General features: G+C 70.2%; 51 protein-coding genes and 1 pseudogene (1 of these 52 running past the window's edge). 24 read left to right on the forward strand and 28 right to left on the reverse strand.

Features of this window, described 5'->3' with window-relative positions; all coding sequences use genetic code 11:
- Nucleotides 1–196 precede the first annotated feature (196 nt).
- Nucleotides 197–1,099 (forward strand): annotated as a pseudogene (locus ACIRHA_RS31415) (endoglycosylceramidase); the annotation flags it as partial.
- 24 nt (nt 1,100–1,123) lie between these two features.
- On the opposite strand, the gene ACIRHA_RS31420 reads toward ACIRHA_RS31415, so the two are convergent.
- Nucleotides 1,124–1,714 (reverse strand): TetR/AcrR family transcriptional regulator, encoded by a 591-nt coding sequence (locus tag ACIRHA_RS31420; RefSeq protein WP_403852903.1) that lies wholly within the window; start codon nt 1,712–1,714, stop codon nt 1,124–1,126.
- Between the two features lie 112 nt (nt 1,715–1,826).
- On the opposite strand from ACIRHA_RS31420, the gene ACIRHA_RS31425 reads away from it, so the two are divergent.
- Nucleotides 1,827–2,789 carry an alpha/beta fold hydrolase gene (locus ACIRHA_RS31425; RefSeq protein ID WP_403852905.1) on the forward strand — a complete coding sequence of 321 codons (963 nt, stop codon included), beginning with the start codon at nt 1,827–1,829 and terminating at the stop codon, nt 2,787–2,789.
- 16 nt (nt 2,790–2,805) lie between these two features.
- Here the strand turns inward: ACIRHA_RS31425 and ACIRHA_RS31430 are convergent, their stop codons facing one another.
- Nucleotides 2,806–4,095, reverse strand: coding sequence for an MFS transporter (locus tag ACIRHA_RS31430; protein WP_403852907.1), 1,290 nt, complete (start codon nt 4,093–4,095; stop codon nt 2,806–2,808).
- 94 nt (nt 4,096–4,189) lie between these two features.
- Between ACIRHA_RS31430 and ACIRHA_RS31435 the strand changes: the two genes are divergently transcribed.
- From ACIRHA_RS31435 to ACIRHA_RS31495, 13 genes are all read left to right on the forward strand, one after another.
- Nucleotides 4,190–4,642 carry a winged helix-turn-helix transcriptional regulator gene (locus ACIRHA_RS31435; protein ID WP_403852909.1) on the forward strand — a complete coding sequence of 151 codons (453 nt, stop codon included), beginning with the start codon at nt 4,190–4,192 and terminating at the stop codon, nt 4,640–4,642.
- 158 nt (nt 4,643–4,800) lie between these two features.
- Nucleotides 4,801–5,544 carry a GntR family transcriptional regulator gene (locus ACIRHA_RS31440; RefSeq protein WP_403852911.1) on the forward strand — a complete coding sequence of 248 codons (744 nt, stop codon included), beginning with the start codon at nt 4,801–4,803 and terminating at the stop codon, nt 5,542–5,544.
- Between the two features lie 136 nt (nt 5,545–5,680).
- Entirely contained in the window at nt 5,681–6,580 is a 900-nt protein-coding gene (locus tag ACIRHA_RS31445) for a TIM barrel protein (RefSeq protein ID WP_403852913.1), read from the forward strand.
- Nucleotides 6,581–6,582: 2 nt separating this feature from the next.
- Nucleotides 6,583–7,557, forward strand: a complete 975-nt coding sequence (gene iolC, locus ACIRHA_RS31450) for a 5-dehydro-2-deoxygluconokinase (protein ID WP_403852915.1) — start codon at nt 6,583–6,585, stop codon at nt 7,555–7,557.
- A complete protein-coding gene (locus tag ACIRHA_RS31455; protein WP_403852917.1) occupies nt 7,554–8,438 on the forward strand; it encodes a deoxyribose-phosphate aldolase in 885 nt (294 codons plus the stop codon). The genes iolC and ACIRHA_RS31455 overlap by 4 nt, the downstream gene beginning before the upstream one ends.
- 302 nt (nt 8,439–8,740) lie before the next feature.
- Entirely contained in the window at nt 8,741–9,112 is a 372-nt protein-coding gene (locus ACIRHA_RS31460; RefSeq protein WP_403852919.1) for a CU044_2847 family protein, read from the forward strand.
- A 65-nt stretch (nt 9,113–9,177) separates the two neighbouring features.
- Nucleotides 9,178–11,277 carry a trypsin-like peptidase domain-containing protein gene (locus tag ACIRHA_RS31465; protein ID WP_403852920.1) on the forward strand — a complete coding sequence of 700 codons (2,100 nt, stop codon included), beginning with the start codon at nt 9,178–9,180 and terminating at the stop codon, nt 11,275–11,277.
- A 43-nt stretch (nt 11,278–11,320) separates the two neighbouring features.
- Nucleotides 11,321–12,283, forward strand: coding sequence for an AAA family ATPase (locus ACIRHA_RS31470; protein WP_403852922.1), 963 nt, complete (start codon nt 11,321–11,323; stop codon nt 12,281–12,283).
- A 4-nt stretch (nt 12,284–12,287) separates the two neighbouring features.
- Nucleotides 12,288–15,794 carry an SAV_2336 N-terminal domain-related protein gene (locus ACIRHA_RS31475; protein WP_403852924.1) on the forward strand — a complete coding sequence of 1,169 codons (3,507 nt, stop codon included), beginning with the start codon at nt 12,288–12,290 and terminating at the stop codon, nt 15,792–15,794.
- Nucleotides 15,795–16,279: 485 nt separating this feature from the next.
- A complete protein-coding gene (locus tag ACIRHA_RS31480) occupies nt 16,280–16,546 on the forward strand; it encodes a hypothetical protein (RefSeq protein WP_403852925.1) in 267 nt (88 codons plus the stop codon).
- Between the two features lie 102 nt (nt 16,547–16,648).
- Nucleotides 16,649–17,752 (forward strand): helix-turn-helix domain-containing protein, encoded by a 1,104-nt coding sequence (locus tag ACIRHA_RS31485; protein WP_403852927.1) that lies wholly within the window; start codon nt 16,649–16,651, stop codon nt 17,750–17,752.
- Between the two features lie 86 nt (nt 17,753–17,838).
- Nucleotides 17,839–18,318, forward strand: a complete 480-nt coding sequence (locus ACIRHA_RS31490) for a hypothetical protein (RefSeq protein ID WP_403852929.1) — start codon at nt 17,839–17,841, stop codon at nt 18,316–18,318.
- Between the two features lie 88 nt (nt 18,319–18,406).
- The gene (locus ACIRHA_RS31495) at nt 18,407–19,222 is read left to right on the forward strand and encodes an SAM-dependent methyltransferase (protein ID WP_403852931.1); all 816 of its coding nucleotides are present in this window, start codon (nt 18,407–18,409) and stop codon (nt 19,220–19,222) included.
- A 51-nt stretch (nt 19,223–19,273) separates the two neighbouring features.
- Here ACIRHA_RS31495 and ACIRHA_RS31500 read toward each other — a convergent pair whose 3' ends face one another.
- Together ACIRHA_RS31500 and ACIRHA_RS31505 are read right to left on the reverse strand one after the other, a co-directional pair.
- Nucleotides 19,274–20,173, reverse strand: coding sequence for a helix-turn-helix domain-containing protein (locus ACIRHA_RS31500; protein WP_403852933.1), 900 nt, complete (start codon nt 20,171–20,173; stop codon nt 19,274–19,276).
- Between the two features lie 86 nt (nt 20,174–20,259).
- Nucleotides 20,260–20,496, reverse strand: a complete 237-nt coding sequence (locus ACIRHA_RS31505; RefSeq protein ID WP_403852935.1) for a DUF397 domain-containing protein — start codon at nt 20,494–20,496, stop codon at nt 20,260–20,262.
- 1,093 nt (nt 20,497–21,589) lie between these two features.
- Between ACIRHA_RS31505 and ACIRHA_RS31510 the strand changes: the two genes are divergently transcribed.
- Together ACIRHA_RS31510 and ACIRHA_RS31515 are read left to right on the forward strand one after the other, a co-directional pair.
- A complete protein-coding gene (locus tag ACIRHA_RS31510; protein WP_403852936.1) occupies nt 21,590–23,941 on the forward strand; it encodes a fibronectin type III domain-containing protein in 2,352 nt (783 codons plus the stop codon).
- Between the two features lie 126 nt (nt 23,942–24,067).
- Nucleotides 24,068–24,802 carry a hypothetical protein gene (locus ACIRHA_RS31515; protein WP_403852938.1) on the forward strand — a complete coding sequence of 245 codons (735 nt, stop codon included), beginning with the start codon at nt 24,068–24,070 and terminating at the stop codon, nt 24,800–24,802.
- Between the two features lie 27 nt (nt 24,803–24,829).
- Here the strand turns inward: ACIRHA_RS31515 and ACIRHA_RS31520 are convergent, their stop codons facing one another.
- The 4 genes from ACIRHA_RS31520 to ACIRHA_RS31535 all read right to left on the reverse strand — a co-directional run bounded on the left by ACIRHA_RS31520 (nt 24,830) and on the right by ACIRHA_RS31535 (nt 29,571).
- Nucleotides 24,830–25,873 (reverse strand): zinc-binding dehydrogenase, encoded by a 1,044-nt coding sequence (locus ACIRHA_RS31520; protein ID WP_403852940.1) that lies wholly within the window; start codon nt 25,871–25,873, stop codon nt 24,830–24,832.
- 68 nt (nt 25,874–25,941) lie between these two features.
- Nucleotides 25,942–27,255, reverse strand: a complete 1,314-nt coding sequence (locus ACIRHA_RS31525; protein ID WP_403852942.1) for a four-carbon acid sugar kinase family protein — start codon at nt 27,253–27,255, stop codon at nt 25,942–25,944.
- Complete coding sequence (locus tag ACIRHA_RS31530; RefSeq protein WP_403852944.1) at nt 27,227–28,537, reverse strand: RuBisCO large subunit C-terminal-like domain-containing protein; 1,311 nt, start codon at nt 28,535–28,537, stop codon at nt 27,227–27,229. The genes ACIRHA_RS31525 and ACIRHA_RS31530 overlap by 29 nt, the downstream gene beginning before the upstream one ends.
- A gap of 14 nt (nt 28,538–28,551) precedes the next feature.
- Complete coding sequence (locus ACIRHA_RS31535; protein ID WP_403852946.1) at nt 28,552–29,571, reverse strand: 2-keto-3-deoxygluconate permease; 1,020 nt, start codon at nt 29,569–29,571, stop codon at nt 28,552–28,554.
- A 254-nt stretch (nt 29,572–29,825) separates the two neighbouring features.
- Between ACIRHA_RS31535 and ACIRHA_RS31540 the strand changes: the two genes are divergently transcribed.
- The 3 genes from ACIRHA_RS31540 to ACIRHA_RS31550 all read left to right on the forward strand — a co-directional run bounded on the left by ACIRHA_RS31540 (nt 29,826) and on the right by ACIRHA_RS31550 (nt 31,647).
- Nucleotides 29,826–30,581 (forward strand): DeoR/GlpR family DNA-binding transcription regulator, encoded by a 756-nt coding sequence (locus ACIRHA_RS31540; protein ID WP_403852948.1) that lies wholly within the window; start codon nt 29,826–29,828, stop codon nt 30,579–30,581.
- 10 nt (nt 30,582–30,591) lie between these two features.
- The gene (locus ACIRHA_RS31545; RefSeq protein WP_403852950.1) at nt 30,592–30,894 is read left to right on the forward strand and encodes a hypothetical protein; all 303 of its coding nucleotides are present in this window, start codon (nt 30,592–30,594) and stop codon (nt 30,892–30,894) included.
- 150 nt (nt 30,895–31,044) lie between these two features.
- The gene (locus ACIRHA_RS31550; protein ID WP_403852952.1) at nt 31,045–31,647 is read left to right on the forward strand and encodes a hypothetical protein; all 603 of its coding nucleotides are present in this window, start codon (nt 31,045–31,047) and stop codon (nt 31,645–31,647) included.
- Nucleotides 31,648–31,713: 66 nt separating this feature from the next.
- Here the strand turns inward: ACIRHA_RS31550 and ACIRHA_RS31555 are convergent, their stop codons facing one another.
- Genes ACIRHA_RS31555 through ACIRHA_RS31565 form a run of 3 tightly spaced genes read right to left on the reverse strand, consistent with a single transcriptional unit; the run spans nt 31,714 to nt 33,402 of the window.
- A complete protein-coding gene (locus ACIRHA_RS31555; protein WP_403852954.1) occupies nt 31,714–32,205 on the reverse strand; it encodes a hypothetical protein in 492 nt (163 codons plus the stop codon).
- On the reverse strand, nt 32,202–32,924 hold the full coding sequence (locus ACIRHA_RS31560; protein ID WP_403852956.1) for an RNA polymerase sigma factor: 723 nt from the start codon (nt 32,922–32,924) through the stop codon (nt 32,202–32,204). The genes ACIRHA_RS31555 and ACIRHA_RS31560 overlap by 4 nt, the downstream gene beginning before the upstream one ends.
- Nucleotides 32,925–32,946: 22 nt before the next feature.
- Entirely contained in the window at nt 32,947–33,402 is a 456-nt protein-coding gene (locus ACIRHA_RS31565; protein ID WP_403852958.1) for an LPXTG cell wall anchor domain-containing protein, read from the reverse strand.
- A gap of 188 nt (nt 33,403–33,590) precedes the next feature.
- On the opposite strand from ACIRHA_RS31565, the gene ACIRHA_RS31570 reads away from it, so the two are divergent.
- Entirely contained in the window at nt 33,591–34,226 is a 636-nt protein-coding gene (locus ACIRHA_RS31570) for a hypothetical protein (protein WP_403852960.1), read from the forward strand.
- A 12-nt stretch (nt 34,227–34,238) separates the two neighbouring features.
- On the opposite strand, the gene ACIRHA_RS31575 is transcribed toward ACIRHA_RS31570, so the two are convergent.
- The 4 genes from ACIRHA_RS31575 to ACIRHA_RS31590 form a co-directional block, all read right to left on the reverse strand.
- Nucleotides 34,239–36,356: a PIG-L family deacetylase gene (locus ACIRHA_RS31575; protein WP_403852962.1), complete on the reverse strand. Its 2,118-nt coding sequence runs from the start codon at nt 36,354–36,356 to the stop codon at nt 34,239–34,241.
- Complete coding sequence (locus tag ACIRHA_RS31580) at nt 36,350–38,083, reverse strand: phosphatidylglycerol lysyltransferase domain-containing protein (RefSeq protein WP_403852964.1); 1,734 nt, start codon at nt 38,081–38,083, stop codon at nt 36,350–36,352. Before ACIRHA_RS31580 ends, ACIRHA_RS31575 begins: the two co-directional genes overlap by 7 nt.
- 166 nt (nt 38,084–38,249) lie before the next feature.
- Entirely contained in the window at nt 38,250–39,911 is a 1,662-nt protein-coding gene (locus ACIRHA_RS31585) for an alpha-L-fucosidase (protein ID WP_403852966.1), read from the reverse strand.
- Nucleotides 39,912–40,018: 107 nt separating this feature from the next.
- Nucleotides 40,019–40,486, reverse strand: coding sequence for a winged helix-turn-helix transcriptional regulator (locus ACIRHA_RS31590; RefSeq protein ID WP_403852968.1), 468 nt, complete (start codon nt 40,484–40,486; stop codon nt 40,019–40,021).
- 100 nt (nt 40,487–40,586) lie between these two features.
- Between ACIRHA_RS31590 and ACIRHA_RS31595 the strand changes: the two genes are divergently transcribed.
- Nucleotides 40,587–41,081: a PaaI family thioesterase gene (locus ACIRHA_RS31595; RefSeq protein ID WP_403852970.1), complete on the forward strand. Its 495-nt coding sequence runs from the start codon at nt 40,587–40,589 to the stop codon at nt 41,079–41,081.
- 18 nt (nt 41,082–41,099) lie between these two features.
- On the opposite strand, the gene ACIRHA_RS31600 is transcribed toward ACIRHA_RS31595, so the two are convergent.
- The gene (locus ACIRHA_RS31600) at nt 41,100–41,846 is read right to left on the reverse strand and encodes an SDR family NAD(P)-dependent oxidoreductase (protein WP_403852972.1); all 747 of its coding nucleotides are present in this window, start codon (nt 41,844–41,846) and stop codon (nt 41,100–41,102) included.
- Nucleotides 41,847–41,978: 132 nt separating this feature from the next.
- On the opposite strand from ACIRHA_RS31600, the gene ACIRHA_RS31605 reads away from it, so the two are divergent.
- Nucleotides 41,979–42,602, forward strand: coding sequence for a TetR/AcrR family transcriptional regulator (locus tag ACIRHA_RS31605; RefSeq protein ID WP_403852974.1), 624 nt, complete (start codon nt 41,979–41,981; stop codon nt 42,600–42,602).
- 147 nt (nt 42,603–42,749) lie between these two features.
- Here ACIRHA_RS31605 and ACIRHA_RS31610 read toward each other — a convergent pair whose 3' ends face one another.
- From ACIRHA_RS31610 to ACIRHA_RS31660, 11 genes are all read right to left on the reverse strand, one after another.
- On the reverse strand, nt 42,750–44,900 hold the full coding sequence (locus tag ACIRHA_RS31610) for a PQQ-dependent sugar dehydrogenase (RefSeq protein ID WP_403852976.1): 2,151 nt from the start codon (nt 44,898–44,900) through the stop codon (nt 42,750–42,752).
- Nucleotides 44,901–45,099: 199 nt separating this feature from the next.
- A complete protein-coding gene (locus tag ACIRHA_RS31615; protein ID WP_403852978.1) occupies nt 45,100–46,113 on the reverse strand; it encodes a hypothetical protein in 1,014 nt (337 codons plus the stop codon).
- Nucleotides 46,114–46,355: 242 nt separating this feature from the next.
- Nucleotides 46,356–48,455, reverse strand: a complete 2,100-nt coding sequence (locus ACIRHA_RS31620; protein ID WP_403852980.1) for a xanthine dehydrogenase family protein molybdopterin-binding subunit — start codon at nt 48,453–48,455, stop codon at nt 46,356–46,358.
- Between the two features lie 84 nt (nt 48,456–48,539).
- Complete coding sequence (locus ACIRHA_RS31625; protein ID WP_403852982.1) at nt 48,540–49,568, reverse strand: FAD binding domain-containing protein; 1,029 nt, start codon at nt 49,566–49,568, stop codon at nt 48,540–48,542.
- Nucleotides 49,565–50,125 carry a 2Fe-2S iron-sulfur cluster-binding protein gene (locus ACIRHA_RS31630; protein WP_403852984.1) on the reverse strand — a complete coding sequence of 187 codons (561 nt, stop codon included), beginning with the start codon at nt 50,123–50,125 and terminating at the stop codon, nt 49,565–49,567. Before ACIRHA_RS31630 ends, ACIRHA_RS31625 begins: the two co-directional genes overlap by 4 nt.
- Before the next feature lie 199 nt (nt 50,126–50,324).
- The gene (locus ACIRHA_RS31635; protein WP_403852986.1) at nt 50,325–51,281 is read right to left on the reverse strand and encodes a threonine/serine dehydratase; all 957 of its coding nucleotides are present in this window, start codon (nt 51,279–51,281) and stop codon (nt 50,325–50,327) included.
- A gap of 47 nt (nt 51,282–51,328) precedes the next feature.
- The gene (locus tag ACIRHA_RS31640; RefSeq protein ID WP_403852988.1) at nt 51,329–51,997 is read right to left on the reverse strand and encodes a Type 1 glutamine amidotransferase-like domain-containing protein; all 669 of its coding nucleotides are present in this window, start codon (nt 51,995–51,997) and stop codon (nt 51,329–51,331) included.
- A gap of 55 nt (nt 51,998–52,052) precedes the next feature.
- Entirely contained in the window at nt 52,053–52,910 is an 858-nt protein-coding gene (locus ACIRHA_RS31645) for an aldo/keto reductase (RefSeq protein WP_403852990.1), read from the reverse strand.
- Nucleotides 52,907–53,341 carry a cupin domain-containing protein gene (locus tag ACIRHA_RS31650; RefSeq protein ID WP_403852992.1) on the reverse strand — a complete coding sequence of 145 codons (435 nt, stop codon included), beginning with the start codon at nt 53,339–53,341 and terminating at the stop codon, nt 52,907–52,909. The genes ACIRHA_RS31645 and ACIRHA_RS31650 overlap by 4 nt, the downstream gene beginning before the upstream one ends.
- A 49-nt stretch (nt 53,342–53,390) precedes the next feature.
- Nucleotides 53,391–54,377, reverse strand: a complete 987-nt coding sequence (locus tag ACIRHA_RS31655; RefSeq protein WP_403852994.1) for an aldo/keto reductase — start codon at nt 54,375–54,377, stop codon at nt 53,391–53,393.
- Between the two features lie 2 nt (nt 54,378–54,379).
- Nucleotides 54,380–55,273 (reverse strand): helix-turn-helix transcriptional regulator, encoded by an 894-nt coding sequence (locus ACIRHA_RS31660; protein ID WP_403852996.1) that lies wholly within the window; start codon nt 55,271–55,273, stop codon nt 54,380–54,382.
- 152 nt (nt 55,274–55,425) lie between these two features.
- Between ACIRHA_RS31660 and ACIRHA_RS31665 the strand changes: the two genes are divergently transcribed.
- Nucleotides 55,426–55,770, forward strand: coding sequence for a carboxymuconolactone decarboxylase family protein (locus ACIRHA_RS31665; protein WP_403852998.1), 345 nt, complete (start codon nt 55,426–55,428; stop codon nt 55,768–55,770).
- A gap of 13 nt (nt 55,771–55,783) precedes the next feature.
- Here ACIRHA_RS31665 and ACIRHA_RS31670 read toward each other — a convergent pair whose 3' ends face one another.
- Nucleotides 55,784–57,269 carry the 3' portion of a PucR family transcriptional regulator gene (locus tag ACIRHA_RS31670; protein ID WP_403853000.1) on the reverse strand. 38 nt of this gene lie beyond the right edge of the window, so only the last 1,486 of its 1,524 coding nucleotides appear in the window; the start codon falls outside the window, past its right edge; it ends in the stop codon at nt 55,784–55,786.

The raw sequence follows: 57,269 nt of genomic DNA on the forward strand, positions 1-57,269 counted from the left end.
ACATCGCCGCCCGCGGCTGGTGAATGGGGTCTCCCCTGCTCGAGCGAAGCCGAGAGCTTGGGGAAGGGTCCGCGGGGCCGAGTCACAGGCCCCTGTGCTCACCCTCATCGCGTGAGCACTGGACGCAGCCGGGCCTCGTCGAAGCCATCGACGACCCGAGCAGCAAGCCCGGGACTTCAGTCCCGGGTAGTTGACCACCCACTTCTACGACCAGAAGGCCATCTCCGGGATCTTCATGTGGGGCAAGGCGAAGGACGGCCAGTACACCGGCGACTTCGGCACGGTCCGCGACCGCGCCTCCGCCACGGGCACGCCCGCGATCGTCAGCGAGTTCGGCCACCCGCTGGCCCGGGCGGTCTCCGACAAGGCACCGACCGTCAACAAGGCCATGTACCAGGCGCTCGACTCCCGCGTCCCGGGCAGGAGTTGGTGGTCGAACCCGGCTGCCTCCGGCCCGGTGCTGTCCGGAACCCAGTGGCAGTGGGACATCTACAGCGGGCGCCACCACGAGCCGATGAACGGCAACCCCGACAACGTCAAGACCGAAGGTGACGCCTGGAACGACGAGGACATGTCCGCCGTACGCCTCGACGACTCGGGCACACCGGCCCTCCGTCAGGACGGCCGCCTCCTCGACCGCCTCTACCCGAGCGCCACGTCCGGTACGAACGTCGCCTTCACCTACGAGGACCGTTCACGGGACGGCTCCACGACCCTGACCTGGAACCCGGTGCCCAGCTCACTGCCGAACGTCGCGCGCCTCGTGGGATCGGGCCAGTACGGGCTGCTGGCCTGGCGCTCGGGCCCCGGCTCGGCCCCGACCGAACTGCACCTCCCCGCCACCTTCCCGACCGGTTCCACGACCGTCGTCTCGGACCTGGGCACGGCACACGCTCCCCCGGCCTACACCCCGCAGACCCCGATCGCCGCGGCCCCCGAACCCGGTGGCACGGACAGCCGCCGCCTGCTCCTCACCGACCAGGACTCCGGCGTGCTGCACTACGCGCTGGTGACCAACGGAGCGTCGGCGCCCTCGGCCGAGCTGCTGAAGTCGGCCCGCTCCGAGCTGTCGAACTGGGCAACGAAGACCATCGAGTGACGCGGTTTCCATGGCCTGCGGGCACTACCCGCTCGCGTCGAGAGCCTCGGCGAGCGCGTCGAGGGTCACGTCGACGATGGCGCGCAACTGTTCCGCGCCCACCTCGGTTCTGCTCATGACGGCGAGGGACTGGTTCACGGCCGCGATGTGGATGGCGAAGGTCTCGGCCGCCTCGTCGTTCAATCCGCCCGCCTTCAGCGCGGCACGCAGCCGGGAGCGCTGGAAGCCGACCGCCTCCTTTGCGCGCACGGCGACGCTCGCGCTCAGTACGGGGATCGCCAAGACGGACTGCACGACCAGGCATCCGTCGGGCACATCGGGGTCCGCGATGCGTTCCAGGGTGACATCGAAGAACGCCCGCACGGCTGCGAGCGGCCGATCGGCAGCGCACGACAGCGCGGCATCGAACTTCCCTCCGTAACGCGCGGCGTAACGCTCCAGGCAGCGCATGAACAGCGCGTCCTTGTCCCCGAGGGAAGAGTAGATGGAGCTGCGGTTGAGCCCCGTTGCCCGGGACAGGTCGTCCACCGATGTGTCGGCGTAGCCGGCCCGCCAGAACTGGATCATCGCGGCGTCGAGCGCCATGTCGATGTCGAACTGCTTCTTCCCTGCCATGCCGCACCTCCCTGCTGGTCTGCGCTTGTGCTGCCGGTCAGTCTATCTTGAACCAACCAGTTCAGGATAGGTATGTTGCCACCAGCACGCTCCACCCCGAGGGAGGGACTCCATGACCGACATGACCGACCACCCGATACCTGACCTGCCACTGCACGACCTGGCCGGCTTCACCCACCGTTGGGCCGACGCGGGCGGTGCCCGACTCCATGCGGTCGAGGGCGGTCGGCCGAACGCCCCGACCGTCGTCCTGCTCGCCGGTTTCCCGCAGACCTGGTGGGCATGGCGAAAGGTGATGCCCGCCCTGGCCGACCGGTCCCACGTCATCGCGATCGACCTGCCGGGCCAGGGCCACTCCGAACGCCCGCACGGCAGCTACGACACCCACACGGTCGCCGCACACGTCCACGCCGCGGTGGAAGCGCTCGGCGTTTCGACGTACTGGCTGGTCGCCCACGACATCGGCGCATGGGTCGCCTTCTCCCTCGCCTTGAAGTACGAGAGCCGGTTGCGCGGCGTCGCCCTGCTCGACGCCGGGATCCCGGGCATCACGCTCCCCGAGTCCATCCCGACCGACCCCGAGAAGGCGTGGAAGACCTGGCACTTCGCGTTCCACCTCGTGCCCGACCTACCCGAGACACTCCTCGCGGGCCGCGAACGCGCGTACGTCGACTGGTTCCTGAAGGTCAAGGCACTCGACCCCGGCACCTTCGACGACGCCGAGATCGAGCAGTACGCCATGGCCCTCGCCGCCGACGGCGGGCTCCGTGCCTCCCTCGCGTACTACCGGGACGCCGCCGAATCGGCGCGACTGAACCACGAGGCACTTGAGCGGCAGCGCTTGACGGTGCCGGTCCTCGGGATTTCCAGCAGCCACGGCTCCGTTCCCGACATGGCAGGTTCCATCGGGCCGTGGGCCGGCAACGCCACCGGCGTCGTCGTGCCGGACGCGGGACACTTCATCCCCGACGAACAGCCCGCCGCGGTCGCTGCCGCCCTGACCCGATTCATCTCAGAACACGATCGACACCAACCGACGCCTCCGCGGCACGGGCCAGACGTTTCCTTGACGTAATCCCTCTGTAGCTCCTTTAACGGGACTGAGATGCACAGCAATTGCTTCGCTTTCGGAGTGCAGGCGTGCGGCCGTCCCCAGGGTCCCGCCCATCCGTGATCGCCCACAGCCCGAGCCCGAGGAGGCTGAACGCGGCGCCCAGTACGCATACGGCGCCCCAGCCGGCCGCCTCGTAGAGGGAGGTCGCGGCGATGGCTCCGGTGGCGCTGCCGATCGAGTAGAAGACCATGTAGCCGCCGATCAGCCGACTGCCCGCGTCGGGATGAAGCGCGTAGATCAGGGTCTGGTTGGTGACGTGGACGGCCTGCACGGCGAGGTCGAGGAGGAGCACCCCGGCAACCAGCGCCCACAGTGAGCCGCGCGTGAAGGCCAGCGGCAGCCACGAGGCGGCGAGCAGGGCGAGTGCCGTGCCGGTGGTGCGGTGGGAGAGTCCGCGGTCGTTCAGGCGGCCGGCCACGTTCGCGGCCAGGGCTCCGGCGACACCGATCAGCCCCAACGCGCCGATCGCGCTGTGGGACCAGGAGTACGGGGGTCGGCTGAGCGGCAGCGCGACGCTGCTCCACAGGGTGCTGAAGGCGGCGAAGATCAGCAGTCCGAGCAGCGCCCGGACCCGTAGCAGCCGTTCGCGCGCGAACAGGGTGACCGTGGAGCGCAGCAGGCGCCCGTAGCGCAGGGGTTCAGGCCGGGTGCCACCGTGACCGGGCAGGACGCGGTACAGGACCGGTGCGAGCAGGGCGGTCAGCGTGGCCGAGGCCAGGTAGACGGCGCGCCAGCCGGCGAGGTCGGCCACGAGGCCGGATGCGGTGCGGGCGAGGAGGATGCCGATGACCACGCCGCTGGTGACAAGACCGACGACCCGGCCCCGCGCCACGGGAGGTGCCAGCGATGCCGCGAAGGCCACCAGCGTCTGCGTGACGACCGCGAGGAACCCCGTCGCGGCCATGCCCGCGAGGAGGACGGCGGCCGTGCCCGACGTTGCCACCACGGCCAACGCCAGTACCAGGAGCAGCAATTGGGCCACGATGAGGCGCCGGCGGTCGGTCATGTCTCCCAGCGGGACCAGGAAGAAGAGCCCGAGCCCGTATCCGATCTGCGTCACGGTGACCACACTGCCGACGAGCGCCGGGCTCATCGCGAGTTCCTGACCCATCGTCACCAGCAGCGGCTGGGAGAAGTAGACGTTGGCCACCGCGGCCCCGCAGGCGACGGCGAACAGGACGACGGTGCCGCGGGACAGGGCGAACGCGGGTCCGGCCCCACCCCGACCCTGATCCCGACGGGTGAAAGTCTCACCGTTTCCAGGCACAGGCACCCCTTCACATCTGGTTGCATGTTGCTACCAGATGTGACGGTAACGGTCCTTGGTAGCATGTTGCAACCACCTGAGGATTGGGGATGCCATGGTGACCAGAACGCGCTTCGATGACAGCGAGTGTCCCGTCGCACGGTCGGTGGACGCGATCGGCGACTGGTGGTCCCTGCTGATCGTGCGGGACGCCTTCGACGGAAGCCGGCGCTTCGGGGAGTTCCAGCGCAGCCTCGGCGTCGCGAAGAACATCCTCACCGCGCGCCTGCGCGCCCTGGTCTCCGGCGGCGTCCTCGAATCCGTCCCCGCTTCGGACGGGAGCGCCTACCGCGAATACGTACTGACGGCGAAGGGCGAGGCCCTCTTCCCCGTCATCGTGGCGCTGCGACAGTGGGGCGAGCAGAATTCCTTCGCCCCCGGCGAACCGCACTCACAACTGGTCGACCGACAGCAAGGGGACCGCCTCCGGGCACTGGAAGTACTGTCCTCGGACGGGCGGCGCCTGAACCCCGCCGACACCACCGTCCACAAGGTCGCCACCGAATAGCACCGTCCACCGGGACACCAACGGCCGGATCGCCTGTCCGTCGGGGCGGTGGACGGCCATACCCTCTCCTTGTTATTACATAAGCACGTACGGACGTGCGGAGTTTTATGGGGTTACCGCACACTGACGCCGTTGGCAGCAGCGCGCTGGAGGGTGACGTGGAGCCGATCGCCAAGCTGATCACCATCGACCGGAACAGTCCGGTCCCGCTGTACTTCCAGTTCGCCCAGCAGCTGCAGCAGCTCATCGAGAGCGGGGTGCTGCCGCCCGGCACCCGCCTGAGCAACGAAATCGCCCTGGCCGACCAGTTCGGGCTCTCCCGCCCGACGATGCGTCAGGCCATGCAGCACCTCGTCGACAAGGGCCTGCTGGCCCGCAAGCGCGGGGTGGGCACCCAGGTCGTCACCAACCGCATCCGACGTCAGGTCGAACTCTCCAGCCTGTACGACGACTTGGAGCGCGACGGCCGCCACCCGCGGACCAAGGTGCTGTCGGTCACCACCCGGCCCGCCGACGCCGAGGTCGCCGCGGCGCTGCGGATCGGCGAGGGCGTCGACGTGCTGACGGTCGAGCGGGTCCGGTTCGCCGACGACCAGCCCATCGCACTGCTGCGCAACCATCTGCCGGCGGGGCTCGTCGACCTGACCGCCGACGCCCTGGCCGAGACGGGCCTGTACCAGTTGCTGCGCCGGTCCGGCGTGGACCTGAGCTCGGCCCAGCAGGCCATCGGTGCCCGCAGGGCCACCGCGACCGAGGCCAGGCTGCTGGAGGAGAGTCGCGGCGCCACGCTGTTGACCATGACCCGTACCGCGTACGACGACGCCGGGTCGCCGGTCGAGTACGGCGCCCACGTCTACCGCGCCTCGCGCTACTCCTTCGAGATGACGGTCGCCGCCCGCTGACGGGGCGACCGCACACCCTGTCATCAGTGACCGAGCCGCGGTGCACCCAATAGACAGTATGTAAGGACAATCGGTTGACAGCCGCTTGCCGGGCCGGGCAGGCTCGGTCCCAGCCCGCACCCAAGGAGGCAAGGCCTTGACCACACCTCTCGCCCAGCGCATCGCCGGAGCGCCGATCTCCTGGGGGGTCTGCGAAGTCCCCGGCTGGGGACACCAGCTCCCACCCGAACTGGTCCTGCGTCAGATGCGCGAAGTCGGCCTGACCGCCACGGAGTTCGGGCCCGAGGGTTTCCTTCCCGTGGCCCCCGCCGACAAGGCCGCCACACTCGCCTCCTACGGCCTGAAGGCGGTCGGCCAGTTCGTGCCGGTCGTCCTGCACGACCAGGACCGCGACCCGCTGCCCGAGGTCGAGGCGGCCATTGCCGGGCTCGTGGCGGCCGATGCCGGCACCGTCGTCGTCGCGGCGGCCACCGGCGCCGACGGCTACGACGAGCGCCCCGAACTCGACGCGGCGGGCTGGGCGTCGCTCCTGGCCAACCTCGACCGGATCTCCGCCACAGCGGCCGACGCCGGTCTCGTCGCGACCCTCCACCCGCACGTGGGCACGATGATCGAGTCGGGCGAGGAGACGCGGCGCGTGCTCGACGGCTCCGGCATCGGGCTCTGCCTCGACACCGGGCATCTGCTCATCGGCGGCGGGGACCCGGTCGCCCTCGCGGCCGAGCGGCCGGGCCGGATCTCCCACGTACACCTCAAGGACGTACGCATGGACCTGTGCGAGCAGGTGGTGGCGGGCAAGATGCCCTACACCGAGGCGGTCGCCGCCGGGATGTATGTCCCGCTCGGCGCCGGGGACATCGACATCGCCGCGATCGTCCGAGGTCTTGAGTCCGACGGGTACGCCGGGTGGTACGTGCTCGAACAGGACACCATCCTGGATTCGGCGCCGGCCGCGGACGGCGCCGGCGGCCCCGTCGAGGAGGTGCGCGCCTCGGCCGCCCACCTCCGCTCACTGGCCGCCGACCTGGAGGGCTGACCATGGCTCACGAACTCGTCACCATCGGGCGCAGCGGGGTCGACATCTACCCGCTCGACCACGGCGTCGGCCTGGAAGAGGTGCGGACGTTCGAGAAGTTCCTCGGCGGCAGCGCGACGAACGTCGCCATCGCGGCGGCCCGCCACGGCCGGGGCGCCGCACTCATCACGCGCGTCGGCCGTGACCCCTTCGGCCGGTACGTCCAGCAGGAGGCCGCGCGTCTCGGCGTGGACCCCGTACACATCACACCGATCACGGATCCTGACGGTCCGCCGACCCCGGTGACGTTCTGCGAGGTCTTCCCTCCGGACGACTTCCCGCTCTACTTCTACCGGTACGGGACCGCCCCCGACCTGATGATCGAGCCCGGCTCGCTGCCGCTGGACGACATCCGTGCGGCCGATGTCTTCTGGGCGACGGTGACGGGCCTGTCGGCCGAGCCGAGCCGGTCCGCCCACTTCGCCGCCTGGCAGGCCCGCGGCCGGCGCGCCCACACGGTCCTCGACCTCGACTACCGGCCGATGTTCTGGTCGGGCCCCGAGGAGGCGCGCCGACAGGTGGAGCGCGCCCTCGGGCACGTCACCGTGGCCGTCGGGAACCGTGAGGAGTGCGAGGTGGCCGTCGGCGAGACGGACCCGCAGCGGGCCGCCGACGCGCTGCTCGACCGGGGCCTCGACCTCGCCATCGTCAAGCAGGGGCCCAAGGGGGTCCTGGCCGCCACCCGGGACGAACGGGTGGAGGTCGCCCCCTTCCCCGTCGAGGTCGTCAACGGCCTCGGCGCGGGCGACGCGTTCGGCGGCGCCGTCGTGCACGGCCTGCTGAGCGGCTGGGACCTGCGCCGGACCATCGCGTTCGGCAACGTGGCGGGCGCTCTCGTGGCCTCCCGCCTCGCCTGCTCCACCGCCATGCCGACCACGTCCGAGGTGGAGGCGGCCCTCGCGTCCGCCCCGGGGGTCCAGACCGCGGGGACCGCATGATCAACGCCGCACAGCTGACCCGGATCCGCGCCCGCGAGCCCGAACTCATCGGCCGCTCCTGGCAGAAGCGCTCCCGCCGCCCGGTGAGCGGGGACGACGGCCGCCTGCTCATCGTCGCCGCCGACCATCCGGCCCGGGGGGCTCTCGGCGTCCGGGGCGACCCCGGGGCCATGGCGAGCCGCACCGACCTCCTCGACCGGCTCGCGACCGCCCTGTCGCGGCCCGGCGTTGACGGTGTGCTCGGCACCCCCGACCTGCTCGACGACCTCCTCCTCATGGGTGCGTTGGAGGACCGCATCGCCATCGGCTCGATGAACCGGGGCGGGCTGCAGGGCGCCGCCTTCGAGTTCGACGACCGGTTCACGGCGTACACCGCGGAGGCGATCGCCGCCCAGGGGCTCGACGGCGGCAAGACCCTCACCCGGATCTGCCTCGACGACCCCGGCACCGTACGCACACTGGAGGCGACGGCGGCCGCGGTCACCAGCCTGGCCGAGCACGGCCTGATGGCCATGGTGGAACCCTTTCTGACGGTGCGCCAGGACGACGGCGGCCCGCACAACCTCCTCGACCCCGACAGCGTCATCCGGTCGATCCACATCGCGAGCGGGCTCGGCGCCAGCAGCGCCTACACCTGGCTCAAGCTGCCCGTCGTCGACGAACTCGAACGCGTCCTGGACGCCACCACCCTGCCGACCCTCCTCCTCGGCGGCGACCCGCAGGGCGATCCCCATGACACGTACGCCTCGTGGGGATCGGCCCTCGAACTCCCGGCGGTGCGGGGGCTGGTGGTCGGGCGGGCGCTGCTCTATCCGCCGGACGGCGATGTCTCCGCGGCCGTCGACGTCGCGGCCGAACTGGTCCATGGGGGCGGCGCATGAACGCGTCGCGATCACCCTCCCGTCCGCGCCGGCACGGCTGACGGGCACAGACGGCCGAGCGGTTCCTCACCGCTCAGCGGGCGAAGTGCCACCCGGCCCGAGCTAACGACGGCGCGAGAGGGCCTGAGCGCGGCCGGAACGAAGGCACGGCCGGCCTCGCGGCCAAAGCCCCCGAGTTGCCCTGGGGTTGGCGCTGCCGGAACAACCAGAGTCGGCACGAATCCGGCAACGCCGGCGCACAGAGCCATACCGGTTCCGGCAAACCCTCACTCGGTCAGCGCATTCACCTGCATGATGGGTCTGTGACGGACTTCGCCGAAATCATGCTGCCCGACGGCACCTCTGTGCGGATGGAGTTGGCGCCCGTGGGCAATGCCCACGACAGTGTCGGCAACGGCCTACCGGGAGGCGTCGACGGTGTTTCCCCGATCGGCCGGGGAAACCGGGCCGTCGCCATCGCCACCGACACGCTGCGCACCGTGTTGCGTCCCCTCGGCCCGCTGATCCAGGAAGTGCACGCCGCGGTGAGTACGGCGCACGATCAACCCGAGGAGATCACGGTGCAGTTCGGCGTGCAGATCGGGCAGGACCTGAAGTTGGGCATCGTCGGGGCCGGCACTCAGGCCAACCTTTCCGTCTCGGCGACCTGGCGGCCGTCACACCGAACGGACTGAACGTGGGGTGGTTCCGCAGCGCGAGTGACGACTCGCGGCCCCCCGCGGTTTCGATCCTGAGCCGGGTGGACGACGAACCCGTCGGGTCGGGCGTGCTGCTGTCCGACCAGCAGGTGCTCACCTGCGCCCATGTGGTCAACGATGCCCTCGGCCGGGACATGCTGGACGTCCAGGACCCCGGTCCTGTCGCCCTGCGACTGAGGGTGTTCGGACCGGACAACACCGAGCTGTACTCGGCCGAGCTGACGACCTGGATCGCTCCGCGCCCGGGCGAAGGGGGACTCGGGGCGTACGAGTGGAACGGCGACCTCGCCGTACTCCGCCTCGACTCCGTACTGCCGCACGGCATCCGTCCGCCCCGCTGGCGGCCTATGGCCGAGAAGCAGCTGGTGCGTGCCTGGCACGGCAGCGCGGAGCGCGGTTTCTTCGCCGACGCCGAAGTGACCGAGTGCAACGGCCGGTTCGGTTACCTGGATGCGCCGAGGGACAAGCTCGCCGTCGGCCACGGCTACAGCGGTGGCCCGCTGTGGTCCGGCCAGGAGCGCGCGGTGGTCGGCCTTGTCACGGCGAAGCTCAACACCGACGGATCGTTGCGGCGTGCCTGGGCCATTCCCTGGCAGCGGATCCGCGACGAACTGGATCGTTCCGGTCTGGCCCACGCCACCGGGTGCCCCGGCGATGACGAGGACGACGGGTACGGGGATCCCCAATACACCGAACTCGTCGCCCTGTTGAGGCGAAGCCGGAGCCGCTCGGTGGACTGGGCCGGCTGCGGGCAAACCGTGGCCCGGGCCTTCGGTCTTGACGGTGGGGAGGGAGAACCCTCTGCCGAGGAGTTCGCCCGTCTGATGTTCGCGCGGGATCGAGCCCTGCCCGTGCTGGTCGGGGAGTTGCGCACTCTTGCCCCGGACCTGGCCGACGCGCTTCTCCTGGTCGGCCGCGGCCCCCGCTTCCCACGACTGCTCACGCCTGCCGAGCACGACATCCTGGTACGGCGCCTCGATGCGTTGGACGAGCCTTCCGTCGCCCGCGCACCGGCCGCTCTACGAGCGGCGCTGCCGCTGGCTGTCGTCCCTGAGCCGCTGGTGTCCCGGATGTCCCGCGGGGAGGGCAGCGGCGACCTGGTGCGCTATCTCGAGCAGTTGCCCGCGGACAGTGCGTCAGGCCACGTCACCATCGCCCCCGGTCACGTTTGGCAGACGCCTCCCGTCCCCGAGTTGGTGCGCGCCGTCGAGTTCCTGGCCGCCGGCTGTCCAGTGGAGCAGCAGCATGCCCTGCGCCAGTGGAGCGAGCGGGTCACCGAGCGGCTCGCCGTCCATCCCTCCGCCCTGTACGACCGCCGCAGGGACGCCGAGGAGTGGGCCAACCGGCAGCATCAGGTGTCGACGCCCCCACGGCTTCTTGTCGAAATCTCCTCGTGCAGTGCGGCCGACGGCTCGCCCCGCTATCGGCAGCGGCTGTGGTACGACGACGGGGACGGTCCCCGCCGGATCTCCGCGGACGACGCCCGGCCGCGCACCGTGGAGGACGCGGCGCGCGAGATCTTCGACGCGCTCGGTCCGCTGCACCCCCGGGCCCCCGACAGCCCGCTGCCGGTCGTGGAACTCGTCGTCGACCGTGAGGAGTTGGAGCTCCCGGCCGACGAATGGCGCGAAACGAAGTTGGACGGACTGCTCACACGTGTGCTGGGAGCCGAGTACCCCCTGGTCATCACCTGCCCCGAGCTGCGCGAGCTGGGTGGCCCGAGCTTCGAAGCACAGTGGCAGCAGCGCTGGCAGTGCCTTGACGAGGGCGGTGTGTTGCGGGTGACGCATCCCGAGACCGATCAGTTCAAGGTGTACGGCCTGCTGGCGGAGAAGCGGAACGTGTCGCAGGTCGTCATCGATCTCCCCGCGAAGACGCGAAGTGCGGTCGTCCAGACGTGTCTCCTGCTGGGCGTGCCCGTGGTCCTCTGGGACCGTGGTGACACCCGCGGCGCCCTCACCAGCCCGCACACCTCGAACGCCCCGGTGCGCTGCCTCCCGGAGGCCGTACGCGTATACCGCGCGAAAACACTGCAGCGACCGGAGGAGTTCGCCGGTCGACCGGTGCTCGCCTGGTCCGACGCCGACCGCGCACAGCCGTTGCCACAGCTCGAACTCAGCGACCCCACAGAGTCCCTATGACCCGCCATCACTTCGACGACCCGGTCGAGACGGAGGTTCTTCGATGAGTACGCAGGCGGACTGGCGGATGTTCCGCGGGGACGGACAGCGGCGCGAGGAGCCCCTACCGCCGGCCCCGCCGTGGCGCCGCTTCGGCGCGCGCCCCTCTCCGACCGGTTCGGCGGAGGGCCCGGACCACCTTCCCTACCTCATCTCGCCGGAACACGCCGACGTGGTGAACGCTGCCGTGCACCTGCGCCGCCCCCTCCTGGTCACAGGTCATCCCGGCACGGGCAAGTCGTCGCTGGCGCGGGCGATCGCCCATGAACTGGCGCTGGGGGACGTACTGCACTGGCCGGTGAACAGCCGGTCCGCCATCACCGACGCCCTTTACCGCTACGACGCCATCGGCCGGCTGCGGGAGACGACACTGAGCCGCGACCGGGGTGAAGAAGAGCCGCCCATCGGCAGCTTCGTCCGGCTCGGACCGTTGGGCACATCGCTGGTACCCGCCGCACGGCCCTCGGTCCTGCTCGTCGACGAGTTGGACAAGGGGGATGTCGACCTGCCCAACGACCTGTTGACCGTCTTCGAGGAAGGGGAGTTCGAGATCCCCGAACTCGCCCGCCTGCCCGAGGAGCAGTCGACGGTCGAGGTGCTCACCGCGCGGCCGGGCAGGCCGGCCCGCGTCGTACGGGGCTGGCTGAGCTGCACGGAATTCCCTGTCGTCGTCATCACGAGCAACGGTGAGCGGGACTTTCCGCCGGCATTCCTGCGCCGGTGCGTCCGCCTGGAGCTGCCGACGCCGGACGAGGCGCGGTTGCGGGCGATCGTCGCCGCCCATCTCGGAGAGACGGCAGCGGTGGAGGTCGGGGATCTGCTGGACGCGTTCCTGCAGCGCCGCGCGACCAAGGAGCTGGCCACCGACCAGCTCCTCAACGCTGTGTTCCTGCGGGCGGGAGGCGTGGACCTGTCCGCGGACGGACTGCTGGACGCGGTGCTGCACCGCTTGGGCGGGGCGGTCTGAGCCCGTGCGAAGGGCGGCGGACAGTGACCACGGCGCCCCCGGGCCTCCTGGTGGGCACTCGCCGCTCCAGCGTCTGGACGAAGCCCTCTCCGTCCTGGCCGACAGCGGCGTCGAGCTGTCCCACGACGAGCTTCTGGACACGTTGTGGCTGGCGGGCCGGCTGCCCGCGGAGGCGGTGGACGCACCCCTGCGACGGGCCCATTCCGGCAGGGAACCGTGGCCCGCGGGCGTCGACGGGCGGCCGGTACGCGACGAGCAGGAAGCGGCGGAGCCCGACCGGCCCACCTACCATTTCCCGGTGCAGAAGGCCCCGGGCGGCGGGGCCGGCGACCTGTACGCCGCGCCCGGCCCACCCAGCGCGTCGGCTCGCACCGGTTCGGACGGAGCGATGCCGCTACGCGCCCCCGAGGCCAAGGCGCTGCGCGCCGAGCTGCCGATCGGTCGGGCGCTGCGCCCGCTGAAACAGCACCGGCCGAGCCTGGTCCGCCAAGAGCTCGACGAAGTGGCGACGGCGACGGCGTTCGCCGATTCGGGCCTGCCCGATGTCGTGACACGGCCGGCCCGGGAGCGCTGGCTCGACCTCGCGTTCGTCGTGGACGACGGGATGTCGATGCTGCTGTGGCGGCGGCTCACCGTCGAACTGCGCACCCTGATGGAGCGCTCGGGGGCCTTCCGGATGGTGCGGGTCCACGGCCTGCACACCCGGGGGACGGAACCCCCGGTGCTGCGTTCGCGGCCCTACGATCCTGGTGCACAGGACCTCCCGCCGACGGTCCTGTCCGATCCCACCGGGCAGACCCTCGTCCTGGTGGTGAGCGACGGGGTGGGGTCCGCCTGGCGGGACGGACGGATGCCCGCCGTTCTCGAGGAATGGTCGGGGCACGGGCCGACGGCCGTGGTCCACGCGCTGCCGCGGCAACTGTGGGACGGCTCGGGGATCCGCGCGGAGCGACGGCTGGTGACGACGCGGCAGCGCGCTTCGGCCCACACGTCCTGGACGGTGACGGACCCGGTGCTGCCGGCAGCACTGTCCCGTTTCAGCGGCGTACCGGTCCCAGTGCTGGAGCCGGATACGGCGTCCCTTGCCGCATGGGCACAGCTCGTAGCCGCACCGGGCGGCTCTGCGGTGCTTCCCCTGCTGGCACCTCCCCGCCGACGCCGCGGCGCCGGGCCCGGAGCGTTCACCGACGGCCCGGGCGACGTGCGGCGGTTCCGAGATGCCGCGTCCCCCGAGGCGTACCGTCTCGCGATCCATCTGGCGGCCGTCGCACCGGTGTCGGTGCCGGTGATGCGTCTTGTCCAGGATTCCGTGCCGTGGGCCGCGGACACCGGGCACCTCGCCGAGGTGTTCCTCGGCGGGCTCCTCCGGCCGGTGGACGAGGACGGTCGGCAGCCCGTGCCGCCCCAGCACCGGGCCTTCGACTTCACCGATGCGGCGCAGCGGGCGCTGCTCGGAGCGGTCCCGGCCGCCGAACTGGTACGCACCGGCCGGGCGGTCGGCCGCAGACTGGAACAACTCGTGGGCCGCTCCCCCGACTTCCCCGCCTGGCTCGCCCACCCCGACGGCCCCGATCGCCTGCCCCCGGGAGCCCACCCCTTCACCTCGGTCGAGGACGGGCTCGTGGGCCGGCTCGGGGCACCACGGCACACCGCCACGGACGTCGACGCGGGGGAAACCGTGTGTCCGAACTGCGACGCAGCGTTCGAACCGGGCGACGGGTTCTGCGGTGCGTGCGGGCAAGACCTGAGCGACGCGATTCCGGAGACGGCGGAGTGGCAGTTGCACGACGAGTGGGTCACGGAGAACATCCTCTCGACCGACACGAGGACCGGATGGGAGCGCCTTCCGGACGGGGTGTGCACCCTCGGCCCTTACACCCTTCACTTCGTCAACAGGACGGGCGCACGGGCGCTCGCTTATCTGGGCCGTGACCGGCACGGCACCGAGGTCGTCGTGCGAGCGCTCTATCCGGACTCCGACGACGACGATGTGCTCCTCCTCGACACGGCCGTGAAGGCCCTGCACCTCATGGCGGGCCAATACGCTCCCACGCTGCTCAGGCACAACACCACGGGCTCCAGGCCATGGTCGATCGAGTCGTTGGTCCGCTCCGCCGACGGCTCACCGGCACGGAGACTGAGCGACTTCCTGCAGGACTCCACACCCCTGCCCCTGCAAGAGGCGGTGTACCTGGGGCGGCAGATCGCGGACGCGGTGAGCCGGTGCCATCGGCTCGGCATGACGCTGACGGACTTCCACGAAGCCACGGTGCTGGTCACTCCCAGCCAGGTGACACTCACCGGCTGGACCTCCGCCATCAGCGAGTCCTGGGGGGAGACCCGTTGGACCTACGCGAACCAGGTTCTCCACAACGTCAGGACGCTCGGCGGCATCGTCGGACGGCTCGCACAAGGAACGGAGTACGCACCGCTCCTGGACATCCTCCAACGCTGTACCGAGGCGCATTCCACAGAAACAGCGCCGACCGCCCAGGAAGTCACCGACGTACTCGCCCAGTCCTTGCGGTTCACCCCGCCCGCACCACTGGGCACGGCACCATCGACCGGCTCACGGACGACAATCGGCCACATCGACGTCGCCCACAGCACTCCGGCGACCCGCCGCCCCTTCTCCCGGCTCGCGCGCGTCTTCAAGGGTTCCAGGGCCACTGAGGACGAGTCGCGGCGGAACATCCAGCTCATTCGTGCGCCGCTGCTCTCCTGCTATCGGATCGCGGTGATCTCGCTCAAGGGTGGCATCGGCAAGACCACGACCACCGCCGCGCTCGGCGCGACCCTCGCCACCCTGCGCCAGGACAGGGTCCTGGCGATCGACGCCAACCCGGACGCCGGCACGCTCGGCCGCCGCGTGTGTCGCGAGACCGGCGCCACCATCCGCGACCTGGTGCAGAACATCCCGCACCTGCACTCGTACATGGACATCCGCCGGTTCACCTCGCAGGCCCCGTCCGGCCTGGAGATCATCGCCAACGACGTGGACCCGGCCGTCTCGACGTCCTTCAACGACGCCGACTACCGCTCCGCGCTCGACGTCCTGGGCAAGCAGTACCCGATCATCCTGACGGACTCGGGCACAGGTCTCCTCTACTCCGCGATGCGCGGAGTCCTCGACCTGGCCGACCAGTTGGTCATCATCTCCACGCCGTCCGTCGACGGCGCGAGCAGCGCGAGCACGACCCTCGACTGGCTGTCGGCGCACGGCTACGCGGACCTCGTCCAGCGTTCCCTCACCGTCATCTCCGGTGTCCGCGAGACCGGCAAGATGATCAAGGTGGACGACATCGTCAGCCACTTCAAGACGCGCTGCCGGGGCGTGGTCGTCGTCCCGTTCGACGAGCACCTGGCGGCGGACACCGAAATCGACCTGGCCCTGCTGCGCCCGAAGACTCGCGCGGCCTACGTCGACCTCGCGGCCCTCATCGCCGAGGACTTCCCTTCAGCTCGAAGGATCGACGCTCCGGACATGCCGGGTGATGAGCCCGGGCCCTGACCGGCGGGCCCAAAACTCCGCGCCTGCGCCCAGGCTTTGCATTTGCAGGTTTCTCGGAAATTCCTCGACCTGGCACCCCGGGGCAGAAGTTTCTCGACCCGTCGGGCATGGCGCCTTCCCGACCAGGCACCGTCGCGCACGCCGACTCCACCTTGAGAAAACATCACCACAAAAGCCCCCACCTGCGCGAAGGCGCTTATCGACCGGACTCCATCATGCCGCGTTCAATAATGTCCATTACTTGTCCGCATTTGACATCCCCGCAATTGCAGCACACGCCCGCCCCGTGGAGGCCTTTCGGCGATTTTCACCCCACGCGCGCCAGATTTGCCTTACCGAACCGTATGAATAGCGATCGACGGGGGTGAAGCGCTAGCGTCCTTTGACGCAGGACAGGAAGCGGCCCCGGGTCGGCTGCACACCAAGACCGGGGCCACTCAGGCAAGTTGACCGATCAAGTACCTCAACTCAGAGGAGCAAGGCTCATGTTCGATCATCTCCCAACTGTCGGCCGTTACCGGCGTCCAGTTGATGACGAAGCTACTCTTCCGCGGCTGCGTCGTCGCGAAACCCGCGTATTGAGTGCCTGGACAGGCACGCTGCAGTTGAGCGCCTTCCTCGCGCTCGTCGTGCTGCCCATCGTGCTCCTCACCGACGCCTGGCAGGCACCCACCGGTGTCGGTGCCCTCGCTTTGACGCATGCACTGACCCGCCGCTCCTTCATCCGCTACCTGCGGATAGGCCACAGCTGACCCATCGGCCTCGCGGCGGTGGTTTCAGCACAACCACCGCCGCGCGGTCGAGCCGGGCACAACAGGAGAGGGAAGCGACCCGTGGGTGACAGGGGAGACAAAGTGCCCAAGCGTGACGCGGGGGACGGTGACTGCCTTTACTGCAAGCAGCCGTTCCAGCGGAAGAACCCGGTCGGGCGACGCCAGGTGTACTGCTCACCGGGCTGCCGCCGCGACGCCCAGCGCGAGCGGCGGCACGGCCGCGCAAGGGTGGCGCCCCCCGTCAGTCCGCTGCCGCTGGGACGAAACGTCGCCGAGGACCTCCAACTCCTCGTCGCCCGACTGCTGTCGGCGGAATACGAAGGACAGACTCTGACTGCACGGCTGCGACTGGCCGCGGAGGTGAGCCGGGAAGTGGAGTACTACACCTCGGCTACGGTGCAGGCGGAGCGCGCCGATGGCAGCAGCTGGGAGCAGATAGCCACCGCCGCATCAGTGAGCTCCGCGACCGCGCGGGCGCGCTGGTCGCGCAAGGAGGTCGGGCGCCGCCTGTCCCGCCGGGCCGCGGACCGGGCGACGGCCCGGCAGCCCGAGGCGGCCCGACCGACACCCCGGAATCCGGGGGGCGAGCAGGCCGTCCCCGACGCCGCGCCACGACCCGGCGGCAAGCTGGCGGCAGCCCTCTCCTGCCTGCACCGTGAGAGCGGGCTGACCATCAAGGAGGCGGCCGAGCAGGTCGGCTCCGGCCTGTCGGCACCCTACGTGTCACGCATCCTGTCCGGGGAGCGCCTGCCGACCTGGGAGGTGACGGAGGAACTGGCCGTGGTGTGTGGAGGCGACCCGGCCGAGGTGCGGGCACTGTGGGAACACGCCCAGGGCATGACTCCCCCGGTGCGGCACCCACTGTTCGACACCGTGCACCGGCTGCACGCCGCGCTGCGCGGCCTGCATTTGTCCGCCGCACGTCCGAGCAGTGAGCGCGTCAGCGAGGCCAGCGGCGGCCTCCTCACAGCCGAGCAGGTCACGTCCATACTCCACGGGCATCTGGTGCCGACGTGGCCGATGACCGGCGCGTTCATCAAGGCTCTTGGCGGCTGGCCTGCCGATGTCCGGCCACTGTGGGAGGCCGTCGAATACGGCTTTCTCGCCGACCTCGAACCACAGAGCACAGAGACCAACGACGGGGCACCTTCCGGTCCTGAACCCGATCTCCCGGAGGCTCCATGAGGTCCGCCCTGTGCCGCAAGAACCCCGCACAGCCCTGTCCCCTCGGTACTACGGTCACTGCAGAACACTTGGACCATACAGCCGAGTTGGCCGTACAGCTGCCGCCCGACTACCGGGCCTTCTGCGCGCTGTATCAGGATGCCTACCTGCGCTACACCCAGGTCCGTATCCGCGACGTACAGGCCGGACGCCGCATAGTGGCCGGCGCTCTGGGTCTGCTCGCCACGCAATGGCCGCACGCCCTGACCACCATCCGCCCCACAGAGGTGGCCTGGGAACTGTTGCGCTCTCTGATCGGCCGCGCGGGCCGCGCGACGGGAGGTGGGCCGAACAGTGCCGGGGGCTGTGAAGTGCTCTACCGGGCCCTGCCCGCGATCCAGGCCGACGCCGTCATTCTGCGCCACCGCCTGTTGCTCGACGCTCGATCCAGTGCCGAACTCATGGGCACGGAACCCTTCACCGTAACCTGCCAACTCACGCTGGCCTACCGGTCGTTGCCCGTAACGTTCGCCGACTGCTTGCAAGCCGCGCCTGGAAGCACTTCCGCACGCAACCCCGCGTTATAGCCAAGTACCCCATTCCATCGCGAGGTTCCGACACACGACCTCCCCCGCTCTGACTACGATGAAAGTTCGCCGTTCTCGGGGGATCCGCATGAACACCAGCGACGAGTCTCTGTCACGCACCATCGATATCAATCGGCCCAACCTCGCCCGGATGCAGGATTACTACCTCGGCGGCAAGGACAACTACCCCGCCGACCGCAGAGCGTGCGAGGAGTTACTCGAATACGCACCGAGTGCCCCCACCGTGGCACTGAGCAATCGCCGCTTCCTGCAACGGCTCATCCCCTACCTCATCCTTGAGCACGACATTCACCAGTTCCTCGACCTCGGCTCCGGACTGCCCACCCGCAACAACGCGCACGACATCGCACACGATGTCGACCCGAAGACCCGCGTCGTCTACGTCGACAACGACCCCATGGTGTTCGCCCACGGCCGGGCCCTGCTCGCCGGCGCGCAGCGCACCGCGGTCATTCAGGCCGATCTGCGTTCACCGCGGTCCATCGTCGAGCACCCCGGCGTGCAGAAACTCATCTGCTTCAAGGAACCCGTGGCCGCGCTCTACGTGTCCGTACTGCACTGCATCCCGGACACCGACCGACCTGATCGGATTCTGCGTGACATGGCCGACCTGCTGCCTCCCGGCAGCGTCCTGGTAGTGAGCCATCTCATCAGCGACGACGCCACCGTCCGGGAGGCCGTCACTGACCTCATGCTGGACACACTCGGCGGACAGTGGGGAAGAGTTCGCCAACGCCGCGACGTGCAGAGCTACTTCCGCGATCTCACACTCCTCGATCCCGGTCTGGTCGACATCGACACCTGGCCCACCGGGACCGCGCCCGCCCGCGAGCCGTCCAGCCATGAGTGGATCGAGTACGGCGGAGTCGCCAAGATCGCCTGACCGCAGCAGCCTCCCCCGTTCCACGACTGACGGGGGCTCACCGGGCGCCACCTACAACGACTGCGCCTTCGCCTTGAGCAGCCGAATGGTGTCGTCCGGGTCCACCGCATAGTTGAGGAGCGTGTCAAGGACCGACCGGTAGGGGTCGCACGCGACGCGGCCGTCCAGGAACCGCGCGCCGTCCAGGTCCTCCAAGTAGACGGTGTCCGGAAGCCCCAACTGATCGAATCGCAGATATGTGATCGGGTTGGTGACCGGTGGGCAGTAGTCATCGCGCATCTGCGTCAACTGCAATGTGATGTGCGGCTCCTGGGCCGCTTCGACCAGGCGCTCCAACTGCTTGCGCATCACCTGGTGCCCGCCACCGGGCATCCCCAGCACATTCTCGTGCAGCAGCACCCATAGATTGGGCGCATCGGAGCGCCACACCAGCTCCTGTCGGCGTAGCCGCAGTTGGACAAGACGATCCACTTCGTCCGGCGTCACATACGGCTTGCCGCGCGCCACCCAGGTCGCGTACTCCTTGGTCTGAAGAAGTCCGGGGACGAGCTGCAACTCGTAGGTACGGATCGTCGAGGAGGCTTCCTGGAGCGCTATGAACCTGTCGAACCAGTCCGTCAGGACGTCGTCGAAGCTCTTCCACCACCCCGCGTTGGGCAGCTCGCGCACCAGCTCGACACAGAGCGCGATGTCCCGCTCGCCGACACCGTAGAGCCTCAACAGCACCGAAACGCTGTGTTCGGTAATCCCCTCGCCCCAGTTCTCGATGCGGCTCACTGTCGATGCATGGCAACCGAGGACCTCCGCCGCCTGCCGCGCCCCCACGCCGGCCTCCTGGCGCCGCCGCCGCAGCAGCCCGGCGAGTACTCGGCGCAGCACCGTGGGGTTGTGTCGGTCCGGCTCGCGAAAGACATCAAGGTCGGGGAGGTGAAGCGGATGGGTGGCGAACATGCGGGCTCCTGTGGGGTCAACTGTGCGAACGAGTTTTCCACCCAGGAGCCCGCTGGGGGCCCAAATCCCTTTATTTACCTAGAGAGTTACGCAACCAACGCGTCGAAATCCCCCTCCTTCGCGCCAGCCAGGAAGGCGACGACCTCGGCACGCGTGTAGATCAGCGCGGGCCCTTCCGGGTCGCGGGAATTCCGCACCGCGATCGAGCCGTCCACCAGCTCGGCCATCTCGACACAGTTGCCGACGGCCGCACTGTGCCGACTCTTGACCCACCGCACGCCACGAAGCGACGTGGCGGGAACACCATTCAGAACAGAGTCCATTCGAGCCTTCCTCCTCCGTCTCATTCGAACGCACTCCCCCGCAGAGAAGAGACTGCCGAGTCACGCTGCGTACACAAATGCGCCCCAACCCCAACGAGCACAATTTCACGCGCAATTGCCCAGGCCTCCTCTCGACCGGGATACTGAAGGGACCAGGGCCGCTCCCGTGCGGTCGACTTGCCGTCTCACGGGGAGGGCCATGCGGACGCAGGCAGTGACTACAGCGTGTCACGCACAACCGCCCAGTGGTGCACTGAAACGAGTCGAACAGAACTCGACACAAGACGGCGTCATTCCGTCACCAACGGCGCATGAATGGGGCCTGTCTCTCGGAATTGCCACGTCCGGATTCGCCGCACTCGTCCTGGATCCTCGACCGGGTGACGCTATGAACCTGCGCACGTTTGTCTCGAATGCCCTGGATGAATGGGGACTAGCTGCGCACACTGAAGAGGTCCTGCGCGCTGCCACCACCCTGGCGGCAGGAATGAACGCCACAGAGAACGCGGACACCGACCGACAACAGAGCGTGTCCCACAGGTGGTTGGGGCTTCTTCGGAGACGTCGCTCCGTCATATGCGTGGTGACGGAACTCCGTCCCTGGAGAGAGGACAAGGAGCTTCTTCAAGGGCCGATTCCCTCGGATGACGGCCACACCGTCTGGACCACAGTCCGCTATTGAACGGACGCGAGCACAGCGCACTCCCCCGTCACGCGGAGTCTGTGTCGACGCCGGCCGAGCCCATCAGCCTCACACCATGTTCCACCGGCAGCAGCGCGACGCGCCACCGGGTCGACGGGCCGCCACGGAACCGGAACTTCCCGCTTCTGCCCGGCCGTTCGGTCCACCCGCGCTGAACGCGCGTGCCGCGGCCTGCTCCCTGGGAACTCGCCCGGGTGCGGCTTGTCTGTACGCTGACAAATGAGCCGGTTTCCTCTAGCCTCTGGAATTCCGGAGCGAGTTCCTTCCCCCCACATGATCCGCCGCTGTGCCGCTCGAAAATCACGTGGCCGAACTGGCCGAAACGGCCGAAGGTGAGGGGAAATGCGGAAGAGAATCGTCCGTTCTCGATTAAGAGTGAAAGCGACACTCTTGTCGATCGCAGTGTCCGTGGCGCTGGTGAACCTGCCCGCCGTCGAGGCGCAGGCCGCCGATCCGGTGCGGCTTCCGCCGGCCGCTTGCGCGGGGATGGCCGCGCCAGGAGACGACGGGAACTCCGTCGACGACGAGAACCACGCCGCCATCCGGCTCGACCTGCCGGCTCCCGACGGCGAGGTGGCGGTCGACGAACAAGGCAAGATCGACCTCAAGGGCATCCTGCACAAGCAGGCGAGCATGGTCGACCTCGCGATGGGCCGTACCGTCACGACCGACTTCACCATCGGTCCGCCTCCGGAGGGTGTGTCGGGGTGGGCCTCGTCGTGGAAGACGCGCCTGCGTCCGCCGCAGCTCGGCGAGAACCTGGTGTGCACCCGCGCCGAACGCGAGCCGAAGCGGTTCGCGCGGGTCCTGCGCTCCTTCGACATCGTCGACAAGATCGCGCCGAGCAACGTCACCGGACTGAGCGTCGGCGACATCACGCACAACTCGGCCACGGCCAGTTGGTCCGCGGCCACCGACAACTACGGTCTGGCCGGCTACGACATCAGCGTCGACGGCGGGCCCGCCGTGCGGACCAACAGCGCGAACCGCTCGTACACCATGACGGGCCTGCCCCCGGAGACCGAACACACCATGTCCGTCGTCGCCGTGGACCTGGCGGGCAACAAGTCGCCGACCCCGGCCACGAAGACGTTCAGGACCGCCGCGACCCCGCCCGACCCCGATCCCGAGCTGAAGCTCGACGTGGAGGACGGCGGCGCCACGGCCACGTGGCAGCCCGACCCCAACGGCGACGTCACCTACCGCACCTACCTGGACGGTGAGCGCCTGGCCGAGTTCCCGATGAAGCAGTACTGCCTGGACGACGCGGGCAAGCCGGCGGACCCGTGCACGGCGCAGAGCACCATCACGTACCCCATCGAGTCGCTGGAGTCGGCCACCGCGTACTCGTTCCGCGTCGAGGCGGTCAAGGAGGACGGCACCAAGTGGCGTGACTTTTCAGGTGACTTCACCACGAAGACGGTCGCACCCGCGGTCCCCGACGCGGTGACGCAACAGGTCACCAGCGAGAGTTCGCAATGCGTCGCGCAGGGCGGTGACTTCTACGTCGCCAAGAGCGTGCGTGCCGACGTCACGGTGCCCGGTGGCAGCACCGAGGTGTTCCCCGGCTGCTACACCGCCGCCGACGCCAGCTGCGTCGACGAGCACATGCCGCCGGACGAGGACGAGAAGTTCGACTGCACGGACGATGTCACCAAGCTGCTGCGTGATGTGTCGTCGCCCGGCGGTGGACCGGCGCTCTCCTCGCTCTCCTCGTCGAGCGGCGCCGACTCCACCTCCGGTTCCGGCGACAAGGTGACTCCCCTGTTCAACCCCGGCAACCCGATCCAACCGGTCGTCTGGTGTCTGGAGAGCCGCGCCTGCACGATCCTGCTGGCACCTCCGGTGGAGGCGGCGGCAGGCGCCGCGGTGTCGTCCGTTCTCGCCGCGGTCATCTACTGGGTCGTCGTGATCGCGGGCGCGATCATCGTCGGCGTGCTGCTGGGAGCGCTCTGGTCGATCATCGACGCCTCCCCCATCGCCATCGGCGGCCTCCTCGAGTACCCGATCGACCACACCACCGACTTCGACACCTACGAGGACTGGGGGCTCGAAGAGGGGCAGTGGTACCAAAGCCTGGCGGCATACGCCCAGTTGATCAGAACGACGAAGGAGGCGAGCGACGAGTTCGATCTGCCCTTCGCCTGGACCACCGCTGAGGACTCGTACATCCGGCGGACCATCGACGAGGCCTGTGCCAAGCAGAAGAACGCGTCGAGCAGCATCGCCCCGTGCGACGACGACGTCGCCTTCTACGTCCCGGGCGGGAAGAACTACCGGTTCAGGGACATGCAGCAGACCGGGGATCACATCGTCGAGGCGATGGACTACCAGCATCCGCAGGCCCCGCAGCGCGTCCAGTGGCTCGCTCCCGGACGCAGTCAGGGCGGCCAGGCGGCGCGGAATGCGGGCTTCTCGCGTGGCTGGTTCGACACGGCGCAGTTCCAGCCGAACGCCTGCACGGGGCGGGTCGCTAAGGTCTGCGACGAGTTCCCGTTCTGGACGACGACCCAGGCGGTCAACCTGTCGGGCCCGACCGCATCGATGAAGCCGGTGCCGCTGGCAGAGGCGGGGCCGCAGGGCTCCGACATCTCCGGCTTCTACCGGAAGTGCAAGGTCAAGGACGCGGAGAAGTTCGTCGTGCTGCCGATCAAGTCGTGGGTCCAGGCGGGTGCGCCGAGCTTCGGCTTCCGGGTCAACGGAAGCGGTGCCAACCTGTGCATGAAGCCGGAACGGCCGTAGGGCGCGGGCACGGCAACGTCAGTGCATAGGTAACTGCCCGCCCGCTGAGCTCCGGCTCAGCGGGCGGGCGGAGCCCAGGTCGGGTACGAAATCAGGTACGAGATCAGCGAGTTCAGGAGGTTGAAAGTGCTGGACGACATGTCCGTGCTGCGTGAAGCGGTGGCGGGTTACCGGACGGCGGCGACAGCCGCGGGTCTCACCTGGCCCGAGGCCCCCGCCACGCCCGACGGGCAGCCGCCCGAGCTGGTCCACCGGCTCTTCGATGTGGAACGCGTCCCGGAGCAGGTGACATGGCTCATGTCCCGGGGGTGGGAGGGGCGCCTCCTGCCCGGCGGCGGACTGGTCATGCCGTGGCCGGAGGACGGCGGGGCGCTCGACGACCTGTCGCTGTCGATCGGTGTTCCGTTCCCCTGGCGGCACCAACTGCCGCTGTTCCACTTCGAGCACGTCTACTTCACCGTCGTGCTCAGCGGCGACCACGAGGGCGAGATCTGGCGCTACACGATCCCGCCCGACACCTGGGACGCGGCCCGCGCGGCCACCAGCCTGGCCGCGCTGTTCACGACGTGGACGAGGGCGACAGAGCTCGGTTTCGTACGCCACGACAGCACGCACCACCACTGGCTGACGCTCGGAGACGGCACCGGCAACGACGACGACACCGTCCGTGAACTCCAGCAACTGGCCCCTGACCTGGACCCGTTGGCCTTCCCGATCTACATGCCCGACCACCCGCTCACACGAGCCCGACAGGTCGAGTGCGGCGTTGACATGAGCAGCGTCGACGAGGACCGGGCCCCTGAGATCATGGAAGAGCTGCTGGACGAGATCGACGCCGTCCGTGGCTCCATCGGTCTCTGAACCACGGCCGGGCGCCGCACCCGAGGATCAGCGCAGCCCCGGTACCAGCAGGACCTTGCAGGCGTCCCCCGTCAGGAGGTCCATGGCCTCGTCGACCTGGCTCAGGGGCAGTCGGTGTGTGATCAGCCAGTCCAGGTCCAGGCGGCCGGAGTTCAGCAGGAGCATGGTCTGCTCCCAGGTTTCCCACAGGCGGCGGCCGAAGATGCCGCGGAGTGTGATGCCGCGCTTGTTGATCTGGGCGGCGACGTCGATCGGCACCGGTCGGCCCGGGTGGCCCACGGTCACGACCGTGCCTTCTCGGCGCAGCGCGTCGAAGAGGGGCGGGAGTGCGGCGGCGGCTCCCGAGCACTCGAAGGCCACGTCGGCGCCGCCGCGGTGGCCGCTCAGTTCGCGGCTGCGCTCGGCGATGCCGTCGCCCGGCTCCATGGCGATCACACCGAGCCGTTCGGCCTCGGCGCGGCGGAAGGGGTTGGGCTCGATCACGATCACGTAGGCCGCGCCCATCAGGGAGGCCAGGCGGGCGACGACCATGCCGACCGGCCCCGCGCCGCTGACCAGAACGCCGCGGCCCGCGACTGAATACCCGGCCCGCTGGATGGCGTGGACCGCGACGCCGGCCGATTCCATCAGTGCGCCGGTCTCCAGGGTGACGTTGTCCGGAAGGGGGACGCAGATGCTGTCGGGCACGGCGACGCGTTCGGCGAAGACCCCGTCGAAGTGCATGCCGAGGATGTGCGTGTGCTCGCAGGTGTGGGCGTCCCCGGTGCGGCACGCGAAGCACTGCCCGCACGGCAGGTGGCTCTCCAGTGCGACACGGTCACCGACGCGCAGGTTGTCCACTCCGGCGCCCACCTCGACGATGGTGCCCGCCGCTTCGTGCCCGAGGACGACGGGGAGCCCGAGGTTGAAAGCCTGGGCGGCCGGTGACCACTCGTAGCATTCGCGGTCGGTGCCGCACAGTGAGGCCGCCGTGATCTCGACGACCACCTGGTCGGCGTCTGCCTTGGGCTCGGGCGCGTCGGTGACGTACTCGACTCCCTTGTCCGCCGCTGCCTTGACGACTGCTCGCATGAGTTCGTACTCCTTGAAATCAATTCCCGCGTGCGGATGGGGTGTTGGGTTGGTGATTCGTGAGCGGGTCAGACCGAGGCGGGTGTCTGCGCGAAGCGCGTGAGGACGTCGACCGGGCCGACCTGGCCTCCCTTGAGCAGCAGTCGGCAGCCGGCCACGGCCGCGTCGCTGTCGGTGCGGAGGATGGGAGCGGCCGTGACGAACTGTGCGGAGACACGAAGCTCGCTCACTCCCATGGCCAGCAGTGCGTGGCTGGAGGTGTCACCACCGAGCACGGCGATGTCGCGGGTGAGCCCCTTGACCGCCATGTTCGCGGCCATGGTGCCCAGGAGTTCACCCACGTATGCGGCGTCGAGAGGGCCGGCCGCCGCGTAGCGCGGGTCCTGGGTTCCGCGGGTGGTGTGCACGATGACATTGCGTCCGGCATCGAGCCAGGCGGCCGTACGTTGCTCCAGATCGTCCAGCAGGGACGGGTCCTCGCCGCTGAGTACCTGGGCGGGCACGGCCAGTTCGGCCCAGCCGTGCGCGAGGGCGTCGGCGATCTGCGCGGCCGTGGTACTGGAGGCGGAGGCGCTGACGGCCAGCACTGGCCCGGCGGCCGACTGGGCGTCGGCAGTGACAGTGGCAGTACCGGATCGCTCGGTCGCCGTACGTGCGAGTGCGGCCATCACACCACCGGAGCCGACCACGATCGCCGGGCCATCGCGGACGGTGTCTTCCCGCAGCGCCCGCGCCAGCGTGTCGAGATGGCCCTCCTCGACGGCGTCCACGACGAAGGCCGCCCGGTTGGAGCGGCGGAGTGTCGCCCACCGCTCGGGGAAGGAGCCATCGGCGTGGGCGGGAAGATGGATGGCCTCGGGCGCCTCACCGGTCCGCAACTGCCCGGCGATCACCTGTCGCAGGTCGGCCTCGTCCATCGGAGTCGACGGATGGCGCGCCATGACGGGGTGCCGGTCGAGGCGGTGCACACCGTCCGAGTAGCGGGCGAAGTGGTTACTGAAGGCGGTGTACCGGCCGAAGTCCGGCTGCGCCGGGGCGATCGCGACCGGCCCGTGGCCGGGGAAGCACTCGTGCAGCAACTCGACTCCCCTGCCGATGCTGCCGCGCTCCGCGGAACTGTCGAAGGTCGAGCAGACCTTGTAGATGAGCACATCGGCGTCGGCCGTGGCGATCTGCTCCAGCTGTGCACGGACCAACTCGCCGAAGGCGGCCCCGCCGAGGGAGCGCGAGGGCCCGGCGATGCCCACGACATCGCAGTCGGTGGGCAGTTGGCGACTGCCGTCCCCGATGACGAGCACGGCATCGAGTCCGTGCCGGTGGGCCTGTGCGAGGACATCGCCGGCCCCTGTCAGGTCATCGGCCACGAAACTGACGTACGTCATGCCAGACCCCCCTCCCTACGGCCACCTCTCCGAACGCGCGCCCGGCGTGCAGCAGCGCCGGATCGCCCGCCTCGGACGCCGCGTGTGCCGCCGCCTCCAGGGAGACACCGTCGACGGCCGCCGTCCACGCGGCCCGGAGGCTGCGCACCCCGGCCGCAGGACCGTCGGGGTGTGCGGCCACACCGCCGCCCGCGAGCATCAGCAGGTCGGTCGATCCGGTCGCGGCGAACGTCGGTGCCGGGGTGGTGACATTCTGGGCGGACGACAAGGTCGGCACCGGGCTCAGGGTGTGCCCCAGGGGCTCGAAGAGGCTGCGCACGTTGGCGGTGACCTCCTCGTCCGTCTCGTAGAACTTGCTGCCCAGACCGCTGACATGCAGGTGATCGGCGCCCGCCAGGCGGGCCAACTGCTGCCACACCCGGTACGACATCCCGAGCGCCGGAGAGCGCATCGACCCGGCCAGGCCGGCGCGGTGGCCGTGCACGGGAACCTCGGAGAACTCGCGCAGCCAGGCCAGCGCGGGCAGTCCCATGACGGGAACGTTGAGCATCACGCACCGGCCGCCCGCCTCGACCACCATGTCGTGCCGCCGCCGGAGCCCGGCGAGGTCTCCCGTGATGTTGAAGGCGTACATGACGGGGTGGCCGGTGAGCTGCTCGGCCTCCCGGATCTCTTCGGTGGCGACGGCGACCCTGCGTTCCAGGGGAAGGTACGTCGGATCGGTCATCAGCTCGTCGTCCTTGATCAGGTCGATCGAGGCCCGCGCCAACTCCCGTACGACCAGCCGGAATTCATCCTCGACAAGACCGACGTTCGGCTTGATGATCGTGCCGATCATGGCGCCTTCGACGTCACCCATCAGCCTGCGGGTTCCCGGGATGCCGAACGCCGGGCCCGGGTGGGCGGCGACGAACTCGTCCGGCAGCTCGATGTCCTGCACGCGGCAGGCGAACAGTTCGCCGAGCTCGAAGAGGTTCCCCGCGATGGCGGTCTGCAGGGTGGCCAGATCCGTCCCGATGTTCTCCATCGGGAATTCGACCACCGCGAGGGCGGCCTGCACCTTCTCGGGGCAGGAACGCGAGGGCAGCGACGGGACGCGCTCGCCCAGTTCGCGCACGCTGACGACCTGCGCGGCATGCCGTTCACGAACGTGGGGCGACTCGCCGGGCACCGGGACGAAGGTGCCGCTGGACTGCTCCCCCGCCATCGCCGCGGCGGCCCGCTCCGGGTCGATCTCGGATTCCAGATAGTACGTGCAGCGGATGACCCGTTGGTCACGCATGTGCTCTCCGTTTCTCAACGAGCTTGGTACGAGGGGGTGTTGTGCTGACTTGGTGGTGGAGCGTCGGCGGCAGCGACTGCGGGTTGCTTCAGGACCCGGCGTGCCCACAGGGCCGTGATCAGCGGACACAGGATCGAGGTCACCACGACCGACGAGGCGATGAGCACGGTCGCGGACTGGGCGGCCGGCGCGTAGACGGGGTTGGCGGACGCCACGATGGAGGGGACGACCGCCGCGTTGCCGGCGGTGGTTGCCGCGGCGAGGCCGGCGATGCCGTCACCTCCGGTGGCCTTATCGGCCAGGAGCAGGACCGCTCCGCCGGCGAGCACCACGAACAGCCCGAGCGCGACTCCCAGCAGACCGGCCTCCCAGACGGCGGTCAGGTTGAGTGTGAGCCCGAGCGAAAGGCCCAGGAACGGCACGATCGCGGGGACCGCGGGGGCCAGGAAGCGGCGCATCTCCGGGTCGAGATTGCCGAGCAGCATGCCGAACGCCAGCGGCAGGATCGCCCCGACCAGGGTCTGCCAGGGGAAGGCGGAGAGTCCGGCGACGCCGAGCGTGACCATGGTGAGGAAGGGGCCGGACTCCAGGCTCATGACGCTGTACGCGCCGACGTCGCGCTTGCGTCCGAACTGCGCCATCAACGACATGTACAGGCCGCCGTTGGTGTCGTTCAGCGCGGCCACGACCGCCAGCGTGGACAGCCCCGCGAGGGCGCCGCCGCCGATCGGCGACTCCCCCAGGAGCCGGCCCATCACGACGCCGACGAGCATCGCGAACACGACCTTGGACCCCAGCAGCACACCGCCCTTCTTCGCGATGTACGGCGTCGCCTTCACGTCCAGGGTTGCGCCCAGACAGACGTAGAAGACCGCCAGGATCGCGGGCAGGCCGGTGTACAGCGCCCCGGTGAAGGAGCCGAAGAACTCTCCGGAACCTGGCGCTGCCGTGTGCACCACGGCTCCGACCAGCATCGGGACGAGCATCAGCCCGCCGGGCACCTTCTCGATGCCCGCCTTGATGGGCAAAGCCATGACGACCTCCGAACGGCGATGTTCGAATGAACATTGAATGAATCGGACCGTAGCCGTGGCAAGTACCCAGGTCAATAGGCCCCCGTGGACATGACCCTCCGTATCGAGCCGAAGCGCGCAGCACATTCCGGCCCACCCGTGGTGCGCAAGTGAACAGGTAGTGTTCATATGAACAGCACGTCGTCAGGGTGGCCGGGACCAGGTCGCGCACCCTCCGCGAAGAACAGGGCCGGAGGCCGGATAGCGTTATGGACGTGGCTCAAGACGAGGTGGATACGGTGCGGGGCTCCCGGCAGAGGGCCATCCTGAGGGCGCTGCAGACGTCAGGGCAGGTCGACGTCAACACGCTCGCGGAGTGCTTCGGTGTGTCCGGCATGACGATCCGCCGCGACCTCGCCGAGCTCGATCACGCAGGGCTGCTGGACCGCGTGCACGGCGGCGCGGTGCCGCGCAGGGCACCCGCGTACGGCTCCCGGTCCACGACGATGACGATGGAGAAGTCGCGCATCGCACGGGCTGTGGCGGAGCTCGTCGAACCGGGCGCATCGGTGGGCATCGACACGGGCACCACGTGCAGCGCCGTCGCCGCGGAACTCGCCGACCGCAACGACCTGACGGTCATCACCAATTCCCTCCACGCGGCGTTCGAGCTGCGTGACACCGGGAGCCGGGTCCTCGTCCTGGGTGGACTCATGACACCCGAACTCAGCCTGACCGCCTCCACGGCGGCGCAGGAACGACCCCAGATCCACCTGGACCTGCTGATCCTCGGCTGCGGCGGGCTGTCCGTCGACCACGGGATCACCTACTTCGACCCCGCCGAGGTCGAGGTGCGCCGCACCCTCCTGGACCTCACCGACCGGGTCGTCGTCGCCGCCGACCACACCAAGTTCGGCCGCAAGAAGGCGATGGCCCTCGGCGACCTCTCCATCATCGACGTCCTCGTCACCGACGAGCAGCCCCCGGCCGAACTACGCCCGGCGCTTGCGGATGTCGTGGTGGCTTCGTAGCGGTCGGGCCGTGGCCGCTGAGCAGGTGATCCTTCTTGCCGCCCCGCATCCACCCGTCGCGGGGCGTCGTTCCCCGGGCATGAAGAAGATCATCACCGTCGCCGGTCTCGCGCTCGCCGCCACCGGCCTCGCCGCGCCCGCCCATGCCGACAACGACAGCAACTTCGGCGGTGGCATCAACGCCGCGAACAACTGGAACTTCAGCGCCGCCGCGGTCTGCTTCCAAGAGCTGGCCGTCGTCCCGGTCGGTGGATCCTCCGTCGGGAACGCGGTCAACCACTGCGCGAACGGCAACGTGCTCGACCCCAAGTAGTAGCTGACGCCCACGCCGCGAGGAGGCCGTGCCGGCTCCACGACGACGGCACGGCCTCCTCGCGGCCCGTAGTGATCTACCCGCCCATCCGGTCGCCGCAGAGGCGGTGAGCACGGTGCCGCACTGCGAAGCGCGGGCTACGCTCCTGGGGTGGAGATCCCCAACACCCGCCGGGAGCGCGCCCGTCGGCGTCGCGCCGTCGCTGACACCGTCCTGGACCGGCTCGGCCTGTTCGAGCGGTGGCGGCCACTCGGGACGCCGCTACTCGTCGGATCCGTCGCTCTCGACCTGGTGGTGGAGCCCGACATCGACATGGAGATCTACTCCCCCGCCCCGTCCGTCGCCGACGGGTTCGCCGCGCTCGTGCCCTGCTCGGAGCTGCCGGGCGTGCGCAAGCTGCGCTTTGCCAACGCTCTCGACCTGGCGGACCGCGGCCTGTACTGGCGCCTGGACTACGAGTTCAAGCCGGACGAGACCTGGACGATCGACATGTGGTGGCTGCCCGACGACCACCCCGGCCCCCGCGCGGCCGACCTCGTCACCCCGGTACGTGACGCCCTGGACGACCAGACGCGCGACGCCATCCTGGCCATCAAGGAAGGCGCGCTGACGCGTGGCGAGGCCACCCAGGGGGTGTGGGTCTACCAGGCGGTGCTGGACCACGGAATCCGCACCTATGACGAGTTCCTTGCCTGGCAGGCCTCGACCCCGACGACGGACGTGCTGACGTCGTGGCGGCCGCACAGGGACTGAGGTGCCGTGTGGGCACGTGCGCCGAGGAGTTCGGCCGGTCGATCGGGTGTCGCGGCCCGTCCCGGCTCACCCGGGTGTGGTCGGGCGGGCCGTGGGGCGGTCGCCGCCCGTCGGCGTCGGGGACTCGGAGGATGCGGACGAAGGGGGCGGGGACAAGGCCGACGGGGCCGAAGTGGACGGCGTTGCCGGGTTCGGGACCGCCGGGCTCGACGGCGCCGGCGGCGAAGGGCTGGGCGTCGGGTCACGGTCGGGGGCGGTCGGGGACGACGGCGCGGCGGGCGGCACGGGAGTGCGGTCCGGGGACGTGTCCGGGGCCAGGACGACGTAGCCGACAGCAAGGGCCGCGGCAGCGGCGAGACCGCCGACCGGGAGAAGGTAGCGCCGCCCCGTGGCGCGAAGTCGCGGCAGTCGGCGCAGATGCGGACCGGGCGGCCGGGCCGGGCGCAGGGTGCGCACGGTGACGTTGTCCGCGTGCGCGGCGAGCGCCTCGCGAAGCCGTTGCTCCACCGGGCGTTCGGCGTCGTCGGCCGGACGGGCCCGTGGCGTGCGGGGAGTCATATCCGGCCCTCCAGGCTCTTTTCCAGTGCGTCCAGGGCGCGGCTGGCGTTCGACTTCACCGCGCCTTTGCTGATGCCGAGGGTGGCGGCTATCTCGGCCTCGCTGAGATCGGCCCAGTAGCGCAGGACGAGGACTTCGCGGCGGCGCGGCGTGAGCCGGGACAGCGCGTCCAGGACCTCGCGGTGTGCCTCGTCGAGGACGACCGAGTCCTCCGCGGACGGGGCTTCACCGGCCGGTGGCGGGGTCCACGCCCGGGCCGTGCGGCGACGGCGCAGCACCGAGCGTGCGGTGTTGACGACCGCGGTGCGAAGGTAGCCGAGGGCGTTGTCCACCTCCGTGATGTCTTCGCCGTGGCGGCGGTAGAGCGCGGTGAACGCGTCCTGCACGACATCCTCGGCCGTGCCCAGGTCGTCCACGAGCAGCACCGCAAGGCGCACCATGCGCAGCCGGTGCGCGTGGTAGAGCTCGCCGATCGTGGGTGGCCGGTCGAGGTGCGGGGGCGTGGCGCCTTGCGGGTACGCGTACGTGTACGAGTGGGCGTACGGGGGTGTGTCCCGGCCCGGCGCATCGGTGGCCGGGGCGGGCATCCCTTCGAGGGCGGACCGCTCGCGTCGCAGCAGCCCACGCAGCACGTCCCGCCATCCGGTGCGGACTCGGCGTTGCGGGAGGGCGAACGACCTTGGTGGCGGGGCGAGTTCGTGGGCTGCGGCGGTGTGCACAGGGTTCCTCGGGTGTACGGCGTCAGCGGTGCGAGCGGCGGCCTACGGCAAAGAGGGTCCCCGCGCCACCGACGACGAGTGCGGCGGCCCCGGCCCCCAGGACGGTCGTGGTCGTGTTCGAGGAACCAGTATGTGCGAGCTCGTCCTCGGCGGGGGCGGGCGCGGGGGTACTGGCCTCGGTGGTGGCGGGCGCGGGTGTGCCGGGCTCGGTGGGAGCGGCACTCGACGCGGCCGAGGAGGCTTCGTCTCCCTTGCCGCCGGGGGCGGCGGGCTCGGCCGACGGCGGGACGCTCGCGGCCTGCGTCGGGACGCTGGTGGCCGGCGTCGAGGGCACCGGGCTCGGCTTCTCGGTGGTGGCGGCCGAGGGACTCGCCGACGACTGCGCAGGCGTGGCGTGGGCGGCGGGAATCGCCCCCAAGGCGGCCAACAGGCCGGTGGCCACGACGGCACTGCGCACAACAGGAACAAGGTGGTTCACGGGAGTACTCCACGGTCGGGGCAAGGAAGCCGGACGGCACCCTTCACCCCCACACGACGCGCGACCCGGCGTCAGGTTGCCGCGGCCGCACGAGAATCTTTCCCGGCATCCGCCCAGTTCGGGCTGAGCGTTCATCGCCGCCCGGGCTTCACCCCCGCGGCGCCCTGACAGACCCTAGGGTCCTTGGTGTGCGTGATGTGCGGGTGGTGCTGATCGGCGGGACGTCGAACGTCGGGAAGTCGACCGTCGCCCAAGTGGTGGCGGAGAAGCTCGGGTTCGAGTACCTGAGCACCGACGGGCTGGCCCGGCACCCCGGGCGACCGTGGAGAACCCCGGAGCGGGAGGTGCCGGCACACGTCGCCGAGCACTACGGATCACTCACGGTGGACGAACTGACCACGTCCGTTCTCGGCCACTACGACCGGCTGTGGCCCCGCATCGAAGAGCTGATCACGGTCCGTGCGGCCGAGGACGGCGGCACGGCCGGCCTGGTGCTGGAGGGGTCCGCGCTCTGGCCCGCTCGCGTCGCGAGGCTGCAACTCCCGCGCACGGCCGCCGTGTGGCTCACCACCGACGACTCCGCAGTACGCGCACGCGTTCACGCGGCAGGCCGCTATGAAGCGGCCACGGACGACGAACAGGCCCTGATGGACAAGTTCCTGGCCCGCACCGAGCTCTACCAGTCACTCATGCTCGACACCGTCGACAGGCTGGGCCTGGACCGCATCGACGCGGGCCGTGGACAGTCCGCCGCAGAACTGGCCGACACCGTGCTCGCGGCAGCCGACGCGCAGGTCACGGTAGGGCGCTCATCCCGTTCCTGATCGGGCTGCCGCTCACACCTGTGGAGCGCTGCGCGGACGCCAGATCCACGGCGTCGCGCCGGGTGACATCCCCACCACGGACAAGGGGTGTCCGGGCCGGGCCAGGAGGAAGGGTGAGCCCACGGTGACCGGTCGGCCGGGGTCGGTCAGTGGTTTGGCGTCGGCGGATGTGCCGTACTGGATCTGGGCCCGGCCCTCGAGGGTCAGGCCCAGCAGCACCGCGGTGGGCCTGCCGCCGGCTCCCCCGGTCACCCGCGCGGTGATGGGTCCGTAGCCGGTGAAGTGCGACAGCGCGGTGCCGGCCGCACCGGCCGACACCCCGTATGCGTGCGGCGTGGGTGCGGCCGGGGCGCGGTAGATCAGTGTGATGTGTCCGTTCGGTACGAGGGCGGCGGCCGGCGCCCCGTCCGGGACCTGCGTGGTGAACTCCGGCCGCAAGGTGACCGGTCCGGCCGGACGGTCCTGGGCCCAGTGGTGCACGGCGTAGGGACCCGCGGCGTAGACGTGGATCCGGCCCTCCTCGTCGAGGACGACGGTCAGTCCGTCCTGGATCTCCTGGCCGCCCAGCTGGCGCCAGGGCCCCCACCTGCCGGAGGCGTCACGTATCCGCGTGGCCAGGCCCTTGGAGGCCGTACGGGCGAAGAGATGGATCCGGTGGTCCGTGGTGGCCACGGCCACCGGGCAGCCGACGCGCCGTCCCCGCTCGGCAGCGGCATCCGGAGTCCCGAGGCTTTGCCACGCCCCGAAGCGTCCGCCCGCGCCGCGTTGCTCCAGCACGACGATCTCCCGGACGTCGGGGCGTCCCTGGCCGCCCAGTGCGGCGAAGCGCAGCGCGAACAGCAGGTGCCGTCCGGCGGTGTCGGTCACCGTGGACAGGGCCGGGGCCAGCGGGCCGCCACCGAGGTTCTCCGGGGCGCCGAAGTGCCCGCCGCCCAGGGCGGTTTCCCGCCAGCGCACGGCCTGGGTGCCGAGCACCCCGTACGAGACGATCCGGCCACGGCGGTCGGTGGTGGACACCGGCGACGGCCCCGGGTAGCGCGTATGGGTACTGCGCACCCACCCCTTGCGGCTGGTCAGGGCATGGACTCCGCCCTGCATGTAGTCCCCGCAGCCGGCGCGGTCGTCGCACTCCCAGCGTGGGCTGCCCCCGTAGGCGGCGACGAAGCCCGCCTTCTGCGCGACCACCGAGGGCGGGAGGTTGTACGGCCAACGCTGGTTGTAGTAGCCGCGGTAGGCCACGGTGCTGAAGCGCGGGGCATGCCCGTCGCGCCGGTCGGCGTCGGCCACCCACTGGGAGATCGCCTTCCAGGTGAACAGGGCAGTGGGGGTGTGGTCCCGATGGTCGGAGAAGTGCGGCTGGTCATTGGCCTTGAGGTACGTCGCGTTGTGCACCTGGTAGTCGGGGTCGGGGTCCATGGTGTGGATGACGGTGGGCCGGAAGTGGTCCATGAGCCCGGCGAGGACGTCGACCAGGGTCTGATGGTCGTATGCGTACTCCCGGGTCAGCGGGGAGCCGGTCGCCGCCACGGTGCGCATGACCGTGCCCGGGGTGTCCCACAGGGCGGGCAGGCGCGCTCCCCCGTCGGACCGCATGGCGATGTTGAGGAAGATCATCCGGGCTCGGCGGCCGCCCTGCGCCAGGCCGTCCATCTCGGCCCTGACACCGTGCGGCAGCGCCAGGACGGTGCGCTCCCACGGGGTGAAGCGGTCCACGCCCAGCATCTCGGCGTACGCCTGTCGCATGCCCTGCTGCCGGGCGCCGGAGTAGGCCGGCTTGTCGGCGATCACCGGCGGCAGTTCGTGGGGCACCCGGTTGCGGCCCGCGGCCTCCCCCGCCGTGACCACGACGGTGACCACCGGGACCCCCGAGACCACCAGTTGGCGGCATTGAGGGTTCATGAAGAACAGGTCGTCATCGGGGTGGGCCGTCACCTGAAGCAGCAGACTCTTCCCGACGGCGGCGAAGGAGCCGCGCGCATGCGGGTTCACGGCATGCACCGGCGCGTCGGACGGCTCACGGAGATCGCATCCGACGACGGCGAGGGCGGCGAGAGCGCCGAGGCCGCCCGCGAGTACCTGCCGCCGCGTCGCCGCACCCGACGCGTCCCGGCCCGCTTCGTCGTTCACCATGAGCCCACACCCTCGACCGCCGTCGCACGGCCCCGGATTCGGGTCCGGCCCCGCAGTCGCTCGGTCGGGTGCGGCAGCTCCACGAAGGCTTCGGCCTGCAGGCAGGCCCAGCTGATGCGGGGCAGGTCGCGGGCAGCCGGATACACGACGAAGCGCGGCTGCCACCGCGGGTGGAACTTGGCGTTGAAGCGGTACAAGGACTCGATCTGGAACCACCGCGACAGAAACACGAGCAGCGCACACCACCCACGCAGCACAGGGCCCGCGCCGAGCCGCTCGCCACGCGCCAACGCCGCCCGGAACACGGCGAAGTTGAGCGAAACCCGGGAGACCCCGAGGCCGGGTGCGGCACGCAGCGCGGCGACGATGAGGAGTTCGTTCAGGCCGGGTTCGGCGGTACGGTCGCGACGCATCAGATCGAGGGAGAGTCCGTCCTCACCCCAGGGCACGAAGTGCAGCAGCGCCCGAACGCGCGCGGTGCCGTCCGCGTCCCGCTGGTGGGCGGTGACGACGACACAGTCGCCGTCCGCCGGATCGCCGAACCGGCCGAGTGCCATCGAGAATCCGCGTTCGGTGGCGCTTCCCCTCCAGGCCGCCGCGTCCTGGCGCAACTGCTTCTTCTCCGCGTCGGAGAGGTCGCGCATGCGACGGACCTGGCATGAATAGCCGCCGCGTTCGATGCGATTGACCATTTGACGTACGTTGCGCATGCCTCGGCCCGCGAGGCTGAAGGCGGCGCAGTCGACGACCGCCTCGTCCCCCAACTCCAGTGCCCTCAGGCCGCCTTCACGCACCCACACCTGCGCGCCTCGTTCGCCGCAGCCCATGACGGCCGGCGTCCACGCGTACCGTGCGCACTGGTCGAGGAACTCCTTGATCGCGCCCGGCCAGGCCTCCGGGTCACCGATGGGGTCGCCGGCGGCGAGCGCGACACCGGACACGACGCGGTAGGCGACGGCGGCCTTCCCGGTCGCCGAGAACAGGACGGTCTTGTCGCGGCGGAGCGCGAAGTAGCCGAGCGAGTCGCGCCGCCCCTGCCCGTCGAGCAGGGCCCGCAGCCGCGCGTCGCCTCCTGCCGGGGCGAGCCGGACGGGACGCAGCGCCAGGTAGACGGTGGTCGAGGCGGTGAGCAGACCGAGCGCCAGCAGCGACACGTGCACGAAGTCACCGGTCCGGTCGCTGTCGTACGTCAAGGGGCCGCCCATCCCCACGAGTCCGTACGCGACCTGCCGGAACCGGTCGACGAAGGAGATGCCCTGCCCGGCCTCGTGATCCGCGCGCACTCCGACGATCAGCAGCCCCAGGCCGATGCTGATCGCGCCGAGCAGCAGCAGGTTTCCCAGGGCGCGGGTTCTGCCGCGCGGGTCGCTCAGGGCGTGGAACTCCTCCCGGAGCGCGACCAGTGCGGCGCACAGCAGCGCGGCCACCGACGCGGCGACGAACGCATGGTGGTGTATCCCCTGCACCAGGGCGCTGACAGCGAGCAGCGCGACAGCCGCTCCCCATGCACGCCGTTTGCGACGCCGCAGTCCACGGGCGAGCAGGACGAGGAGGACACCTGCGACGAGCGCGGCGGCGTGCGCTATCTCGTCGGCGAGGCCGGGGACGTACGGCGCGATCCGTTCTATGCGGCTGGCGCGCACGTGCGGAGAGACCGACGTGGCGATGTCGACGAGTCCGATGAGCAGGCACGTGTGGCCGGCTACGGTGGCGGGGCGAAGCTTCACGGCGGCTGAGCCTAGGTGGGCAGGTCACCGGTGGGGTAAGAGCTGGTGCGTAGCAGGGTAAGAGCGCGCGGACACGGCAAGACGTCTCAGCGGAGAAGCACCGATGAGTCGGCGGTGACATCGTGCGGCGGCCCATCGGGCATCGGCCCGGTACGCCGCACGCGATTCAGTCGGCCGCCCGGTGGAGCGTGGTCCGTCCCAGGTGGGGCTCCGCGCGGGCGGCAAGCACCTTGACGCGGACGCGGCTCGCGGTGACGGGGGCGTCCAGCGGCAGGATCCGTAGATGGCCGATGGTGGTGCCGGTGGCGATCCGCCGCCAGGTCCCGCCGGTCTCGGCCTCGACGGCGAATCTCTCCACCCGTTGCCCGTGCTCGATGTCCTCGCGGACCGCGACCCGGTCGAACGTGGACGTCCCGTCGGCGTTCTCGGCCACCGGCCGGCCGTACACCTTCCGGACCCGTTGCCCGAAGGCCGTCAGCTCGGCGACATCCGCGGCGTCGATCGTCCCCGCTTTCGAGGGCGGTACGTTGAGCAGCAGGGTCGCGTTGCGCCCGACGCTCTTCTCGTACAGGTCGAAGAGCTGGGCCGCCGTCTTCGGCTTCTGGTCCGCGTGGTGGAACCAGCCCGGCCGATTGGAGACATCGGCCTCCGCGGGGAACCACGACAGATGGGTCACGCCGGACTCGGTGAGCCGGGCCCGCGAACCGATGTCGTCCACGCTCGCGCCGTGCGGCAGCAGCCATTCACCGTGGTACGTCCGCGGGTCGGCGGTCGTCGGCACGACGCTCCACTCGGTCTCGCGGGCGATCCCGTCCTCGTTGCCGACCCAGCGCACTCCCGCCGGTCCGCCGAAGACCACGGTGTCCGGCGACAGCGCCCCGATCACCCGGAACCACTCCTCGAAGCGGTACTCCTGGGTGATGCCGGCATCCGCCCACGGGTTGGCGCCGTCCAGCCAGAACTCGTCCAACGGCCCGTATTCGGTGAACAGTTCGTAGACCAGGTTCAGGTAGTACGCGTCGTAGTCGTTGACGTGCACGGTGAACGTGGGCAGCTTCCCCGACCGCACGGCGTCCGCCCGGTCGTCGCCCTCCACGAGGGTGGGAATGGTGTGCTTCTTGACCGCGCTGCCGTTGCCGAACCGGCCGAGACCGCCGGGCGCACGGTCGCCGTCGTCGACGGCGGTCTGTTCCACCGAGGTCAGCTTCCCGCCCCCGGCCTGCTTCTTCCGCAGTGACTCGATCCACTCGGCGTGCCAGGCGTGCGGCAGCTCGCCGCCGTCGGAGGGCGAGAGATAGATCCCTACGCGCATCCCGTGGGCCCGTGCCGCATCCACGTACGTGCGGACGACATTCGGCTGCCCGGGGCTCTTGAGGATCGAATGCGGCGTGTACCGGCTGGGGAACAGCGTGAACCCGTCGTGATGCTTGGCGGTGATCATCGCGAGCTCGGCGCCCATGGCCTGGTACGTGCGGATCCACTGATCCGCGTCGACAGCGGTCGGCGCGAACGTCGCCGGGTCCTCGGCGCCCGACCCCCACTCGCGATCGGTGAACGTGTTCATCCCGAAGTGCGTGAACGCCGTGATCTCCCGCCGCTGCCACCCCAACTGCCCTTTCCTGGGCACGACGTTGGCGGCCTTGGCGATGATCTGCTCCGGGCTGTCCTCCCCGGTAACCGGAACGATCGATGCGGGGCGGACACGGGCCCTGCTACCGGCCGGATCTCCCGCCGTCGCGGCAGTGCCGGCGTACGCACCGGGGCTGCCGAGGGCGGCGATCGCGGGGACGGCTCCCAGGACACCGAGGATCTGACGGCGAGACGTCATCAATCACTCCTACAGGCACATGGCTCGGATTCCTCTTCGCTGCGCTTCGGTGGATCATGACGCAGTAACGGATTTTCGGTAAGAGCTGTGACTGGGGTGATCCAGTGTCACGGCAGCGGTCGCGCCCCCGGACCCGGCCGCGCGGTGACCTCGACCGGTGAGAGCGGTCCGTGCCCCCGCTCGCAGGCGACGCCCACGCGCACCGGGGCACCGCACTCCTCGTGCCGCAGGTCGAGGACCGGCTCGGGACCCGCGTCCGTGTGGGCCTCACCCCACTGCTTCAGCGCCACGAGGACCGGCCACAGATCCCAGCCCTTGCGGGTCACCCGGTACTCGTTGCGCGATCGGCTTCCCGGCTCGCGGTACGGGACGGCCCTGAGGATCCCGGCCGCGGTCAACTTCCGCAGCCGGTCGCTGAGTACCGCCTCCGGCATGCCGATATGGCGGCGGAACTCGTCGAAGCGACGCACCCCGTTACAGGCGTCGCGCAGGATCAGCAGCGTCCACTTCTCCCCGACCACGTCGAGCGTGAGCTGCACCGGACAGTTCTCCGTACTCGTCTCGCGCCACTCCATCACACCATCCTAGAAGCCTGGCTTCGCCATTGACAGTCAGATGCACGACTGGCTAGCTTCGCATAACAAAGTCAGCAGGTGGTGCGAGAGGAGTCGGTCCGTGTCACGGACGCGTACGTACGAGTGGGAGGACCCCGCGCTCACCGCGGCGGCCGTGGGACAGGGCTCCGGCCTGGACTTCCTGCGCGAACTGCAGGCCGGACGCCTGCCCGCGGCCCCTGTGGGCGCCACCGTCGGTTTCCAGCTCACCGAGGTGGACAAGGGCCGTGTGGTGTTCTCCCTCACCCCCGGCGAAGAGCACTACAACCCCATCGGCAGTGTGCACGGCGGCATTTACGCGACCCTGCTCGACTCCGCGGCCGGCTGCGCCGTCCAGTCGACACTGCCCCAGGGCATGGCGTACACCTCGCTCGACCTGACCGTGAAGTTCCTGCGCCGCATCACCGTGGACACCGGCACGGTCCGCGCCATCGGCACCGTCGTCAGCAGCGGCCGCCAAACAGCCCTCGCGCAGGCCCAGTTGCTCGACGCGACGGACCGGGTGCTCGCCCACGCCACCAGCACCTGCATGCTGTTCCCGCTCCCCGGCGCCTGACACGTCACGGAGATGCGGCTATGCGCTGTAGCCGCCGTCGATCCTCAGTACTGTGCCGGTGACGTAGGAGGCCTGCGGGCTGGCGAGGAAGACGACGCCAGCGGCGATCTCCTCCGGCCTGCCGTAGCGGCCCATCGCCGTGGTCGGGAGGAACACGGACGCGGCCGGGCCGTCGGCGGGGTTTCCTTCGGTGTCGACGAACCCGGGCTGGACGACGTTGACCGTGATGCCCCGGTGGGCCAGGTCGCGGGCCGCGCCCCGACTGAAGCCCTCCAGCGCCGACTTCGTGCCCGTGTAGTACGCCATGCCAGGGAAACCCGCCCGAGCAGCCACACCCGAGCTGATGCTGACGATCCGTCCGCCATCGGGCAGCAGCGGGAACGCCGCCCCGATCCCCGCCACCACACTGGTGTAGTTGACGGCGAGCTGCCGATCGATGGCGGCCTGGTCGACGAGTTCACTGTCGACGAGGTCGCCGCCGCTCGTGGCCGCGTTGTTGACCAGAATGTCCAGCTTCCCGAACTGCTCGACCACACTGTGGATCAGGCCCACCGCCTGCGCGGCATCCGCCTGGTCGGCCCGGAAGGCCGCCGCACGCACCCCCTTCGCCTCCAGCTCGGCGACGACGGCCTTGGCCCGGCCCTCCGAGGACGAGTAGCTGATCGCGACATCGGCTCCCTCATCGGCCAGCGCCAGCGCCGTCGCCGCCCCGATCCCCCGCGATCCGCCGGTCACGATCGCCACTTTGCCGTCCAGCTTTCCCATGCGCTTCTCGCTTCTCTCGGTGCGACGTGCGACGTGCGACGTGCTGCCTGCCACGCGCCACGGAGTTCTTGACCGTGCGGTCCACCATAAGGATGGTGGACCGCACGGTCAAGAACCCGTACCCTGGCTCGCATGGCACGTCCGCGAGCGTTTGACGAGAAGCAGGTACTGAACGCCGTCCGGGAGCAGTTCTGGGACGCCGGTTACGCCGCGACGTCGCTGGAAGACCTGATGCGGGTCAGCGGTCTCGGCAAAGGCAGCCTGTACGCGGCGTTCGGCGACAAGCGTCAGCTCTTCCTCCGGGCGCTGCACAGCTACACCGACGACAGCCATGGCCACCTCCGGGAAGCCCTCGCCGACGCCCCACGGGCCCTGGACGCACTACGCATGCTCCTCGAGGCGCCGATCGACGACCCGACCGGCGCCGACACCAACACCGACACCGACACGGGTGCGCGACGCGGCTGCCTGCTGGCCAACAGCACCTGCGAACTCGGCAACGCCGATCCGGAAGTCCTCGCCCACGCCCACCGCACCTACGAGACATCCACCGCGCTGATCGGTGACTGCGTCGCCCGCGCCCAACGCGAGGGCGACCTGCCGGCCGAAGCCGATCCGATCGCACTGGCGCGGGCCCTCCTGGCCGCGCAACAAGGGATCGTGTTCATGAGCCGGACCGGTCTCGACACAGCCACCCTCACTGCCACGGCACGGTCACTCGCGGCTCAACTCCTGCCGGACCACTCCGGCGACTGAACCGACAGGCACGAACCGACAGGCGCGAACCGGCAAGCGCGAACCGGCAAGCGCGAACCGGCAAGCGCGAACCGGCAAGGCTTGGTACGAACCGACCGTTCGCACCAAGCCTTGCCGGCATGAGTGGACTGCCAACTCACATGCCTGTTACGGCTTTCCGGAGACCTTCAGGCCCCGGATCCGGCCGGCGTTGTCGAACGAACCGAAGCCGATCCGCCCGTCGCCCGGCCGCGCGCTCACCGCTGTCATCAAGGGGTGCGACGAACCGTCCATGTACACGGCCGTCTCCCCGGTGTCCCCGCAGCGCACCACCCTGACCTGGTGCCAGGCCGCGTCGCTGATCGCGGGCGGGGCGCCGGTGGTGCCGTCCCACTGGTCCTCCACCCGCAGCCGGTCGGCATCGTCCACCGTGAAGACGCCGTTGTGCGGGTAGATGGAGTTGTCCTGCGAGAGATGCGCGTAGCCGAACCGGGTGTCCGACTCGTGGCCGAAGACGACGATCACATCCCGGTTGTCGATGTCGGTCGGTGTGTCGATGCGGACGTCGGCATCGATCTGGACATTGCGGTACGTGGGGCCGGCGGTGAGCACCGCGTACTCGTAGGGGCGGCGGGGTCCGGGACGTTCGACGCCCGGCTCGGTCATCACAGCCTGACCGTTCGTGAACTGCCACTTGGACGGGGTGACCGGCGCCCAGTTCTTGGCGCCCATCACGTCGGTGAGGGTGGTCCCGCTCGTGTCGCAGCTCGCGAACCTGCGGGTGCCCGTCACCTTCCAGATCTTGCCGTTGGCCTTGGAGAGGATGTACAGCTCGCCCTCCGCGTCCTGCCCGAACCGCAGGTCGACGCGCTCGTCACCGGCGAGTTCCTGCATGGAGACGCGCTTGCCGGACTTCGCGTCGTAGACCATCAGGCTGTAATTCTGGGCCAGGCGCTGTTCGGCGCCCGGCTTCGCGCGGCGCATGTCGGTGGCGTCGGTGTAGAGCAGCCGGCCGTCGACGATGTCACCGAAGAGGTACTTGCCCTGCAGTCCGTGCAGGTCCTTGCCGCGGTAGACGTAGCCGCCGGAGATGCCGCGGCCCACGTCGGACTTGCAGTCCCAGTCGGCCGGCGGGTCGTGGTCGTAGGCGGCGACCGGATAGGTGTAGCCGTACTTCGCGTCGTCGGCGGGCAACGGAAGGATCTTGGCGCACGGGTCGGTGGCCTTCTTGTCGAAGACGAAGGCGCCCTCGCGTTCGCTCCAGCCGTAGTTGTCGCCGGCCTTCACCTCGTAGACGGACTCGATGGCGTGCTCGCCGACGTGGGAGAGGAACATGCGGTGGCTGCCGCGCGTGTCCCAGCTGAAGCGGTGCGGGTCGCGCATGCCGATCGCGTAGATCTCGCCGAGGGTGCCTGCCTCGCCGACGAACGGGTTGGCAGGCGGGATGCCGTACTTGCCGTTCGCGCTGTTGTGGCCGCGCGGGTCGATGCGCAGGAGCTTGCCGTGCGGGAGGGCACGGTTCTGCGGGTCGCCGGTGCTGTTGCCCTTTCCGCCGTCGCCGACCGCGATGTAGAGCAGCCCGTAGTCCGCGTCGCCGGGCTTGGCGTTCGGGTTGAAGTCGATCTGCTGGACGCCGTGAACCTGGCCGTTGAAGCCGATGCGGAGCAGCTCCCGGTGGGTGCCCGAGAAGGTGGGCGCGCTCGGGTCGTCGGCCGTCCATTCGGTGACGATGCCGTGGAATCCGTTGCCGCTGGGCTGGTTGAAGTCCGGCTTGGCGTCGGTCAGTTCGGGCTTCTCGGTGTGGACCGTGTAGAAGCGGCCGTTGTGCCGGAAGTCCGGGTCGAAGGTGACGTAACCGAAGCCGGTGCCCAGGCCCCGACTGGCGTAGAAGGCGGAGGAGAACTCCTTGTAGAGGTCGAGGTAGGTGTGCTGCCCGGAGCCGTCCTTGTTCAGGGAGTACAGGGTGCCGTTCTGGTCCGCGACGGCCAGGCGGCCGGATCCGTTCGGGAACGGGGTCAGGTAGTTGATCCGGTTGTGCCGGATGAGGCGGTCGTCCTCGACCGGTCCGGGGCGCGGCTCGGACTTCGGGAGCTGGGCGAACTCCGTGACCTCGAGGCCGAGTCCGGACGTGACCGGCTTGCCGGGGATGGGGTCGGTGACCGCGGCCGACGTGGCGTCGGCCGGCGCTTCGGCCGCGCCTGCCGGTGTCGACGAGGCCACCGGTGTCGCGGTGAGCGCCGCGGCGAGCAGGGTGCCGATGAGGAGTTGGACCAGGAGAGGTCTTCTGCGAGGCCGGACGTGCGGGGCCGACGGGGACAAGGGGGCTCCCTTCGTGGGGTGCGCGTGTACGTGTACGTGAGCGTGTACGTGGGAGGTTCGCTCGGGCAGCGTGCACAGGACGTGCGTCACGCAGGACGTGCGCCGCGCCGGACGTGCGTCACACAGGACGTGCGCCGCGCCGGACGTGCGTCACACAGGACGTCCGCCGCGCCGGACGTGCGTCACGCCGGACGTGACCTCAGGACGCGGGTCGCCCACCGGTGCGGTGGTACTCGGCCCTCACCTGACCAGCGGTGGCGGCCCGGTCCAGGAACAGCAGGTCGTCCATGCGGCAGTTGCAGGGGTTGGCCTCGCGGGTGTTCTGAGGGAAGCTTCCACCGATCTTGATGCCGCGCGGGTCGGTCGGCGAGGCGACGTCGGGTTCCGGCTCCCCGGCGAGAGCCCACGGGTCGTCGTCGCGTACGTAACTGCCGGGCAGTGCACGGCCGTTGCGGTACAGCACCATCGCGCCCGTGTCGAAGTCGAAGGTCGCGGCGAGGTGGACCCACTGGCCGTCCGGCAGATGCGTACGCCAGTCGCCGTCCGCGGCGAAGGTCTGGGACGCGGAGCCGTCCACGCGGCGTCCGAGTGCGACGAGGCGCAACTCGCCGTTCACGTCGATGAGTTCGAGGAGGGCCCGCACGTCGTGCCCGTTCGAGTCCCCGGTCAGGACGCCCGCGAGACCGATGGCGTTGTAGCGGTCGGAGGGGTCGGCCGAACCCGAATTCGGGCTCGGGTTCTGCCCGGTGGTACGGAACCAGCCCATCACCGTGGCCTGGCGCGCCCCGTTGAACGCGTGCAGCGAGGCCGCACCGTCCGGGTCGTACACCCCGGCCTTCCAGTCGTCGTTGCCCGCCGCGTCCGGATTCACCTGCCGGGTCTGCAGGACATGGCCGCGCCGCGGATCGGCGTCGTCGCGCACGCGCATCGCCGCGCCGCCGTTGACGAGCGACAGAGGGGTGCCGGACGTCCCCACGTCGCGTTCACGCCCGGCGTCCGTGGGATCCGGATGCTCGAAGTCGTAGCCGGCGACCAGGCTTCCGCGGATGCCGGCCAGGGCGGCTGCGGACGGGTCGTCCGACGCGGACGCGCCGCCGGCCGGCGTGACGAGTGCGGCGGTGAGCAGCGCGGCCCCGGCCGCCACCGCGACGGGCCATGACCTTGAACGTACGGATCTGCGTCGGCGGGACGGCGCGGCGGTGCCAGACGTCATGTCTCCTCCAGAGAGCACGCGTTGAAAGCGCTTCCTACTGCGTCGCTGCAACGTACAAACATCAGGCGGAGGCGACAAGAGTGCAGACAACGTTGGCAGACAACGATGTCGCGGCAGGCGTCGCGTGGGAGGCATCGCCGCACCCCGGTGGGCGGGCAGTGCGCGGCGGCGCGGTGGTCCCAGCGGACGGCCACCTCGCGTGGAGCAGCCCCTGAGCGTGCGACTCGCTGCCCAGGACGCCTCTAGTGCAGAACGCCCGTCAGCACCCGGTCCGGTGTGAGCGGGAGTTCGCGCAGTCGTACGCCGGTCGCGTGGTGCACGGCGTTACCGATGGCGGCGGCCGTTCCGACGATGCCGATCTCGCCGATGCCCTTGCTGCCCATGGGGTTGAGGTGCGGGTCGTCCTCGTCGATCCAGTGCGCCTCGATCGCGGGCACGTCGGCGTTGGCCGGTACGTGGTAGCCGGCGAGGTCGCGTTCCACGAAGTCGCCGAAGGCCGGGTCCAGCGTGCTGCCCTCGGTGAGGGCCATGCCCAGGCCCATCGTCATCCCGCCGATGAACTGGCTGCGTGCGGTAAGGGAGTTGAGGATGCGGCCCGCCGCGTAGACGCCGAGCAGACGGCGCACGCGGACCTCGCCGGTCACCGTGTCGACACCGACCTCGGCGAAGTGTGCGCCGAAGGAGTGCCGCGCGAAGTCGCTTTCGGCGTCGGCGCGGCCCGCCGTGTCGGCCGTGGCGTCGATCCCCTCCGGTGGGAGCGGCCGGCCCTTGCGGTCGGCCAGGTCCGCCGCCAGTCGCGTACAGGCGTCGTGTACGGCCCAGCCCCAGGAGGCCGTGCCGGAGGAGCCGCCCGCGAGTGAGGCGTTGGGGAGGTCGCTGTTGCCGATGTCGGTGCGTACGCGGTCCACCGGGACGCCGAGCGCGTCGGCGGCGACCTGGGCGAGGACGGTGCGCGCGCCGGTCCCGATGTCGGTGGCGTTGATCCGGACGACGTAGCTGCCGTCCGGTGCGGCGTGTGCGCTCGCGCGCGACGGTGCCACGATGACGGGATACGTCGCCGCGGCCACGCCGGAGCCGATCAGGACGGAGCCCTCGGCGCGCGAGCGGGGGCGCGGTTCGCGTGCGGCCCAGTCGAAGCGGCGGGCTCCCTCGCGCAGGCATTCGGCGAGGTGGCGGCTGCTGAAGGGGCGGGAGCTGTCGGGTTCGCTCTGGGTGTCGTTGCGCAGCCGCAGTTCGATGGGGTCGATGCCGAGCGTTTCCGCGAGTTCGTCCATCGCCGACTCCAGGGCGTACATGCCGGGGGCCTCCCCCGGTGCCCGCATCCAGGACGGGCTCGGCACGTCGAGCGGGAGCACCCGGTGGGTGGTGCGGGCGGCCTGCGAGGCGTACATGACGCGGGTGGCGGCGGCCGCCGTCTCGACGAACTCCTTGATGCGGGAGGTGTGCGAGGTCACCTCGTGGATCACGGAGGTGAGTGTGCCGTCGGCCTCCGCCGCGAGCCTGACCCGCTGCACGGTCGGCGACCGGTGGCCGACGACGGCCGCCAACTGCCCGCGGGGCAGTACGAGTTTGACCGGCCGGCCGGTCTCGCGGGAGGCCATCGCGGCGAGCACCACGTGCGGCCGTGGTGTGCCCTTGGCGCCGAAGCCGCCGCCGACGTGTTCGGAGACGACCGTCACCTGGTCCTTCGGCAGCTCGAACAGGGCGGCCAGGACGTTGCGGACCGTGGTGGCGCCCTGGCTGGAGTCGTGCACGGTGAGCCGGCCGTCCTGCCAGGAGGCGGTCGCCGCGTGCGGTTCCATCGGGTGGTTGTGCAGCGGCGGCACCCGGTAGGTGACATCGACCCGGGCGGACGCGCGGGCGTACGCGGCGTCGGCGTCGCCGCGTGTGTGCTCGCCCGAGGTGCCGTCGGAGTCCTCGGGAACGTAGGCGTCGGAGCTGTCGGCGCTCAGGGTGACGTCGTGGGGTTCCTCGGCGTAGGTGACACGGACGGCCGCGGCGCCTTCGCGGGCCGTCTCCAGGGTGTCGGCGACGACGAGGGCGATGTACCAGCCGCGGTGCGGAACCCGCGCGTCCTGGAGCACGGCGAGCGTCGCGTCGTCCGGTTCGGCCAGCCGCGGTGCGTTGCGGTGGGTGAGGACGGTGACCACGCCGGGCACTGCGAGCGCCGCCGTGTCGTCGACGGCGGTGACCTCGCCCCGTGCCACGAGGGCGGGCACCGGCCAGGCGTAGGCACACCCCTCAGGTGTGTGTTCGGCCGCGTAACGGGCCGCCCCGGTCACCTTGGCCGGGCCTTCCCTGCGCGCGGCAGGTGACCCGAGAGCGCTGGTGGTGTCCGGCATGGTTCTTCTCCCTGGAGAGCGGGGGTGAAAGCGGATGTGGTGTGGGGCGGCCGTGTCAGGAAGCGGAGTGGCGGGTCGGCGGTGTCAGGAACCGGCGGGCGGCGCCGGGCGGGTTCTGACACCGGAACCGGCGGGCGGCGTCAGGCGGCGCAGCATGTCGCACGCGAGGTTGCGGGCGAGGCGCACCTTGAACGCGTTGTCGCGCAACGGCTCGGCGGCCGCGAGCTCCGCGTCGACGGCCCGCTCGAAGGCCTCGTCGCCCGGCGCCTCGCCCGTCAGTGCCTGCTCGGCGCGCAGAGCCCGCCAGGGCCGGTGGGCGAGGCCGCCGAACGCGATCCGTACGTCGCGCACCACGGCGTCCTCGATCCTCAGGGCGACGGCCACCGAGGCGAGCGCGAAGGCGTACGAGGCGCGGTCGCGGGCCTTGCGGTAGGCGGAGGGCAGCCCGGCGGTGGCGGCCGGGAGCAGGACGCCGGTGATGAGTTCACCCGGCGTGATCTCGGTGTCCAGGTCCGGCCGGTCACCGGGCAGCCGGTGGAACTCGGCCGCGGGCAGCGTGCGCCGGCCCGCCGCGCCGTGCAGCTCCACCCGGGCGTCGAGCGCGGCGAGGGCGACCGCCATGTCGGAGGGGTGGGTCGCGATGCACTGCGGCGAGTGCCCCAGGACCGCGTGGTCGCGGTGGACGCCGTCGCGCGCGCCGCAGCCGGTGCCGGGCTCGCGTTTGTTGCACGGTTTGGCCAGGTCCTGGAAGTAGGGGCAACGGGTGCGCTGCAGCAGGTTGCCGCCCGTCGTGGCGACGTTGCGCAGCTGGCCCGAGGCCCCCGCGAGCAGGGCCTGTGACAGCACGGGGTAGCGGGTGCGCACCAGTGGGTGGGCGGCGAGGTCGCTGTTGCGGACGGTCGCCCCGACGCGCACGGATCCGTCGGCGAGCTCCTCGACCGTGTGCAGCGGCAGCCCGCTCACGTCGACCAGCGTTCCGGGCGTCTCCACCCCCAGTTTCATCAGGTCGACGAGGTTGGTGCCGCCGCCCAGGTAGCGGGAGCCCGGGCGCCCCGCGTGGGCCGCGGTCGCCTCGTCGACGCTGTGGACTCGTACGTACCGGAAGGGCTTCATCGGGTCACGTCCTCGACGGCCTCGACGATGTGTGGATAGGCGCCACAACGGCACAGATTGCCACTGAGCCGCTCGCGGATCTCGTCCTTGCTCAGCTCGACGGGTGCGCCCGGGGCGGCGTCCGGGTCCGTCACGTGCGAGGGGTGGCCCGCCGCTGCTTCGGCGATGGCACCGACGGCCGAGCAGAGCTGTCCGGGTGTGCAGTAGCCGCACTGGAAGGCGTCGCGGGCGAGGAAGGCGCGCTGGAGCGGGTGCAGGTCGGCGTCGGCGCGCTCGGCCTCGACATCACCGTCATCGTCGGCGTGCAGGCCTTCGACGGTGGTGATGTCGCGTCCCTCGTGGGCCACGGCCAGCAGCAGGCAGCTGTTGGCGCGGCGCCCGTCGACGAGAACGGTGCAGGCGCCGCACTGACCGTGGTCGCACCCCTTCTTCGGCCCGGTGAGGCCCAGCTGCTCGCGCAGGGCGTCCAGCAGTGTGCTGCGGTGGTCGACCGTGAGGTCGCGGCGCTTGCCGTTCACGGTGAGTGGCACTGCCGAGTGGAAGGCATCGGTTGCCATGGGCGCTCTGCTCCCTCGTCCGACGTCCGAAGCGTGTGGGTCTGCCGTCCGACCCCGCGTATCCAGACTGGGCCAGGGCACGCACTCCGGCACGCGGAGGGCGCGCCGCGCGAGGGGCAGCGCCACCCGCTCAATGGAGTTTTCGGCAGGCGCAGAGCCCGGCCACCGCTTTCACGACGCCCCCCCCTGGGCACCGCTTTCACGACACCCCCTGGCCCATGTATGCGGTCACTTCGTCCACGGATACGTTGCCGCCACAGACCACCAGTCCGAGCCGCGTACCTTCGCCGGTCTTGGCCAGGACGCGGCGGGCCGCGGGCACCAGGCACCCCGCCGCGGGTTCGGCCCACACCTTGGCGTGCTCGGCCAGCTCCCGCACGCCGGCGAAGGCCTGCGCCTCAGGTACGACGAGCACTTCGTCGACCAGCTCGCGCACCATGGCGTAGGTCAGCGGGGACACGCTGGGGGCGCCGAGCGTGGGGATGCGCGAGTCGACGGCGACCGGCACAGGACCGCCATGGGCCAGCGCCTGCGACATCGCATCGGCACCAGTGGTCTCCACACTCCATACGCGTACGCCCGGTCGCTTTGCCCGCAGCGCCGCCGCTACGCCGGCGATCAATCCGCCGCCCCCGATGGAGACCACCACGTCCGTCAACTCACCCGCGTCCGCGGCGAGTTCAAGCCCCACCGTCCCCTGGCCCGCGATCACCACCGGGTCGGCGAACGGGTGCAACGGCGTGAGCCCGGTTGCCTGGAGCCGCTCCATGAGGGCGAAGGCGTCGTCGACGGTGGGGGTCAGTTGAACATCCGCACCGGCGGCACGGGCGATCTCCACGGAGCGTGGCCGGGCGCTGCGCGGCATCACGACTGTGGCGCGCACCCCCAGGACGGCGGACATCTCCGCCACGGCCACACCGTGGTTGCCACCGGATACCGCGACCACACCGGCCGCGCGCTCGTCGCCGGTCAGCGTGAGCAACTTCGAGACGACACCGCGTGCCTTGAACGACCCGGTGCGCTGCAGCAGTTCCAGCTTCACCGTGACCGGTGCACCGAGCAGTGTGCTCAGCCCCGGACTGGTCACCGTGGGAGTGCGGACCACGTGACCGGCGATCCTGTCCGCTGCGGCTTCCAGCTCCTCGATACCGATCATCGTGCGCTCCTCACCGTTGTGTCCGGGGCTCCTTACGACGTGTTGAGTCACTGGTGGAACCTCCAGCGGCCCTCAGAAACGACATCCACCTTGCCGTCCCTGACGCGAACGGCCGTGTCGTCGTCGATGAAGTAGATCGGGAAGTCCGCCCGCTCGACGATGCGATCAGCCCAGGCGTCGTCCCGCTCGGGGAAGTTCGGCGAGTACAGGTGGGGTTTGAGATACCAGTCGAAGAGGCCGAACGGCGGCTCCACGGTCGTCGCGCCGAGCACGTGGAGGTCCTTGGTGTCCCCGATGACGTCGGCGGAGTGTCCGGTGAGATGACGGCTGAAGACCATTGACCCGGCGCTGACCCCCACATAGACCCGGTCCTCCAGCGCTTCAAGGAAGGTGTCGGCCAGATCGTTGCCGGTGATGCTGCGCGCGAGGTGGTAGTGGTTGCCGCCCTCGACGTAGATGACGTCGGCGTGGAGCAGCCGGTCGAGCACCACCTGCCGGGGCAGGCCGTTCAGCTCCAGGACGTCGAACTCCCGCCAGCCGAGGCCATGCAGGCGGTTCAGGTCCTCGATGAACCACCCGTGGTCCCCGGGCTCGGCGACCGATGCCGTGGGAACGAACACGACGTTCGCCGAACCGAACGGTTTACCCAGCATGTCCCGCAGCGCACCCCGAAGTGTCTCGTTGCGCAGGCCACTCGCCGTCAACAAAAAGTCCATCGCGCGAGCCAAGCACGGCTGCCGGGCGCGCGCAACGAACCCGGGAGCCCTGGCGTCACTTGCCGCTGTAGACGGGGAACGCGCTGTGCTCGCCGTAGTCCACGTTGCGCAGGCCGCGCAGGGCGTCCATGTCGTCGCCGGAGATCTCGAAGTCGACCTCGGCGTTGGAGCGCATGTGTGCGGGGTTCGCCGTCTTGGGCAGCGACACCGTGCCCAGTTGCAGGGTGTAGCGGATGCACAGCTGCGGGACGGACACGCCGTACTTCTCGGCCATCGCCTCGACCTCGGCGTTCCGCAGGATCGCGCCGTGTGCGATCGGCGAGTACGCCTCGACGAGGATCTGCTTGGACTCGCAGTACTCCAGGAGCTCCGAGGGGGTGTTGCCGGCGTGGACGAGCAGTTGGTTCACATGCGGTACGACGGTCGCGCCCCGCAGGATGTTCTCCAGGTCCTGCTGCTGGAAGTTGGACACCCCGATGGAGCGGATCTTGCCGGCCTTGTGCGCCTCTTCGAGCGCGCGCCATGCCTCGCGGTTGCCGTCGGCGTAGTCGCCGCCGCGGAAGTCGTCCCACGGCTGCGGGCTGTGGATGAGCATCAGGTCGATGTACTCCAGCCCGAGCTTCTTCAGCGATTCGTCGATCGCTTCGACCGCCTGGGCGTAGTCCTTGATCTCCGCGGCGAGTTTGGTCGAGACGAACAGTTCGTCTCGGGGCACCGTGGCGGTGCGCACGCCCTCGCCGACGCCGCGCTCGTTGCCGTAGGCCTGGGCGGTGTCAATGTTGCGGTAGCCGATCTCCACGGCCGCGCGGACCGCCTCGGCCGCCTTGTCGTCGTCGATGAACCAGGTACCGAGTCCCAGCTTGGGGATCTCGACGCCGTTGGACAGCTTGTAGGTCTCGTTCAGGATGGTCATGCGGTCGCTCCGTTCCTCGGCAGCTCGCCGTACACCTCGTCGGTGACGGGCTCGAGCCATTCGTTGCTCACGCCCTCGCCCGGCGTGATGAAGGCGACGTGGGAGAACCACGAGTCGGCCTTCGCGCCGTGCCAGTGCTTCGTGCCCGCCGGGACGCGGACCACCGTTCCCGGCTCCATGCCGATGGGGTCCGCGCCCTCGGCCTGGTACCAGCCGCTGCCCGCCGTGCACAGCAGGATCTGGTCACCGCCGCCGCCCGTGCCGTGGTGGATGTGCCAGTTGTTGCGGCAGCCCGGCTCGAAGGAGACGTTGCTGACGGGAACGCTTCCCGGGGCGAGCGGCGCCAGGTAGCTCTGGCCGATGAAGTACTGGGCGAAGGCGTCGTTCTTCTCGCCGAGCGGGAAGATCTGGTCGAATTCGTTGACGGTCATGTCGTTCTTTCTTTCCGTTGCGGGACGTCGCTGTTTCGGCGCGTCCCGCCTAGCGATTGACGTAGGCCATGTGCTGGGCGTTGTAGCGGTCGCCGCTGACACCGACGCGCTGGGCGAGGCCGTCGAGGTCGGCCACCTCGTCCGCGGACAGCGCGAGGGCCGTCGCGGCGTTGTTCTCCCGGATGCGTGCCGTGCGGCGGGTGCCGGGGATCGGCACGATCCACGGCTGCTGCGCGAGCAGCCAGGCCAGCGCGATCTGGCCCGGCGTCGCGCCCTTCGCCTCGGCGAGCTGCCGTACATGGGCGACGAGAGCCTGGTTCGCAGCCAGGTTCTCCGCCTTGAAGCGCGGGACCCGGTGGCGGATGTCCCCGTCGGTGAAGACGGTGGACGTGTCGACGGCTCCGGTGAGGAAGCCCTTGCCGAGAGGGCTGAACGGTACGAACCCGATGCCGAGCTCGGCGAGCGTGGGCAGCACCTCGGCCTCGGGGTCCCGCGTCCAGAGCGAGTACTCGCTCTGGACCGCCGTCACGGGATGCACGGCGTGTGCGGCGCGGATGGTGGCGGCCGAGGCCTCGGAGAGCCCGAAGTGCCTGACCTTCCCCTCCGCGATCAGCTCGCCGACCGTCCCGGCGACGTCCTCGATCGGCACGTCGGGATCGACGCGGTGCTGGTAGAAGAGGTCGATCGTGTCGGTGCGGAGCCGCTTCAGGGACTCCGTCGCGACGCGGCGGATCTGCTCGGGCCGACTGTCGAGGCCGACGCTCCTGCCGTCCTGGATGTCCCAGCCGAACTTGGTGGCGATCACGACCTGGTCGCGGATCGGCTCCAGCGCCTCGCCGACCAGCTCCTCATTCACGTAGGGCCCGTAGACCTCGGCGGTGTCGAAGAAGGTCACGCCCTCGTCGACCGCCGAGCGCAGCACCGTGATCATGTCGTCGCGGCTGCCGGGGTTCGGACCGTAGCTCTGGGACATGCCCATCGCGCCGAGCCCGATCGCGGAGACGTTCAGGCCTTGTCCGAGTGTTCTGGTGTGCATGGTCAGCCTTCCTGGGTCGGGGTCGGGTGCCCGCCGCGCGTCGGACCCGCGGCAGGCGTCGCGGCGAGGTTCGCGAGCAGTTGCAGGCGCTCCTGGCTGGGCGAGCCGGGCTCCGCGGTGTAGATGAGCAAGGAGAGTCCGGGCTCGGCGGTCAGCTCCAGTCCCTCGTACGTCAAGGTGAGGTCGCCGACCTCGTGGTGGTGGAACTCCTTGGTGCCCGATCCGTGGCGGCGCACATTGTGTGCTCCCCACCGGGTGCGGAATGCGTCGCTGCACGTGGACAGCTCGCCGATCAGATCGTGCAGCTGCTTGTCCCGGGGGTCCCGGCCGGCTTCGGTGCGCAGAATCGACACGGTGATGTCCGCGGCCGCCTCCCAGTGCGGGTAGAACGCCTTGGCCCGTTCGTCGAGGAAGCAGTAGCGCGCCAGGTTCCCCTGGCCGGGGCCGTCGAGCACCTCGTCGTAGAAGGCGCGCCCGAGGGCGTTGGTGGCGAGGACGTCCATCCGGCCGTTGCGCACGAACGCGGGCCCGAAGGCGATCGCGTCCAGCGCACGGATCAGGCTGTCCCTGGGCACCCACTTCTTCGACCTGCGCCTGCGCACGGGCCGGGCCGCGCCATTGGCCGCCCGGGCGAGGTCGAAGAGGTGCTCGCGCTCGGCCTCATCCAGCTGGAGCGCTCGGACGAGCGACTCCAGGACGGCGTCGGAGACACCGGCCAGCTGGCCCCGCTCGATCTTCGCGTAGTACTCCGGGCTCACATCCGCGAGCATCGCCACCTCGCCGCGGCGCAGGCCCGTCACCCTCCGGTGCCCGGAGACCGGCAGCCCCGCCTCCTCGGGAGTGAGGTTCGCTCGTCGGGACATGAGGAACTCCCGTGCTTCGTTCCTGGCGTCCATGCCTTCCACGCTAAAGCGCGCGGCCGCTGTGAGGGATGCCCTGTCAGTACGCCCCTCACTGGGGACTCCCTCGCTCGGCATGTGCGGCGATGTCATGGGCGTCGCACCGTCGAGGAACGATCGACGGACGTCGACGCAGGTAGGGAGAGATCATGACTGAGAACACGAGCACCGCCGGGGCCGGCTGGACCGGTGGGAAGAACGCCTTCGGTGACTTCGCCCCGGGAATGGTCCATTACACCGACCGGGTCCTCTTCGACGAGGTCTGGGAGCGCGAGGGGCTGTCCAAGCGCGACCGCAGCCTCGTCACCGTTGCCGCGCTGACCGCGCTCGGGAAGATGGACCAGCTGCAGTTCCACCTCGGCTTCGCCCGCCAGAACGGTGTCACCGACGAGGAGCTGAAGGAGGCCCTGCTGCACTTGGCGTTCTACTCCGGCTGGCCCAACGGCATGGGAGCGACGAGCGTGCTGAAGGGCATCGTCGAGCAGCAGGACTGAGCGCACACAGGCCTCAACGAATGCTCAGCGCCAGACAGAAGTCGACGCGGTCGCGCAAGGTGGCCAGGCTGTGCCCTGTGAGCTCCTCCACCCGTCGCAGGCGGTAGCGCAACGTGTTGACGTGGACGTGGAGTTGCTCGGCGCAGCGCTGCCAGGATCCGGACGCGTCGAGGAACGCGGTGAGCGTGGCCACGAGGTCGCTGCCGTGGTCGGCGTCGTAGCGTTCGACGACCCCGATCAGCCGGTCGCGGTAGAAGCGGCGTACGTCGTCGGGGACGGCCGCGAGCAGGAGTTGGTAGGAGGAGAGGGCGCCGCTGTCGGCGGTGCGGACGGTGCCGGTGCCGAGGGCGGCGACCCGGAGCGCGTTGCGGCCCTCCTCCAGGGAACGGCGCAGACCGGCCGCGCCGGTGGTCGGCCCACCCGTCCCGATGGCCGCACGGCCGTCGGCCAGCAGCGGGGCGAGCCGTTGCGCGGCGTCGGCCGTGTCGTGGTCGTCGGCCGGTACGAACATGAGGTAGGCACCGTCCTCGACGGGAATCGGGACCGAACAGCCGGGGTGCCGATCGGCGACGTCCTCCAGGACGGTGGCAGCGAGTTCGGCGCCGTACGGGCTGCCGGTGGTGCTCACGTACACGGCGCTCAAGGGGGCTTCCAGCGCGAGCCCGAGGCTCGTGAGGCGGTCGGCGGCCGCCTCCTCCCGGCCGTCGGTGAGCAGGTCGACGGCCTCGCGCAGGAAACGTGCCTCGATGCGGCGGCGTTCCTGCGTGGCGGCGCCGTCGAGCGCGAGCAGCGCGCACACCTCCCACGCGGCGTCGGCCACGCCAGGCGCCCAGTCGCGGTAGTCGCCCGAGGCGGCGAGGTACCCGGCGGGCGGGCGGTGCGCGGCGGGTGACTGGACGGGAAACAGGGTGAGTTCGCCCTGTCCGGGGACGGATCGTACGGCGGGGAAGCCGCCCGCGCCGAGCGCGTCGTGATGGGCGCGGGCGAGTTGCCGCTCGCTCATCGAGGGGACACCGCCCGCCCGCGGCGCGCCGGTCGCGGAGAGCACCGCGCACCACACACCCGTGGCTCGCGCGAACACATCGATGAGTCCTTCGGCCCCCTCCCCCGCGGCCATGCTCGCGACCAGGCCGCGGTGCAGGTTCGCGGACGGCGCTCGGCGGTGGCCGCCGCCGAGCGCCGCGAGCACGGTCTCGGTGAGCGCGGCGAACGACACATCGTCGTCGACGGTGAGCAGGGTCAGGCCGTGCCGGGCGCAGGCGTCGGCCAACGGCCCGGGCAGCGCGCCGACATCCGCGGTTCCCGCGACGAGCGCGGCGACCTTGGCCCCGGACAGGGCGGCGACGAACACATCGGCGTCACGCGGCTCCTGGTACCAGGTCGTGCTGGTCAGGACGAGTTCACCGCCGTCGAGGTAGCGTCCCGGGTCCGGCAGGTCGGTGGTGTAGACGCCCCGGACACGCGGGCTCTCGGCGCGGGGCTCCACGACGGGCCGCAGC

The organism is Streptomyces sp. NPDC102360 (assembly GCF_044766085.1).
In the GTDB taxonomy this organism is placed as follows: Bacteria; Actinomycetota; Actinomycetes; order Streptomycetales; family Streptomycetaceae; genus Streptomyces.

Bases quoted from the DNA above. Each gene is read 5' to 3' on its own strand.
- ACIRHA_RS31585 (WP_403852966.1), bottom strand. From the start codon at position 39,911: ATGACGTCTCGCCGTCAGATCCTCGGTGTCCTGGGAGCCGTCCCCGCG.
- ACIRHA_RS31635 (WP_403852986.1), bottom strand. From the start codon at position 51,281: ATGATCGGTATCGAGGAGCTGGAAGCCGCAGCGGACAGGATCGCCGGT.
- ACIRHA_RS31645 (WP_403852990.1), bottom strand. From the start codon at position 52,910: ATGACCATCCTGAACGAGACCTACAAGCTGTCCAACGGCGTCGAGATC.
- ACIRHA_RS31650 (WP_403852992.1), bottom strand. From the start codon at position 53,341: ATGACCGTCAACGAATTCGACCAGATCTTCCCGCTCGGCGAGAAGAAC.
- ACIRHA_RS31590 (WP_403852968.1), bottom strand. From the start codon at position 40,486: ATGGAGTGGCGCGAGACGAGTACGGAGAACTGTCCGGTGCAGCTCACG.
- ACIRHA_RS31455 (WP_403852917.1), top strand. From the start codon at position 7,554: ATGATCAACGCCGCACAGCTGACCCGGATCCGCGCCCGCGAGCCCGAA.
- ACIRHA_RS31425 (WP_403852905.1), top strand. From the start codon at position 1,827: ATGACCGACATGACCGACCACCCGATACCTGACCTGCCACTGCACGAC.
- ACIRHA_RS31525 (WP_403852942.1), bottom strand. From the start codon at position 27,255: ATGACGTACGTCAGTTTCGTGGCCGATGACCTGACAGGGGCCGGCGAT.
- ACIRHA_RS31615 (WP_403852978.1), bottom strand. From the start codon at position 46,113: ATGACGTCTGGCACCGCCGCGCCGTCCCGCCGACGCAGATCCGTACGT.
- ACIRHA_RS31505 (WP_403852935.1), bottom strand. From the start codon at position 20,496: ATGGACTCTGTTCTGAATGGTGTTCCCGCCACGTCGCTTCGTGGCGTG.
- ACIRHA_RS31420 (WP_403852903.1), bottom strand. From the start codon at position 1,714: ATGGCAGGGAAGAAGCAGTTCGACATCGACATGGCGCTCGACGCCGCG.
- ACIRHA_RS31665 (WP_403852998.1), top strand. From the start codon at position 55,426: ATGACTGAGAACACGAGCACCGCCGGGGCCGGCTGGACCGGTGGGAAG.
- ACIRHA_RS31470 (WP_403852922.1), top strand. From the start codon at position 11,321: ATGAGTACGCAGGCGGACTGGCGGATGTTCCGCGGGGACGGACAGCGG.
- ACIRHA_RS31520 (WP_403852940.1), bottom strand. From the start codon at position 25,873: ATGCGAGCAGTCGTCAAGGCAGCGGCGGACAAGGGAGTCGAGTACGTC.
- ACIRHA_RS31495 (WP_403852931.1), top strand. From the start codon at position 18,407: ATGAACACCAGCGACGAGTCTCTGTCACGCACCATCGATATCAATCGG.
- ACIRHA_RS31555 (WP_403852954.1), bottom strand. From the start codon at position 32,205: ATGACTCCCCGCACGCCACGGGCCCGTCCGGCCGACGACGCCGAACGC.
- ACIRHA_RS31530 (WP_403852944.1), bottom strand. From the start codon at position 28,537: ATGCGTGACCAACGGGTCATCCGCTGCACGTACTATCTGGAATCCGAG.
- ACIRHA_RS31535 (WP_403852946.1), bottom strand. From the start codon at position 29,571: ATGGCTTTGCCCATCAAGGCGGGCATCGAGAAGGTGCCCGGCGGGCTG.
- ACIRHA_RS31600 (WP_403852972.1), bottom strand. From the start codon at position 41,846: ATGGGAAAGCTGGACGGCAAAGTGGCGATCGTGACCGGCGGATCGCGG.
- ACIRHA_RS31660 (WP_403852996.1), bottom strand. From the start codon at position 55,273: ATGGACGCCAGGAACGAAGCACGGGAGTTCCTCATGTCCCGACGAGCG.
- iolC (WP_403852915.1), top strand. From the start codon at position 6,583: ATGGCTCACGAACTCGTCACCATCGGGCGCAGCGGGGTCGACATCTAC.
- ACIRHA_RS31575 (WP_403852962.1), bottom strand. From the start codon at position 36,356: ATGGTGAACGACGAAGCGGGCCGGGACGCGTCGGGTGCGGCGACGCGG.
- ACIRHA_RS31500 (WP_403852933.1), bottom strand. From the start codon at position 20,173: ATGTTCGCCACCCATCCGCTTCACCTCCCCGACCTTGATGTCTTTCGC.
- ACIRHA_RS31480 (WP_403852925.1), top strand. From the start codon at position 16,280: ATGTTCGATCATCTCCCAACTGTCGGCCGTTACCGGCGTCCAGTTGAT.
- ACIRHA_RS31630 (WP_403852984.1), bottom strand. From the start codon at position 50,125: ATGGCAACCGATGCCTTCCACTCGGCAGTGCCACTCACCGTGAACGGC.
- ACIRHA_RS31435 (WP_403852909.1), top strand. From the start codon at position 4,190: ATGGTGACCAGAACGCGCTTCGATGACAGCGAGTGTCCCGTCGCACGG.
- ACIRHA_RS31605 (WP_403852974.1), top strand. From the start codon at position 41,979: ATGGCACGTCCGCGAGCGTTTGACGAGAAGCAGGTACTGAACGCCGTC.
- ACIRHA_RS31655 (WP_403852994.1), bottom strand. From the start codon at position 54,377: ATGCACACCAGAACACTCGGACAAGGCCTGAACGTCTCCGCGATCGGG.
- ACIRHA_RS31625 (WP_403852982.1), bottom strand. From the start codon at position 49,568: ATGAAGCCCTTCCGGTACGTACGAGTCCACAGCGTCGACGAGGCGACC.
- ACIRHA_RS31640 (WP_403852988.1), bottom strand. From the start codon at position 51,997: ATGGACTTTTTGTTGACGGCGAGTGGCCTGCGCAACGAGACACTTCGG.
- ACIRHA_RS31620 (WP_403852980.1), bottom strand. From the start codon at position 48,455: ATGCCGGACACCACCAGCGCTCTCGGGTCACCTGCCGCGCGCAGGGAA.